The sequence below is a fragment of the Roseomonas acroporae genome, from assembly GCF_023223525.1.
Classification (GTDB): domain Bacteria; phylum Pseudomonadota; class Alphaproteobacteria; order Acetobacterales; family Acetobacteraceae; genus Roseomonas_E; species Roseomonas_E acroporae.
This window is the reverse complement of sequence record NZ_JALPRX010000065.1, coordinates 1-56,747: the sequence shown is the minus strand read 5'-3', so window position 1 is coordinate 56,747 and position 56,747 is coordinate 1. Positions and strand designations below refer to the sequence as shown.

Below are 56,747 nucleotides of genomic sequence, written 5' to 3'. Positions count from 1 at the left end.
GTGCTGGGGGAGGGGCGCATCTCGCTGCGCGTGCGGCCCGAGGTGAGCGAGCTGTCGGACACCAACTCGGTCCGGCTGCTCGGCGGCAACGGCAACGCCGTCAGCGTGCCCGGGCTGAACGTGCGTCGGGCGGAGACCACGGTCGAGCTCGGCAGCGGCCAGTCCTTCGCCGTGGCCGGGCTGCTGCAGGACAGCTCGCGCCACAATGGCCGCGCCACGCCCTGGATCGGCGAGGTGCCGGTGCTCGGCGCGCTGTTCCGCTCCGACCGCTACCAGCGCAACGAGACCGAGCTGGTGATCATCGTGACGCCCTATCTCGTCCGGCCCGTGGGCGGGCCGGACGCGCTCGCCGCGCCGACCGACGGCTACGTCCCGCCGAGCGACGTCGAGCGCATCCTGCTGCTGCGCCAGATCGGCCGCGGCGGGCAGCCGCCGCGCGGCCGGCTGCCGGGCAATGTCGGCTTCGTGCTGGACTGACCATGATGCGCTCCTCCCGCCATGCGGCCACGCGCCGCCTCCTGCCACTGCTGACGCCACTCTCCCTGGCGCTGCTCGTCGCCGCCTGCGAGGGGCCGGCGGACCCGTTCCACGCCGAGGGCCGCTGGCGCCCCGCCGGGGCCAACGAGGCCAACCTGCGCGCCATGGTGGCCGATCCGGCCGACCTCGTGCGCGGCCGTTCCGACCCCCGCGGCGACGCCCAGACGGCGACGGCGGCGGTGTCGCGCCTGCGGCGGGACCAGGTGCGGGCGCTGCCGAACACCACCGCCTCCACCATCGGGATCGACGGAGGCGGCGCCGGTGGCCGCTGAGGGAAGCTCGTCGGCACAGGGCAGCACGGGCGGGCGGGAGCGCCCTTCGCTGCTCGTCTTCGTCGACGACGCCGACAGCGAGGCAGCGCTGCGCGAGGTGCTGCTCGACAAGGCGGACGAGGGGGCGGAGGTGCGCCGCGGCAACATCCAGGCGGCGGCGAAGGCGCTGCGACGCGGCGCGACCCCGCGCGCGCTGGTGGTGGACGTCTCCGGCCTGTCGCAGCCGCTCTCCGCGCTCGAGGAGCTGGCGCAGGTGGTCGAGCCGGACGTGCGCGTCCTCGCGATCGGCGACCGGACCGATGCCGCCTTCTACCGGCAGGTGACGCGCGGCATGGGCGTGCTGGAGTACCTGCACAAGCCGCTCGGGCGCGATATCGTCGCGCGGCACTTCATGCCCCTGCTGCAGGGCGGCGCGGAGCCCGGCAACGCCTATCTGCGCGGCGGCCGCGTGATCGTGCTGGCCGGGGTGCGCGGCGGTGCCGGCGCCACCACCGTGGCAGGCAACCTGGCCTGGTACCTGGCCGAGAAGGGCCGTGGCCACACCGTGCTGCTCGACTGCGACCTGCAGGCGGGGGGCGCTGCGCTGCTGCTGGGCGCGCGCACCAGCAGCGGCCTGCGCGTCGCGCTCGAGCATCCGGACCGGGTGGACGAGCTGTTCGTCGAACGCACGGCGCAGCCGGTGAACGAGCGGCTCTGCGTGCTGGCCGGCGAGGAGAAGGTGGCCGAGGCGGCGGCCGCCGTGCCCGGGGCATTGGCGCGCCTGGTCGCGATGCTGCGCCGGCGCTTCAATTTCGTGGTGGTGGACCTGCCGGCGCGATCCGGCGCGCTGACCGGCGAGATGCTGGATCTCGCGCACCAGCGCGTGCTGATCTCCGACGCCACCCTGGCCGGCACGCGCGAGCTGCTGCGCTTCGCGGCGCTGCCGAACGCGCCGCAGCAGGCCGGCCGGCCCGTGCTGGTGGTGAACCGCTTCGGCCAGCCCGGCACGCTCGGCCGCGGGCATCTGCGCCAGGCGCTGGGCGAGGAGCCGGGCCAGCTCATTCCCTGGCTGCCCCGGCAGGTCTCTCCCGCGGCCGATCTCGGCGAGCCGGCCGCCGCCCGGCGCGGCGGCTTCCGCGACGCGATCGCGCGCCTCGCGCACGAGACCGCCTCGATCGGCGAGTCCCGGTCGGCGGGGGGCGGCGGCCTTCTCTCGCGGCTGTTCCGATGAAAGTCTTCCAGGGGCCCGGCTTCGGCCGCAAGCGAACCGAGCATCCGGCTCCTGCCCCGGACGTCCAGGGCCCGTCAACGGCGGCGCCGGAGCGTGCCCCGGAGGAGCCGCCCCGGGCTCCGGCACCCGCCCCGCCGCCGCCAGCGGCGCGGCCCCCGGCGCGCCAGGAGCTGCGGGCCGCCTGCCTGGCGCGCATCGATCCCGCCTCCGTCGCCTCGCTGCCGCCCGACGCGCTGATGGCCGAGGTGGAGCGGCTGATCGCCGAGATCGCCGATGCGCAGCGCATCGGCCTCTCCGGCCGCGAGCAGCGCGGGCTCGCCACCGAGCTGGTGGACGACATGCTCGGCCTCGGCCCGCTCGCGCCGCTGCTGGAGGACGAGTCGATCACCGACATCATGGTGAACGGCCCCCACCGGGTCTTCGTCGAGCAGCGTGGCCGGGTGTCGCTCTCCTCGGCGCGCTTCCGGGACAACGCGCATCTCGGGGGCATCGCCCAGCGCATCGCGGCGGCGGTGGGGCGGCGCATCGACGAATCCTCGCCCATGGTCGATGCCCGCCTCGCCGACGGCTCGCGCGTCAACATCGTCTTCCCGCCGCTGGCGCTGAACGGCCCCTGCCTGTCGATCCGCAAGTTCGCCAAGGGCCGGATAGGCTTCGAGCAGATGGTCGCCGGCGGTTCCGTCACGCCCGCCATGGCGCGGGTGCTGGAGATCGCCGCGCGCTGCCGGCTCAACGTCATCGTCTCCGGCGGCACCGGCTCGGGCAAGACCACCCTGCTCAACGCGCTGTCGCGGCTGATCGACCACGGCGAGCGCATCGTCACCGTCGAGGACGCGGCGGAGCTGCAGCTTCAGCAGCCGCACGTGGTGCGGCTGGAGACGCGCCCGGCCAACCTGGAAGGCAGGGGCGAGATCACGCAGCGCGACCTCATCCGCAACGCGCTGCGCATGCGGCCGGACCGGATCATCCTCGGCGAGTGCCGCGGCGCGGAAGCCTTCGACATGCTCCAGGCCATGAACACCGGCCACGACGGCTCGATGTCGACGATTCACGCGAACAACACGCGCGACGCGGTGACGCGCGTCGAGAACATGGTCCTGATGGGGCAGGCCAACCTGCCGCCGCGCGCCATCCGCACGCAGATCACCTCGGCGGTCGACCTGATCGTGCAGGTCGAGCGCATGCGCGACGGCGTGCGCCGGGTGACGCAGGTCACCGAGGTGCAGGGGCTGGAGGGCGAGGTCGTGGTCCTGCACGACATCTTCCAGTGGAGCTACGAGGGCGAGGCGCTGGACGGCCGGCTGCGCGGCAGCTACCGCGTCAGCCGGGCCCGCCCGGCCTTCGCGCCGCGCCTCGCCTATTTCGAGATGGAGCGCGCCTGGGCCGCGGCGCTGGAGCCGGGGGCGGAGCCGTGAAGGGCCTGCTGCTCCTGTCGCTCGCGGTGCTGACGATCTCCCTGACGGTGCTGGCGGTGATGCAGTACCGCTCGCGCGGCCGCCGCCTGCGGTCGCGCCTGGCCGGGATGACGCGGCCGCAGGCGCGCCTCCGGCCGCCGGGCGAGGCGGGCTGGCAACGCCCGGTGGCCGGGCTGCTGCCGGCGGCGCTCGTGCGCGCTCTGCCGGCCGCCTTCGGCTACGCCCCGGAGCGTGCCGACCAGTACCCCGCGCCGCCGGCCGCCATCATCGCCCTGGCCCTGCTTCCCGCGCTCCTGGGGGCGCTCTACGCCGCCTCGCTTCTCGGCGGCTGGGCCAGGCTGCTGGCCCTGCCGCTCTGGCTCCTGCTGGCCCGCTTCGCCTTCGGCAAGCTGCATGCGCGCCGCGCCCGCCGTCTCTACCGGCAACTGCCCGACACGCTGGCCATGGTGGTGCGCGCCGTGCGTGCCGGCATTCCCGTGGTCGAGGCGCTGCGCACCGTCGGGCGCGAGGTGGCGGATCCGACCGGCGCCGAGTTCCGCCGCCTGTCGAGCCAGATCTCCATCGGCATCACGCTGGAGGCGGCGCTGCGCGGGCTGGCCCTCCGCTCGGGCCTGTCCGAGTACGCCTTCTTCGCCGTGGCGTTGACCTTGCAGAACGCGGCGGGCGGCAACCTGACCGAGACGCTCGACAACCTCGCCGACGTGGTGCGCAAGCGCGTCGCCATGCGTCAGCGCGGCCTGGCCATGGCGAGCCAGGCCCAGGCCAGCGCCTACATCCTGACGGCGGTGCCGCTGGTGACGATCGGGGCGCTGCTGCTGCTCAACCCTTCCTATATCCTCTTGCTGTTCGAGGATCCGCGCGGCAACACCATCGTCGCCCTGGCGCTGGCCTCGCTCGGCTGCGGCCTCGGCGCGATGCGCTTCATGATCAACCGGAGCCTGTCGTGAGCGGCGTGCCGCGGGCGGGCCGGCGGTGAGCCGCGCCGCGCTGCTGCCCTGGCTGCTCGCGCTGCTGCTGGGCGCCCTCGCCCTGGCGGCACTGGTGCTGCCCCGTTTGCATCGCGACGCGGTGCTGGTCAGGCGCCTACGGCTGGTGGGTGGGGTCGCTGCCGGCCGCCACGGCGGCAGGCTGCTGCCGGGGCTGCTGCGCCGTATCGGCGAGCTGGTGCTGCGCAGCGGCGCCGTGAACATCGCCACCGCCGCCGAGCTGCAGCGTACCGTCGCCGCGGCAGGCTTCCGCGGCACGGCGCCGGTGGCGGTGTTCGTGGGTGCCAAGGCGGCGCTGCTTCTTCTCATGCCCCTGCTGGCCTGGGCCGCGACCCAGGGCGCCACCGCCAGCCGCCAGGCGGTCATGCTCGCGCTCGCTGCCGGCGTCGGCCTGCTCGCGCCCGATCTGGTCCTGCGCTCGGTGCGGACGCGCCATCGCAAGGCGGTCGCGAAGGGGCTGCCCGACGCGCTGGACCTGCTGGTGATCTGCGCCGAGGCCGGCCTGCCGCTGGAAGCGGCGGTGGAGCGCGTCGCCGGCGAGATGGAGCAGGCCTCGCCGGCCATCGCCGCCGAGCTGTCGCTGACGGCGATCGAGCTGCGCATCCTGTCGGATCGCCGTACCGCGCTGGTGAACATGGGCGAGCGCACCGGGCTGGAGGCGCTGCGCCGGCTGGGCGGGACGCTGGCGCAGACGCTGCAGTACGGCACGCCGCTCTCCCAGGCGCTGCGCGTCCTTGCCGCCGAACTGCGGCACGAGGCGCTGATGGTCTTCGAGGCACGGGCGGCGCGGCTGCCCGCGCTGCTCACCCTGCCCACCATCATCTTCATCCTGCCCTGCCTTTTCCTCGTGGTCGGCGGTCCCGCGATGCTGCGGGTGCTGGACCTGTTCGGCCGCCCCTGAAACCGGAGCCCGCCATGCGACGCCGTCTCCTCCCCCTCGCCACCGTGCTGCCCCTCACGCTGGCGGCCTGCGCGGGGCAGCATCCCGGCGGCGCGGCGGCCGGAGCGCCGGCCGCCGGCTACCCGGCCGCCGCGCCCGCCGATGCGCGCCAGGCCGGCCGTGCGGCGCTGCTCGGCGGCGATGCCGTGAACGCCGAAGCCGCGCTGCGCCGCGCCGTGCAGCGGTCGCCGGGCGACCCCGCCACGCATTCGCTGCTCGGCGTCGCACTCGACATGCAGGGGCGGCATGCGGAGGCGCAGGCCAGCTACCGCGAGGCCCTGGCACTCGATTCCACCCATGCCGGCGCGCGCAACAACCTGGCCCTGTCCCTGACCCTGTCCGGCCATGGGCGCGAGGCCGTCTCGGTGCTGGAGCCGCTTGCCGGCGGCGCCGATGCGGGCGGCCGCACCCGGCACAACCTGGCCCTCGCCTACGCGGCGGCGGGCGATTCCACGCGCGCGGCGAGGCTGATGGCGCCGGAGCTGGGCGGCGGCGCCAGGGGTGCCGTCAACGCCTGGCGGCTGGCGCTGGCCAGCCAGTGATACGGTGGGGCCTGCGTCGCGGCGGCGCGCTGGCCGAGTTCGGCCTGGTGGCGCCGATCCTGCTGATGCTGCTCCTCGGCCTGATCGAGGGGGGCTGGCAGATGCTCACGGCCGTGGCGCTCGACTTCGGCGCGCGGCAGGCGAGCCGCTTCGGGGCGCTCGGCACTGCGAGCCCGGACTGGCTGCCCGGCCCGGCACCGGCCTCGCGAGAGGCCGCGTTGCGCCAGATCGTGCTGTACTACGGGCAGGGCGTGCTCGATCCGGCCCGGCTGACGGTTTCCCTGGCTGCCTATGCCGATGCCGGCGCGCTGCGCACCGGCACCGGCGCGGTCACGGGCAGCGCGGGCGGGGCCGCCGCCATGGTGACGTACCAGTTCGACTACACGCAGCCCGCCTTCATCCTGGCGCCGCTCTCGCGGAGCCTCTGGGGACGCTCCTTCTTCGTGCACCGGGCGCATACGGTGGTTCGCAATGAGCCTTTCTAGGGCCCTGTCATGCCGGGCCGGCACGGGCGACGCTGCGGACGGCAGGCAGGGCAGGGGGAAGGCCGCCTGCCCGGCGTGGCCCGGCGGGTGGTGGAGCGGGCGGATCGCGGCGGGCTGGCGGCGCGGTGCCCGCCATGCGTTCCGTCGCGTGGCGCGGGCGGGGGAATACGTGTCGGCGGGCGCCGTGCCGCGGCGTCGAGGCGGTCGACGTGGCGTCTCGGCGATCGAGTTCGCGCTCCTGCTGCCGGTCCTGCTGGTCCTGACGCTGGCGACGATCGACTTCGTCTGGCTGCTGCGCGACGCGCTGCGGATCGAGCGCGTCGCCAGCGAGGTCTGCAACATCGTCACGCAGTACCAGCGCCTGCGTGTCGGCAACGGGCAGAACGATCTCGACGACATCTTCGGCGTGGCGGCAAGGATCGGCGATCCGCTGGCGGTCACCGGCTCCGGCGGCGTCGTGATCGTCACCGGCCTGGCGAATTCGGGCTCGGGCACGACGGTGCTGTGGCAGCAGTCGCGCGGCCTGTCCGGCTACGCCAGCACCTTCGGGACGGTGGGGGGGCGGGCGAGCTTCCGTGCCGGCATTCCCGATCCGGGCCTCGCCGCGGGCCAGGGCGCGGTGGTGGTGGAGGTGTTCCTGCGCCGCCAGCCCTGGGTGCTGCCCCTGGCGCGCGACTGGCTGCCGCGCACCTTCGTCGAGATCTGGAGCTTCTCGCTCCAGCGGCCGCGCCTCGTCGGCATCCTGCAGGTGACGACATGAGGCCGCTGTGGCGCCTGCGCCGGCTTCCCGCCTGCCGTCGCGGCGGGGTGGCGGCGATCGTCGCGGCGGCCGCGGTGCCGCTGATGCTCATGGTCGGCCTCGCGACCGATCTTGCCCGGCTCTACCTCCTTCAGTCGCGCCTCGTCGCCGCCACGGATGTCGCCGCCCTGGCGGGGGCGCGCGCCATCTTCGATCCCGACCGCGATACCCAGGTGCGGAACTGGTTCTGGGCCAACTTCACCCGCGATCCGGCGAGCGCCAACCGCGGCTATCTGGGCGCCGTCGTGGCGCCCGCCGATTTCGTGATCTCGACCGATTCCGACAACAAGGTGCTGCGTGTCCGCGCCCGGGCGACCCTGCCCACGGGCTTCATGCGCCTGGCGGGCATCCAGACCATGACGGCCGCCGCCGACCAGTCCGCCCAGCGCCAGGACCGCGGCATGGAACTGGCGATGGTGCTCGACGTCACCGGATCGATGTCGGATTCCGCCGGCTCCGGCCAGGGCAGCAAGATCGCCGCGTTGCGCAACGCCGCCACCGAGCTGATCAACACGCTGTTCGGGAACAATGCCAGCCTGCCCAACCTCTGGGTGTCGCTGGTGCCCTATACCACCACGGTGAACATCGGTCGCTCCCATGCCGGCTGGCTCGCCTCGGGCTCCTATCGCGCGGCGGATTTCTCGCCCACCGTCTGGCGCGGCTGCGTCGAGGCGCGTTCGGGCGGCGAGGACATGACCGACACGCCGCCGACGACCGCGCCGTTCCGGCCGTTCCTGTGGACCTCCACGCGGAACCGCTACGCGCCCTGGGTCGGCGACAACGAATGGCCGACCACGAGCGGCACCGTCACCGAGGCCAACCCGGAATCGCCCAAGAGCGACTCGCAGCAGCATCCCAACGAAGGCGTCTACGAGGTGGGCCCCAACGTGGGGTGCGAGCGGGCGTTGACCGCCATGGCGCAGGCCAAGGCGACCCTGCTCGCCGAGATCGCGGCCCTGCGTGCCGGCCCCGACCGTGGCGGCACCATCACCAACCAGGGCCTGCAATGGGGCTGGGCAACCCTGTCGCCACGCTGGAACGGCCTCTGGGGCGTGCCGAACATGCCGTTGCCCTACAATACCCTCAACATGGACAAGGTGCTGATCCTGTTGACCGACGGGATCAACGACCTGGCCGACTGGAGCGGCGGCGCGCCGGGGTCCTGCACCGTCTCGGGATGCAGCGGCGCGCGCCCGGCGACCGCGACCAATCCCGACAGCGACTACACCGCGTACGGGCGGATGTCCGAGAACCGGCTGCGGGTCGGGACGGTCAGCAAGAGCAGCTACCTCGCCGAGTTCAACCGCCGGACCTCGGTCCTCTGCGAGAGCATCAAGGCCGCCGGAATCCGCGTCTACACGATCACCTTCGCCCTGACCAACGCCACCACCCAGAACATGTTCCGCAACTGCGCCAGCCGGCCGGACTACTACTTCAACAGCCCCGACGCGGCGGCGCTCCAGGCCGCGTTCCGGGAGATCGCCCAGCAGCTCGCCAATCTGCGGCTGGTGCGGTGAACGTCGCCCGGGGCGCCACGGTCCGGGTGCCGGCCTTCCCGCGAAGGCGTGCCGTTGCCGGATGGGGCGGCGGGACCGCCCGACCGGCCCTGCGGCAGGACGGCTCTAGGAGGGCTTCACCGCCGCGATCCTTGCGCGGGGGCCATGGCAGTGCCGCGACGGGTCGGCGGACGTCGCCATGGGTACCGCACGGCTGCCGGCCGATCCCCTGAACGGCTCCGCCCTCGCATCGAACACCGTGCCCCGCGATCCGAGCGGATCCGCCGGAAGCCGTCTCAGACGCGGGGTGGAATTGGCCGGCCCGTCGACAGTGGCGCGGGGATCGAGGCCGGACAGGTCAGGTTCATCCGCCGTGCGTCTCAGTCCGCCTGCGCGCCCGAGGTCTGCACGAGCTGGCGCCACATCGGCCGCTCGCGCGCCGCGCGCTCGGCCGCCTGTTCCGGCGTGGTCCAGATCGGGCGGGCGCCGATCTGCTCGAAGCGCGAGACCTGGGCCGGATCCTGCGCCACCTGCTTCAGCGCGGCGTTGAGCCGGTCGACGATCGGGCGCGGCGCTCCCGCCGGCACCACGAAGCCACCCCAGACGGTGACGACGAAGTCGGGCATGCCGGCCTCCGCCATGGTCGGCACCTCCGGCAGGGTGTGCCAGCGCTCCGCGCTGGTCACGGCCAGTGCGCGCATCTGCCCGCCGCGCACCAGCGCCATGTAGGAGGCGACGCCGTCCAGCGCGAAGTCCACGTCGCCCGCGAGCAGCGCCGGGATGGTCTGCGAAGCGCCGCGGAACGGAATGTGCGTCGCCTCCACGCCGATGCGGCTGAAGAACATCGCCGCCGAGAGGTGGGTCGTGGTGCCGACGCCGGTGGAGCCGTAATTCACCCCGCCCGGCTTCGCCCTGGCCCAGGCGATGAATTCGGCGAGCGTCCGTGCCGGTACGCGCTCGGTCGCGACCACGGCGATGTTGGGGAACTCCCAGCTCAGCGCGACCGGCGCGAGGTCGCGCTCGATGTCGTAGGGAACGCGACGGTACAGGTACTGGTTGATCGAGAAATTGCTGACCGTCCCGGCGCCGAAGGTGTAGCCGTCGGGCGCCGACTTCGCCACCGCGTCGATGCCGATGTTGCCGCTGGCGCCGGGGCGGTTGTCGATCACCACGGGCTGGCCGAGCATGCCGGACATGCGCTCGGCGTAGAGGCGGGCGATCACGTCGGTGGCGCCGCCCGGCGGATAGGGCACGACCAGCTTGACGGGGCGGCTGGGCCAGTCGCCTTGCGCCTGGGCGCGACGCCCGGCGAACAGGGCGGGAGCGGCAAGGGCGATGGCCCCGAGCAGGGTACGGCGATCGAGCATGCGTTGTGGCCTCGGTGTTCCTGGCTTGCCGGCGCGCCGAACGGCGCGCCGGCCTCACGGGGCGGTCAGGCGGGTTCCGGCAGGACCTTGCCCGGGTTCATGATTCCCCGCGGATCGAGCATCGCCTTGATCCGGCGCATGAGTTGCAGGTCGGCGGCCCCCGTCACGCGGCCGAGCCGGGCGCGGTTGCTGAGGCCGATGCCATGCTCGGCGCTGATCACGCCGCCCTGCGCCGCCGTCTCGTCGTCCACGATCTCGTTGATGCGGCGCACGACCGGCGCCGCCGCTTCCATGTCCGGGTAGCGGTCGCGCGGCAGGATGCCGAGGACATGGATGTTGCCGTCGCCGATATGGCCGTGCATCACCACGCGCGCCTCGGGCACCGCCTCGTTGATGCGGCGCTCGACGTTGCGGGCGAAGGCGGCCTGCTGCTCCAGCGGCACGGCGCTGTCGTGCGAGACGACGTAGCCGGCGCGCTTGCTGCCTTCCGAGACGCTGTGGCGGATCTTCCACAGCGCCTGCGCCTGCGCCTCGCTCTCGGCCAGCAGCGCGTCGGTGATCAGGTTCGCCTCGAACGCCTCGCCGAGCACGGCCTCCAGCGGCGTGCGCAGGTCGGTGCCGGCGAGCGTGTCGGTCAGCTCGATCAGCAGGTACCAGGGGGCGTCCAGCGCGAAGGGGATGGCGACGTCGGGCACGTTCTCGCGGATCACCTCGATCTGGCCGCGCGACATCACCTCCAGGCTGCCGAGCCGGTCGCCCGCCGCGTCGCGCAGCCGGCCGAGCAGGGTCAGCACCGTCTCGATCTCCGGCAGCGCCACCATGGCGAGCGCCGAGACGCGCGGCCGCGCGAACAGCTTCAGCGCAGCGGCGGTGACGATGCCGAGCGTGCCCTCGGCACCGATGAAGAGTTGCTTGAGGTCGTAGCCGGTCGAGTTCTTGCGCAGCCGGTGCAGCCGGTCGAGCACGGTGCCGTCCGGCAGCACCACCTCCAGCCCCAGCACCAGCTCGCGCGTCGGGCCGTAGCGCAGCACGGCGGTGCCGCCGGCGTTGGTGGCGATGTTGCCGCCGATCTGGCAGCTTCCCTCGGCGCCGAGCGAGAGCGGGAACAGCCGGTCCACCGCCTCAGCCGCCGCCTGGATGTTCTGCAGGATGCAGCCCGCCTCCACGGTGATGGAATTGGCGAGCGGGCTGACCGCGCGGATGCGGTTCAGCCGGTCGAGCCGCACCACCACGGAGCGGCCTGGCGCGGTCGGCGTCGCCGCGCCGCACATGCCGGTGTTGCCGCCCTGCGGCACCACGTTCACGCCGTTCTCCGCGCAGAGACGCACGACATCGGCAACCTCGGCCGTGCCCGCCGGCTTCACCACCGCGACGGCATGGCCGTGATAGCGGCCGCGCCAGTCCACCACATAGGGTTCCTGATCGTCGGCGGCGGTGAGGACGTGTTGTGCGCCGACGATGCCGCGCAGCGCGTCGATCAGTGCGGCATCGGGCAGGGTGGCGTCAGCGGGCATGGTGCGGGCTTCGGCGGCGCGGCGGCGTCACAGCGAGCTGCCGCCGCAGATCACGATCTGCTGGCCGGTGATGGCGCCGGCCTCGGGGGAGAGCAGGAAGGCGGCCAGCGCCGCCACCTCCTCGGGCCGGATGAAGCGGCCGATCGGCGGCACGCGCGGTGCGACGCCGGCGCGCGCGGGGTCACGCAGCATCGGCGTCTCGGTGGCGGCCGGGGCCACCACGTTCACCGTGATGCCGCGCGGCGCCAGCTCCGCCGCCCAGGAGCGCGCCATGCCGACCAGCGCCGCCTTGCTCGCCGCGTACTGGCTGCGGCCGGCGGCACCCGTCGCGGTGCGGCTGCCGAGCAGCACGATGCGGCCGCCATCGGGCATCTCCGGCAGCAGCAGGTCCGCGAGACGCGCCGCCGCCTCGACATGCAGCCGCCACATCGACTCGCCCGCCGCGATGTCCAGCTCGCCCAGCCGGCCGGTGCGCAGCAGCCCGGCGGCGTGCACCAGCGCGGTCGGCCGCAGCCCGGCCAGTGCCGCGCGCAACCCGGACGGCTCGGCGAGATCGGCGGCGATGTGCGCATAGCCCGGCGGCGCCTCGGCCGGCGCGCGCCGGCTCAGCCCGGCCACGCGCCAGCCGTCGCGCAACAGGCGTTGCGCGATGGCCGCGCCGATGCCGGAGCTGGCGCCGGTGACGAGCGCCAGCGGCTTCTCCGTCGCGCTCATTCGGGCTGGAAGTTCGCGATGCGCAGCAGCTCGGCGTTCTTCGCCACTTCTCGCGCGATGTACTGCTCGATCTCGGCCGGGCTCTGCGCGATGGCCTCGATGGCGAGGCCGCGCATGCGCTCCTGCACGTCCGGCTCGCGCATCGCCTCGACGAGGATCGCGTTGAGCCGGTTGACGATCTCGCCCGGCGTGCCCTTGCGCACCCAGACGCCGTACCAGGAATAGTGCTCGAAGCCGGGCAGCCCGGCCTCCACGATGGTCGGCATGTCCGGCACCAGCGGGAAGCGTTGCAGGGTGGAGATGCCGATCGGCCGCACCTGCCCGCCGCGCGCGGCCTGGAGCAGCGCGAAAGTCGCGTCGATCAGCAATTGCGCGCTGCCGCCGGCGACGTCGGTCAGTGCCGGTGCCGTGCCGCGATAGGAGGTCGCCTCGATCTGCACGCCGGTGCGGTGCATGTAGTCGATGGTGGCGAGATGCCCCGGCGCGCCGAGCGAGCTGACGGCGAAGGTCCAGTCCGCCGGCTTCGCCTTCGCGGCGGCGGTGATCTCGGCGATGGACTTCTCCGGCCGCTTCGGGCTCATCACCATCAGCAGCGGCGTGCGGCCGGTGCGCGCCACCGGCGTGAAGTCGGCCTGCGGATCGAAGGGCACGCTGCGCAGCACGTGCCGCAGCATGGTGTGGGTGAGGCTGGAACCGAGCAGCGTGTAGCCGTCGGCCGGCGCCTGGTACACGGCCTGGGTGCCGACCACGGCGGCGCCGCCCGCGCGGTTCTCCACCACCACGGAAACGCCGAGCTTCTCGCCCAGCTTCTGCGCGGCGAGGCGCGCCATCGCATCCGTCGCGGCGCCGGGCGCGAAGGGGCAGATCAGGCGCATCGGCTTCTCGTGCGGCCAGCCGGATTGCGCGCGCACGGCGGGGGCGGCGAGGGTGGCGGCGGCGATGCCGGCGAGAAGTTGGCGGCGCTGCATGGGGAGTCCTCCTGGGGTTCTTCGTTTGCGTGTGGGCATCGGGGCGCTGCCCCGAACCCCGCCAAGGGGCGAAGCCTCCTTGGATCCCCCGTTCGATTGCCGGCCTCGTGCGTTTCAACCGGCGAGGCCCGACGCCGGCGGAGGTCCGGGAACCTGGTCGGACGCAGTGCGTCCGACCCTGGCGGGGTTCCAGGGGGCGGCGCCCCTTGGCGGGAGGGGTTCGGGGAGGCGGCGCCTCCCCGCCGTCTCACCCCGCCAGCAGTGCCGCGCGCTCCTCGGCCGCGAGCGGCAGCAGCGGCGGCCGCAGGCGCTCCCAGCCCGGATTGCCGGTGCGCTGCGCCGTCATCGCCTTCAGCGAGGCCATCTGCGCGAAGCGCGAGGCGCGGTTGCGCGCCGCGACCACGCGCGCCTGCGCCGCCTCCACCGCGTCGGCCTTCGCCGGGTCGGCGTGATTCCGGTACACGAAGGCGAGGTCGGCAGCGACGAGGTTGGAGGTCGCGGTGATGCAGCCCGCGCCGCCGGCGCGCAGCAGCGGCAGCATCAGCGGGTCGGCGCCGGCCAGCACGGAGAAGCCGGGGAAGCGCTTCGCCAGGGCCTCCATGTTGGCGAAGTCGCCCGAGGAGTCCTTGATGCCGACGAAGGTGCCGGGGAAGGCGGCGAGCAGGCGCTCGATCACCGTGGCGGGGATCGGCACGGCCGACATCTGCGGGATGTGGTACAGCACCACCTTCAGGCGCGGATCGGCGATGCGCTCGACGATCGCGGCATAGGCGGCGAACAGCCCGTCCTCGGTGACGCCCTTGTAGTAGAAGGGCGGCAGCATCACGATGGTTTCGACACCGAGGGAGAGGGCGTGCCGCGTCAGCGCCACCGTCTCCGGGATGGCGACGACGCCGGTGCCGGGCAGCAGCCGGTGCGGCGCGATGCCGGCCTTCACCGCGGTCTCCAGCAGCGCCTGGCGCTCGGCGGTGGAGAAGGAGTTCGCCTCGCCCGTGGTGCCGAGCAGGGCGATGCCGTCGCAGCCCTCGGCGATCAGGTAGTGGCAGTGCTCGGCGAAGGCGCCGTGGTCGGGGTTCAGCGCGGCGTCGAGCGGGGTGAGCGCGGCGCAGAACACGCCCTGCGGGCGCGAAGGTGTGTCGGTCATCGGGCGGGTCCTCGGCCGGCGTTCACCCAGCCCAGCGGCACGCGCACGTACCGGATGGCCTGGCGGAAATAGGTGTAGGAGACGTGCAGATCGCCATCCGGCGTCTGCACGACGGTCGGGTAGGAGAATTCGCGGTTCAGGCCCTGCTTCGAATTGTTCGTCATGCAGTAGCCGTCGCCGACCTCCAGGTTGCGGCGCAGCGGCCAGGTGCGGCCGCCATCCTCGGAGATCGCCAGCGTCATCGGCGCGCGCGGCACGCCCCAGAAGGTGGAGCGGGCGCCAGGGGTGGGCGTGGGCTCGGGCTTCGCTTCCACCGCGCCGGACGGGTCCTCGTCCTCGATCTCGTCGTAGAGCGAGACGCGGCGCTCCGTGGCGTCGGCGGCGCTGGACGGGTTGCACACCATGGCGAGGCGCCCGTCGGCGAGCCGCAGCGCCTGGATGGAGGAGTTGTTGTTCGGCAGGTCGGTCGGCACCGGCGCGGTCCAGCTCTTCCCGCCGTCATGGGATTCGCTGCGGTACACGTTGTCGGCCCAGCGGCTGCGGTAGAAGGCGGCGAGCGTGCCGTCGCGCAGATCGACGATGCTCATGTGGACGCAGCCCAGGCTGTCCGGCACGCGGTGCTCGCTCCAGGTGAGGCCCTGGTCGGAGGAGATCTTCACCGCGCTGTAGTCGAGGTCGCCCACCCATTTCTCGCCGGGCCGCGTGACGCAGGACCAGATCGGCAGCAGCCAGTCGCCGTTGTCCAGCACCACGACCGGGTGGCGGATGAAGGTGCCGCCATCCGCGCGCGGGCCGAACAGCGTCTCGATCGGACCCCAGGAGCGGCCATTATCCTCGGAGATGCGGCGGCGGACGATGGCGGTGTCCTGGTTGCCGGAGACCTGCGCGGTCCAGAGCAGCCACAACCTGCCGCCCGGCGCCGGGAACAGCAGCGGGTTCTGCTCCGAGCGCGTCGGGTCGTCGGAAAGCCGCACCGCCGGCGTCCACAGGTCGTTGCCGGCTTCGAGGCGCGAGAACCAGACGGAGATGTCCGGCACGCCCTCCTGCGTGCCGCCGAACCAGACGCAGCCCAGGCTGCCATCCGCCAGCGGCATCAGGAAGGAGGCGTGGCTCTGCACGGTGGGCGAAGGCAGGAAGGCCTGTACCCGCGCCGCATCGTCCGGCGCCGGGCGCAGCACGCCGTCGCGTGGCCCCGGCAGTGTCGCGTCCACCGACATCTCTCGTTCTCCTCCCGTCTCTCGTTCAGTACGCGGCCCGGTACATGGCCAGGATGCGGTCCCGGCCCAGCTCGCGCGGGTTGTTGTCGAGCAGCCGGCGGATGGCGTGCGCCTCGTCGGCCATGATGGCGAGGTCGTCCTCCGGCACGTTCAGCGCCGACAGGCGCATCTCGACGCCGAGGCGCTCGCAGAAGCCGTAGGCGGCGTCGAACACCGCCGCCTCTTCCGTGGCGGGGCGGGCGCCCAGCGCCTCCAGCACCAGCGCGGTCTTCTCCGCAACGGCCGGCGCGTTGAAGGCCAGCGTGTGCGGGAAGATCAGCGCGCAGGCCAGGCCGTGCGCGATGTGGTGGCGCGTGCCGAGCGGGTAGGCCACGGCATGGCCGGCCGTGGTGTTCACCGGCCCGAGGCAGAAGCCGCCATACATCGAGGCCAGGGCGAGGCCGGCGCGCGCCTCCTTGTCCGAGCCGTCGGCCACGGCGCGCGGCAGGTAGCGGCCGACGAGGCGGATGCCCTCCAGCGCGTAGAGGTCGATGATCGGGTGCGCCTTGCGGCTGGTGAAGGCCTCGGCGCAGTGCGCCATCGCGTCCACGCCGGTCGCGGCCGTCACGGCGGGCGGCACCGTCATGGTCAGGTCGGGATCGACCACGGCGATGTCGGCCAGCATGTGCCGGCTCTGCACGGCGAGCTTGTTCTGTGTCGCCGGATCGGTGACGAGGGAGCGCGTGCCGCCCTCGCTGCCGGTGCCGGCGGTGGTCGGCACCTGCGCCAGCGCGACGCGGCGGCCCTTCACCTTCTCGGGGCCGACGACGTCGTGCAGCGTCTGCCCGCTGCCGGGCAGCACCGCCACCAGCTTGGCGAGATCCATGGCGCTGCCGCCGCCGAAGCCGACCACGAGATCGGGCTGCACCCGTTCTGCAAGGGCGAGAACCTTCTCCAGGTTCGGCAGGTCGGGCTCGGGCTTCACCTCGCCGAACACCGTCACCTCGCCCGGCAGGCCGAGCAGGTCGACGCGCGCGGCGTTGAAGGCGTCGGCCACGACGAGGATGCGGTGCAACCCCTTCTCCCGGGCCCAGGGGCCGAGCTGGGCGAGGGTGCCGGAGCCGAATTCGATGCGCGCGGGGCGCAGCAGCTCGATCGGGCTGTTGATCGGGTTCATGCGCTCGCTCCCGTTCAGGCGGCGGCCGGCAGGTCGGCGCGGGAGGCGGCGAGACGCTCGGCGTACTCGATCGCCTCGATCAGGCTGCGCTCGTTGGCGATGCCCTTGCCGGCGATGTCGAAGGCGGTGCCGTGATCGACCGAGGTGCGGATGATCGGCAGGCCGAGCGTGATGTTCACGCCCGAAAGGTCCATCCACTTGCCGGTCGCCGGGTCGATCTCGAAGCCCAGCAGCTTCACCGGGATGTGGCCCTGGTCGTGGTACATGGCGACCACCGCGTCGTACTGGCCGGCGCGCAGCTTCACGAACACCGTATCGCCCGGCACCGGGCCGAACACGGTCATGCCGTCCGCGTTCGCCTTCGCGATGGTCGGCGCCGAGACGTCGATGTCCTGGCGGCCGAACAGCCCGCCCTCGCCCGCATGCGGGTTCAGCGCGGCGACGGCGATGCGTGGCGCGGCGATGCCGAGGCCCTTCAGCGCCGCGTCGGTCTCGTCCAGCACGAAGCGCAGCCGCTCCGGCGTCAGGCGCTTGGGCACGTCCTCCAGCGCGACATGGGTGGAGACGTGGCTGACGCGCATGTTGCCGTGCGCCAGCAGCATCACCGAGCCCTTGCGGCCGGTCAGCGCCGCCAGCATCTCGGTGTGGCCGGCATAGTGGTAGCCGGCCAGGTTCAGCGCCTCCTTGTTCAGCGGCGCCGTCACGATGCCGCCGATGCGGCCGGCGAGGGCGAGCGTCACGCCCTGCTCCACGGCGAGGTAGGCGAAGCGGCCGCCATCGGCGGAAAGCCTGCCCGGCAGGATCGGCTCGCCCTCGGGGCCGGCCTGGAGGCAGCACAGCGCCGGCCAGTCGCGGCCCTCGGCCGTCACCTCGGGGATCGCCGGCCCGTCCAGCAGGGCGCGGGCGCGCTCCAGCGCCGGGTTGCTGCCGATCACCAGCAGGCCCAGCTCGCCCGCCTCCAGCCGCGGCCGCAGCGCCTTGGCGGCCTTGACGATGATCTCGGGGCCGATCCCGGCCGGATCGCCCATGGTGATGGCGAGGTGACGCGGCTTCATGCTTCGATCTTTCCGCTGATGAGGCCGTTCTCCGCGAGCAGGTCGCGCCACAGCGCGTCCCCGCCGAAGGCCCCGGATTTCGACACGACCTCGACGCCGTCCCAGCGCCCGCCGCGCATCGCGGAGCGCGGCACGCCCGGCGCCACCTGGCCCGTGGCGACCAGCGCCCCGGTGCCGAGGGCGAGGCAGAGGGATTTCAGAGTCTCGCCGCCGGCCACGATCAGCGTGCCGGGCGGGCCGAGGCGTTGCGCCAGCGAGTCCAGCGCGTCGGCGATGCGGCGCGCCGCCGCGTCGCGCGCGGTGCCGTCCGGCAGGTCGAGGCTGGCCAGCGCGACGCCGTGCGCGCCGAGATGGGCGGCGAGGCGCGCGGCGCTCGCCGCCCCGCCATCGGGCAGGCGATGCCAGTGCGCGCCGCAGGCGGCGAGCTGGCGCGCCGTGGCGCCCTGGTCGGAGCCGAACAGGCCGAGCACCGGGCCGCGCAGCGCCGTGTCCGCCGCCACCCGTGCCTCGCCCATCAGCGCGCGCGCCAGCCCGCCGCTGCCGCACCACAGTACGGGCATACCGGCGCCGCGGCCGATCGCGGCGATGCGTTCCAGATCGGCCTCGGTCTCGGCGTCGAACACGGAAAGGCCGGGCGGCAGCGGCGCGTCGGGGCGGCCCGGCAGCGCCGGCAGGCCCGCCGCGCGCAGCGCCGCGACCAGATCGCCGCCGACCGGCGCCCAGCCCTCGCCCGACGCCGCATAATGACGGCCACCGCGCGTCACGCGCCGCTGCTGCGGGAAGGCCGGGGCGAACACGCCATGCGTCCAGCCGCCGGCGTGCCAGCAGGCCGCCACCTCGGCGGCCCAGTTCCCGCGCAGCAGGCTGTCGAGCTTGCGGTAGGCGATGGTGCCGCCGCGCAACGCCGGGGCGGCCGCGCCGACGGCGGCCAGCGCCGCGTCCAGACCGGCCTCGCGCGTGCCGGTGTCGATGGCGGCGCCGGGCGGCAGCGCCTCCGGCACCGCGCCATGCCAGAACACCGGCACCGGCCCGACCAGCCCGACGAATTCCGCCGCCGTGTCGAGCGCGCCGGTCAGGTCGTCGGCGAGCAGGCGCAGGGTGGGGGAGGGCCGGGGCGTGCTCATGCCGCCTCCGTCCGGCCGATGGCGCCGAGCGAGAGCCGCACCGCCTCGGCCAGCTCGCCCGCCACGCGCCGCGCCTCGGGCAGCGCGCGGGCGACGAATTCGTCGAGCGGCATGCGGTCGGAATGGATGGTCAGGCTGATGCCGGCCTGCGGCAGCCCGGCGGCATCGAGCACCGGCGCCGCCACGGTGCGCAGCCCGTAGGCGTTCTCGCCGTCCGAGACGGCGTAGCCCTGCGCCCGCACCTGCTCCAGCCGCGCCAGCAGCGCGTCGAGGTCGGTGAGCGTCCGCTCCGAGAGCTTCACCCGCTCGACCGCCTGGAGCTGCGCCACCTGCTCCTCGCGCGGCAGGTAGGCGAGCATGGCCTGCCCGAGCGCGGTGGCGTAGGCGCCGGCGCGGCTGCCCGGGCGGCGCACCACGCCCTGCCGGGAGAGCCCGGCCTGCACCCGCTCCAGATAGACCACCTCGCCCGCCTCCAGCAGCCCGAGCGAGGCGGCGTCGGCGGTGCCCGGCACCAGCGCGCGCAGCAGCGGCGCGGCATGGGCCGGCAGGCCGCGCGCGGTGAGGGCGGCGAAGCCCAGCTCCAGGCACTTCAGCGCCAGGCGGAAGCGCCGCGTGCCGGGCACGGCGCGCAGGTAGCCGAGGCTGACCAGGGTGTGGATCAGGCGGAAGGCGGTGCCGCGGTCGAAGCCGGCATGGGCGGCGACCTCGGAGACGGTCAGCTCGGGCAGGTCCGGCCCGAAGGCCTGCAGCACCGCGAACACCTTGGCGGCGGACTGGACGAGGTTCTTCGGGTTCTCGGCGGGCGTGCCCGGCGCCGCCCCGGCGCGCCGGCTCATCGCCTGGCACCCCGGTGGCGGGTGCCTCGGGCAGCGACGGACAGGAAGTCGGGGCGCGAGGACATGTCGGTTCCCGGATCGCTTCGATCGTCCCCAAGGGATGATCGGAATGCGAACTTTTGTTTTTCAATACCCGCTTGTTGCGCCGACGCGGCGCCGGCTGTCAAGCATTCCGTCACGCGGGCATGCGCCGGGGCGCCCGGCCGGCCCCTTCTCCGGCGCCCCGGCCGCGTCCCCGCCGCGCCGGGTCAGCCGGCTGAACCGCCCCGGCCGCTTCCGTCATGACCCGAATTCAAAACGCTACCGTCATCCACTCGTCACGAACCCGGCCTAGTTGGGCGCGGCCGTAACGTTCGAGGCCGCGTGATGCGTCGCTACCTGCTGCTTTCCACCGCCCTGCTCGGTTTCGCCGCCTGCCCCGGGGCCGTCTCCGCGCAGACGGCGGCCAACATCCAGGCCACCGGCCTGCTCTCCGGCTTCAGCCTGCTGCTGAACACGCAGGCCGGGCGCACGGTGCTGGACGAGAACCTCGCCACGGCGATCTCGATCAACAACAACTCGACCGCGGCGCAGCGCGCCCAGGCGATCAGCGACAATACGATCGGCGCGCTGATCGCCTCCTTCCAGAACGGCCTGCTGGTGGCGGACGGGCTGGGGCCGAAGCTCCAAGCCACCTTCGCCGGCCGCAACACGGTCGCGGCGAACTACTCGGCGACGGCGCTCTCGCCGGCCTTCCAGGCGCTGATGTACCAGGCCACGACGCTGACCGGCTCGGACTCGGCCTTCGCGAAGAACTTCCTCGCCAACGGCAGCAGCAACGGCAGCGTCTCCTCGCCCGCCACCGGCATCTCGCTGCCCGCGGGCGGCGTGTTCAACGTCTACGACCGCGCCTACGACCCGCCGGCCAGCACGGTGAACCTGATCGGCAACAGCCGGCCGACCCAGGTGGCGCTGCCGCGCTACCAGGGCTTCACCTACAATGACTTCTTCGGCGTTCCGACCAACAACCTCGCCGACATCGTCCCGACGCTGCGCAGCAACGCCGCCTTCCCGAGCGGCCACTCCGCCTTCGGCTTCACCGCCTCGACGCTGCTCGCGCTGATGGTGCCGGAGCGCTTCCAGCAGATGCTGACGCGCGGTGCCGAATACGGCTACAGCCGCGTCGTCGTCGGCGCCCACTACCCGCTCGACGTGATCGGGGCGCGCATCCACACGCTCTACGGGCTGGTGCAGATGCTCAACAACAGCCCGCTCTACACGAACCAGGCGCTCTCCGCGACCGCGACCAGCACGAACGACTTCCAGGCGCTGTTCGCCAGCGCCACCGGCGACCTGCGCGCGCTGCTCGCCACCTGCGACGGCGGCCTCGCCGCCTGCGCCGCGAACGCCGGCACCGCCGACCGCTTCGCCGGCGCCGCCGCCAACCGCGCCTTCTACCGCTACACCCTGACCTACGGGCTCGACCCGGTCGGGCCGACCAACCTCGCCCCGGTGGTGCCCACGGGCGCCGAGGTGCTGCTCGCCACGCGCTTCCCCTACCTCTCCGCCGACCAGCGGCGCGAGGTGCTGGCGACCACCGAGCTGCCCTCCGGCCAGCCGCTCGACGACGGCTCGGGCTATGCGCGGCTCAACCTCTACGCCGCCGCCGACGGCTACGGGGCCTTCAACGGCAACGTCAACGTCACCATGAACGCCGCGCTCGGCGGCTTCAACGCGCAGGATTCCTGGAACAACGACATCGGCGGCGCCGGCGGGCTGACGCTGAACGGCACCGGCCGGCTGATCCTGACCGGCAACGACACCTACGCCGGCCCCACCACCGTCAACGGCGGCACGCTGGAGGTGGACGGCGCCATCACCTCCGCCAGCACGGTGAACGCCGGCGGCACGCTGGCCGGCGCGGGCACGGTCGGCGCCGTCACGGTGAACCGCGGCGGCACGCTGGCGCCGGGCGCCTCCACCGCGCTCGGCACGCTGACGGTGAACGGCAACCTGACCATGGCCGCCGGCTCCACCTACGCGGTGCGCGCCACGCCCACGGGCAGCGACGCCGCGCGGGTGAACGGCAGCGCCACGCTGCAGGGCGGCACCGTCGCGGTGAACGCGGGCGCCGGCCTGTACCGGGCCAGCACGCGCTACGGCATCCTGACGGCGACCGGCGGCGTCAACGGCCGCTTCGACGGCGTCACCAGCAACCTCGCCTTCCTCAGCCCGACCCTCGCCTACGACACCGGCACGGTGACGCTGACGCTGAACCGCAACGACCTCGCCTTCGCCGCCGTCGCCGCCACCGGCAACCAGCGCGCCGTCGCCTCGGCGCTGGACCGCGTGGCGCCGGGCATCAACTCGGTGGCCGGCAGCGGCATCGTCAACGGCGTCAGCGGCCTCTCCGCGCCGCAGGCGCGCACCGCCTTCACCGGCATGGCCGGCGACGGGCTCTCCGGCTCCCGGACCGCCGGCCTGCTCGCGGGCGAGCTGGCGATGGATGCCGTCTCCAACCACATGATCGGCCAGCGCGCCGGCGCCGCCGCGCCGGGCGCCACGCGCGTCGGGCCGTGGCAGGTCTGGACCACCATCTTCGGCCGCAGCGGCACCACCTCGGGCGACGCCGCGCTCGGCAGCGCCACGCTCCAGGCCGGCGTGTGGGGCGGGCTGCTGGGCCTCGACTACCGGCCGAACGACCGCCTCACCCTCGGCGTGGTGGCCGGCGGCAGCGACGGCAGCTTCACGGCGAAGTCGCGCGCCACCACCGGCAACCTCTCCGGCTACCATCTCGGCCTGCACGGCGAGTACCGGCTCGGCGCCACCTACGCCTTCGTCGGGGTGCAGCATTCCGGCTTCTCGAACGACACCACCCGCTATGCGGGCGGCTTCGGCGGGCTGGCCGTGGACCGGCTGACCGCCAGCTACGACGCGCAGGAGCTGCGCGGCCGCCTGGAGATCGGGCACGACTTCGCCGCCGGCGCCGTGCGCCTGACGCCCTACTACGCGATCGACCTGGCCGAGCTGCGCACCGACGGCTTCCGCGAGCGCTCCGGCGCCGGGGAGGGCACGCTGGCGCTGCGCACGCGCGATGCCAGCACGCATTCCGCGCCGCAGAGCCTCGGCCTGCGCGTGGCGACGGCGCTGCCGGTCGGGCCGGGCTGGGTGCTCGCGCCGCAGGCGGGGGTGAGCTGGGTGCACGAATACGCCGACCGCCGCAACCTCTCGCCGGCCCTGGTCGCGCTGCCGGGCTCGGACTTCGTCGCCGCCGGCACCCGGCCGGCGCGGGACGCGGCGCGCTTCACCCTCGGCGCCGGGCTGACGGTGCGGCCCGGGCTCACCTTCTTCGTGGACGGCATCGCGCAGTTCTCCGACGTCACCCGCGACTGGGGCGGGCGCGGCGGGCTGCGCTACGTGTTCTGACGCGGACGGCACCGTCCGCCGGCACGGACGGTGCCTCGGCCCGGCACCGCCGGATGAGGCGGTTCAGGTCGGCCGGTCCGGCACGACGCCCCCCTTCCGCGCGCGACCGGATCGACAACCTTTACCGCCGCCGCGACCGCGGCACCGCCGGCCGGCGCCGCGCCGCGCCGCCAGGGGGCGTGCCAGGGGGGCGTGCCAAGGGGCGTGCGTCCGGGAGGCGGGCCGACATCACGGGCCGTGCCGCCGCAGCCCGACCGCGTTCACGCAGCGGCTCCCGCGCACGTCACCATCCCCCCGCCCCAACAAGCCGACGGTGCCCGTCAGGAGACCCGCCGGCCCTCGCGCCACACCTGCCGCACCACCGGCATCTCGCCCGCCAGCCGCACCCGCACCAGGTCGGCGCGCCGGCCGATGGCCAGCTCGCCCCGGTCCGTCAGCCCCGTGGCCCGGGCCGGGTTGGCGGTCACGCAGGCGATGGCCTGCGGCAGGCTGATGGACGGCACCCGGCGCGGCAGTTCGAAGGCGGCCATCAGCAGGCTGCCCGGCACGTAGTCCGAGGAGAGGATGTCGAGCATCCCGGCTTCCGCCAGCGCCTCGGCCGAGACGTTGCCGGAGTGGGAGCCGCCGCGCAGCAGGTTGGGCGCGCCCATCACGATGGTGATGCCCTGGGCGTGACAGGCGGTGGCGGCCTCCGGCGTGGTGGGGAATTCGGCGAGGCTCACGCCTTCCGCCACGGCCTGCGCCACGTCGGCCTCGGTGGTGTCGTCGTGGCTGGCGAGCGGCAGCCGGTGGCGGCGGGCGAATTCCACCAGCCGGGGGCGCATCTCGGCGGTCAGCGCGGCCCCCTTGGCCATGCGGCGCTCGGTGCCGGCGCGGATCTCCTCCTGGCTGCGGCCGGTCTTGCGGGCGTAGATGAAGTACTTGTCGAGGTCACGGAACTGGCGCTGCCCCGGCGTGTGGTCCATCAGCGAGAGCAGGCCGATGCGGTGCGCGCCGGCGAACCGCTCCAGCGATTCCATCACGTCCGTGGTCGGCATCTCGCAGCGCAGATGCGTGCGGTGGGAGGCGCGCAGCACCTCGTGCCGGCGCGCCTCGTCCAGCGTCTCGGCCAGGGTGAACAGCTCGCCGCCGAGGCCGCCGCCATCGGGGTCGTTGCCGACGCGCAGGCTGTCGAACACGGTGGTGATGCCGGCGGCCGCGATCTGCGCGTCGTAGGCGAGCACGGCGCCGAGCGGGTGCCAGCGCACCTTGGGGCGCGGCATGTAGTGGGTTTCCAGGTGGTCGGTGTGCAGCTCGACCAGCCCGGGCAGCAGCAGGTCGCCGCCGAGGTCGAGGCCGCGCTCCGGCGCCCGCCCCTCGCCGATCTCCTCGATCCGCCCCTCGCTGACCGCGATCCAGCCGCGCTGCACGCGGTCCGGCAGGACCAGCGTGGCGTTCTCGACGACGTCGTGGATGTCTGACATCAGGCGGCCTCGGCCTCAGCGGCGGGAAGGTCGGCGGCGGGGGCGAAGCGGGCGACGTCCAGCACCCGGTCGGCCACCGCGTCTCGCACCGCCGCGTCGTGGAAGATGCCGAGGATGGCGGTGCCGGCGGCGCGCTTCTCGCGGATCAGCGAGACCACCACGTCGCGGTTGCGCGCGTCGAGCGAGGCGGTGGGCTCGTCGAGCAGCAGCAGCGGCCGGTCGGCGGCGAGGCCGCGGGCGATGTTCACGCGCTGCTGCTCGCCGCCCGAGAAGGTGGCGGGCGGCAGGTCCCACAGCCGCTCCGGCAGGTTCAGCAGCGAGAGCAGGCGCCGCGCCCGCTCCCGCGCCGCCGCAGCGTCCAGCCCGCCCTCCCGCGCCGCCGCCGCCACGAGGTCGAGCGCGCCGACGCGCGGGATGACGCGCAGGAACTGGCTGACATAGCCCATCACGTCGCGGCGCAGCGCCAGCACGCGGCGCGGCGCGGCGGTGGCGACATCCACCCATTCGGCGCCGTCGCGCACGCGGATGCTGCCGTGGTCGCAGCGGTAATTGCCGTGGATCATCCGCAGCAGCGAGGACTTCCCCGTGCCGGAGGGGCCGCCGAGCGCCACGCACTCGCCGGGGGAGAGCGAGAGCGAGACCCCTTCCAGCACCGGCAGACGGGCGCCGCCGCGCAGGTGCAGGGTGAAGGTCTTGCCGACGCCGTCGAGAAGAAGGATCGGTTGCATGCTCATGCCGCCAGCACCGAGGAGACGAGAAGCTGGGTGTAGGGCTCGGCCGGGTCGTCCAGCACCTGGTCGGTGAGCCCCGTCTCGATGACGCGGCCGCGCCGCATCACCATGATCCGGTGCGAGAGCAGCCGCGCCACGGCGAGGTCGTGCGTCACGATCACCACGGCGAGGCCCAGCTCGGCCACCAGCCCGCGCACCAGATCGAGCAGACGCGCCTGCACCGAGACGTCGAGGCCCGAGGTCGGCTCGTCCATCAGCACGAGGCGGGGCGCGGTGACGAGGTTGCGCGCGATCTGCAGGCGCTGGCGCATGCCGCCCGAGAAGGCGCGCGGCGTGTCGTCGATGCGCGCCACGTCGATCTCGACCCGGCGCAGCCACTCGGCCGCGGTGCCGCGTATCTCGCCGTAGTGGCGCCGGCCGAGCGCCATCAGCCGCTCGCCCACATTGCCCCCGGCCGAGACCGCCATGCGCAGGCCCTGCGTCGCGTCCTGCCGGATGAAGCCCCATTCGGTGCGGGCCAGCAGGCGCCGCTCCGCCTCGCCCATGGCGCCCAGCTCGCGCGCCGTGCCGTCGCGCAGCCGGTACAGGAGGCGGCCGGCATCGGGGCGCAGCTCCTGCGCCAGCAGCGAGAGCAGGGTGGACTTGCCTGAGCCGGACTCGCCCACCACCGCCAGCACCTCGCCCGGGTACAGGTCGAAGGCGACGTCGGCGCAGCCGAGCCGGGCGCCGTAGTGCCTCGTCAGGCCCTCGACGGAGAGGAGGGGCAGGTCGTCGTTCATGGCGCGGCCTCCTCCTCGCCGGGACCGACATGGCCCTCGGCGCGGCGCGTGGCGCAGTGGTCGGTGTCGGAGCAGACGAACAGGCGCCGGCCGCGATCGTCCAGCACCACCTCGTCGAGATAGGAATCGGCGGCGCCGCAGAGGGCGCAGGGCCGGTCGAAGCGCTGCACCTCGAAGGGATGGTCGGCGAAGTCGAGGCTGCGCACCCGCGTGTGCGGCGGCACGGCGTAGATTCGCCGCTCCCGCCCCGCGCCGAACAATTGCAGCGCGGCGCAGTCGTCCATCTTCGGATTGTCGAATTTCGGCGTCGGCGAGGGGTCCATCACGTAGCGGCCGGAGACCTCCACCGGATAGGCGTAGGTGGTGGCGATGTGGCCGTGCCGCGCGATGTCCTCGTAGAGCTTCACGTGCATCAGCCCATATTCCGCCAGCGCGTGCAGGCGGCGCGTCTCGGTCTCGCGCGGCTCCAGGAAGCGCAGCGGCTCCGGGATCGGCACCTGGAACACCAGCACCTGGCCGGCGCGCAGCGTCGCCTCCGGGATGCGGTGGCGGGTCTGGATCACCGTCGCCTCGGCGGTGCGGGTGGTGGTGGCGACGCCGGCGGTGCGCTCGAAGAATTGCCGGATGGAGACGGCGTTGGTGGTGTCGTCGGCGCCCTGGTCGATCACCTTCAGCACGTCGTCCGGCCCGAGCACGGCGGCCGTCACCTGCACCCCGCCCGTGCCCCAGCCATAGGGCATGGGCATCTCGCGGCTGGCGAAGGGCACCTGGTAGCCGGGGATCGCCACCGCCTTGAGGATGGCGCGGCGGATCATCCGCTTCGTCTGCTCGTCGAGATAGGCGAAATTGTAGCCGGCGAGCGCCTGCTCGCGGGTCTCGCTCACGGCGCTCATTCAGCGGCCTCCTGGAAGGGTTCGGCGGCATCGTCGGATGCCGCGCCGGTCGCCGCCTCGCGCGCGGCGTACCGCGCCGCGTGCTCGGCGCGCAGCCGGCGCAGCAGCACCAGCTCGGCCTGGAAATCGACGTGGTGCGGCAGCTTCAGGTGCTCGACGAAGCCGGTCGCCTGCAGGCTGTCGCAGTGGGAGAGCACGAATTCCTGGTCCTGCGCCGGGGCGCTGGTCTCCTCGCCCAGCTCCTCGGCGCGCAGGGCGCGGTCCACCAGCGCCATCGCCATGGCCTTGCGCTCGGACTGGCCGAAGGCGAGGCCGTAGCCGCGGGTGAATTGCGGCGGCCGCTCGGCGGAGCCGTGGAACTGGTTCACCATCTCGCACTCGGTCACGGCGACGCGGCCGAGTGGCACCGGGAAGCCCAGCTCCTCGGGCGTGAATTCCAGCGCCACCTCGCCGTGGCGGATCTCGCCGGCGAAGGGGTGGGTGCGGCCGAAGCCGCGCTGCGTGGAGTAGCCGAGCGCCAGCACGAAGCCCTCGTCGCCGCGCGCCAGGGCCTGCAGGCGCAGCGCCCGGTCGGCGGGGTAGGAGACGGGCTCGCGCGTCAGGTCCGGCACCGGCGCGTCCGGGTCGTCCGTGCCGCCCGATTCGATCAGCCCCTCCTCGCCGAGCAGCGAGGCGACGCGCGGCATGCGCGCGCCGTTCGCCAGCGTCTCCACGGGCGTCTCCACGGGCGCCTCGGCGGGCGGGGGCGGCGGCAGGCCGGCGGCGAGGGTGAAGTCCAGCAGCCGGTGCGTGTAGTCGAAGGTCGGCCCCAGCACCTGCCCGCCCGGCAGGTCCTTGAAGATCGCCGAGACGCGGCGGCGCACCCGCATCGCGCCGGTGTCGATCGGCTCGGCGGCGCCGAAGCGCGGCAGGGTGGTGCGGCAGGCGCGCAGCAGGAACACCGCCTCCACCACGTCGCCGCGCGCCTGCTTGATCGCCAGCGCGGCGAGGCCGGGGTCGTAGAGCGAGCCCTCGGTCATCACCCGCGCCACCAGCAGGCTCATCTGCTCCCCGATCTGGTCGAGGCCCAGCTCCGGCACCGACGGGTCGCCGCGGCGCTCATGCGCCAGCAGGCGGTGGGCGTTGGCGATGGCGGCCTCGCCGCCCTTCACGGCCACGTACATGGCGTCAGCCCTCCGCGACGAGCCGGGTGGAGCGCGGCAGCCCGGCCACCAGGCCCGGCGCCGCCAGCAGATGGTCCAGCCCGAGCGGGAAGCCGGCCGCGTTGCGCCGCAGCCGCGCGGCGAAGTCGGCCGGCAGGGGGCCGGCGCCGAGGCGGACGCGCCCGGGGATGCCGGGGCCCGCCAGGGTCATGCCGATCCCCTCCGTCAGGTGGCCGACCGCCAGCACCAGCGTGGTGGAACGGTCCGGATCCTCCGGCGTGCCCTCGGCGAAGGCCTCGGGCGGCGGGCAGTCGGCGGGGTCGGCGACCAGGGCGAAGGCGGCGGCGGCCGGGTCCGTCACGACCGGCGCGCCGGTGTGGAAGCGCAGGAAGGCGGCGACGTCGGGCGCGGCGGCGAGCCGCGCGTCGAGCCAGAGCGGCGCCTCGTGGTCGGCCAGCGCCAGCGCGATGGCGGCGAGTTCCGGCGTCAGCGGGCGCGGGGCGTCGGCCAGCCCGGCGAGGCGCTGCGGCTGGCCGGGACGGGCGAGCGCCTCCAGCACCGCGCGGAACACGCGCTGGGAATCGAGGGAGGGCTCGGCGAAGCCCAAGGGGATGGCGGCCGGGATGGTGCCAGGGACGGCGGGCGGGATGGCGGGCGGGATGGCCTCGGGGGCGGCGTTCATGGCGGGCATCAGTCCTCCCCGCGGACCAGGGTGAAGAATTCGACCTTGGTCGCGGCGGTGCGGCGCGCCGCCAGCGCCTCGGCCTCGGCGAGCCGGCGGGCGACCGGCGCCAGCGCCCGCTCCACCGCCGCGCGCCGCGCCGGCACCTGCCACAGCGCGTCCAGCGTCGCGGCGGCACGCGCCCGCTCGGCGTCGCGGCCGAGATGGTAGGCGAAGCCGGTCTCGCCGCCCGCCAGCCGGATCGCGGCGCGCGTCACCGTCGCCTCGCCCAGGTTGAAGCGGGCGCCGTCGCCGCCGACGCGGCCGCGCGCCATCACCAGCCCGGTCTCGGGGCGGCGCAGCTCGGTGAGCGGGCCGGTCGGGCCCAGCGCGTCCAGCGCGGCGCGCAGTTCCGGCAGCGTGGCCTCGGCGCAGAGCGCCATGGCGGCGCGGCGCGCCTCCGTGTGCGCCCCGGCGTGGGCCTCGGCGTGGGTCCCGGTCGCGGGCGAAGGGCCGGAAGTCCCGGCCCGGGATTCGGATGGCACGGTTCGGGCTCCCATCCCTGAACAACTTGTCTGCTCTAATAGACAAATCGGCGGGCCCGTGGGAAGTGAAGCCTTGATGACGCGATGCGGATCTGGGACGCCTGCCGCCATGGACACCCCGCTGCCACGCGATGCCGGCGTCGCCGCCTGGAAGCAGATCGCCGACGCGCTGGAGGCCGGGATCGCCGCCGGCCGCCCCGGCCCGGGCGAGCGCCTGCCCACCGAGGCGCAATTCGCCGCCCGCTTCGGCGTCAACCGTCACACGGTGCGCCGCGCCCTCGCCGCGCTGGCCGAGCGCGGGCTGATCCGCTCCGCGCAGGGCAGCGGCAGCTTCGTGGAGGCGGCGCCGCTGCGCTACCCGATCGGCGCGCGCACCCGCTTCTCGGAGATCGTCTCCGGCGCCGGGCGGGAGGCCTATGGCGACCTGATCGCCGCCACCGAGGTCCCGGCCGGCGCGGCGCTGGCGGCGGCGCTCGGCATCGCGGCCGGGGCGCCGGTGCTGGAGATGCTGACGCGCCACCGCGCCGACGGCACGCCGATCTCGATGGGCCGCGCCTGCCTGCCCCTGCCCCGCTTCGCCGGCATCGACCGCGCCTATGCCGAGGCGGGCTCGCTGACCCGCGCCTACGCGGCCTTCGGCGTGACGGACTACCGGCGGCTGGAGACGCGGATCACCGCCCGCCCGGCGGATGCCGCCGAGGCCGCGCTGCTGGAGCTGGCGCCCGGGCGGGTGGTGCTGGTGACGGAGAGCGTCAACCTCGACCAGCACGGCGTGCCGATCCAGGCGACGCGCTCGCAATTCGCGGCGGACCGGGTGGAGCTGGTGGTGACGGGGTGAAGGGATCGAAGGCCGGGGCCGTTCCGGCACGATCCGGCCGGGTCGGAACCGCTCCGGGACGGGCCGAACGGCCCTGCCGCGCGGATCAGTCCGCCGCCTGGCCCAGCGCCGCCTGGCCCAGCATCGCCTCCCGCCGCGCGGCCTGCCGGTCCAGCCGGTACGACCAAAGCGCGAAGCCCAGCGCCACGAGGGCGACGGCGGCGCCGATCAGCGGGATCTCCGCATAGCCCACCCCGGCGCCGATCGCGACGCCGCCGATCCAGGCACCGGCCGCGTTGCCGATGTTGAACACGCCCTGGTTCACGGTGGAGGCGAGGTTGGGTGCGTCGCGCGCCTCGTTCACCACCCGGATCTGCAGCGGCGAGACCAGGGCGAAGGCCAGCGCGCCCCAGGCGAACAGCGTCAGCAGCGCCGGCGTCGCCCGCGCCGCGGTGACGGAGAAGCCCGCCAGCACCGCCGCCAGCGCCACGAACAGGCCGATCACCGAGGGCATCAGCCGCCAGTCCGCCATCCGGCCGCCGATCAGGTTGCCGACCGTCAGCCCGACGCCGAACAGCAGCAGCGCCGCCGTGGTCCAGTCCTGCGAGAGGCCGGTGACGTGCTGGAGCAGCGGCGCGATGTAGGTGAAGACGCTGAACAGGCTGGCCGAGGCGAGGGCCGAGACCAGCATCGCCAGCAGCACCTGCCGCCCGGCCAGGGCGCGCAGCTCCCGCCGCAGCGCCACGGGCTCCGCCTTCAGCCCGGCGGGCAGCCAGAGCGCCAGCGCCGCCGCGGCGAGCAGCCCGATCGCCACCACCGCCCAGAAGGTGGCGCGCCAGCCCAGCGCGTTGCCGAGCGCCGTGCCCAGCGGCACGCCGAGCACGTTGGCCAGAGTCAGGCCCGAGAACATCAGCGAGACGGCCTGCGCCCGCCGGTTCGGCGCCACCAGCGCCGAGGCCACCACCGCCCCGGTGCCGAAGAAGGCGCCGTGGCAGAAGGCCGTCACCACGCGCGCCGCCATCAGCGTCCAGTAGCCGGGGGCGAGGGCGCAGAACAGGTTGCCCACGATGAAGATGCCGATCAGCAGCAGCAGCGCCGCCTTGCGCGGCAGCCTTCCGGTGGCGACGGCCAGGAGGGGCGCGCCCACCGCCACGCTGAGCGCGTAGCCCGAGACCAGCAGGCCGGCCGAGGGGATGCCGACATGCAGGTCCGTCGCCAGCTCGGGCAGCAGGCCCATGATGACGAACTCGGTGGTGCCGATGCCGAAGGAGGCGACGGCGAGGGCGAGGATCGGCAGGGAGAGGACGGGCATCGGGGCATTTCCGGCATTGCTGCGGTGCAGCATCACCTTGTGGACCGGTGCGGGGCGGATCAACCCTGGCGCGGCAGGCTTCGCGCGTTAGTGAAAACGTTTTCTGATGGCCATCGAAGGATAGTCGTCGAAGGATGGTCGACGGCGGATGGTCGACGGCCGACGGCGCGGGCGGCGGGACGGGCATGCACGCGATGGCCGTCGGTCGGCCGGCGTCGGCCATCGGTCGGCAGGGCAACGGTCCGGCGGGCCGGAGCCGTCGGCGCGGGGCGGCAGCCGGCCGCCGCTCCGGCCTGCCCCGGCCGCACGGCGGGCCGGCTCCCGCCCTCCACCGCCCCCGCACGGGCCATCCCACGCGGGCATCACCTCGCCGAACCACCCGCCCGGACCGCCGGACAGGACCCGCTGGACAGGACCGCGCCGATGGCTGATTGCAGGCAGTGCGCGATCCGGCGGCCGGATTCGGGCCGCCGGGTCTCCCGGCCCCCGGTGGGGGATGGCGCGGGGGATGGCGCGGGGGCGGGACGGGAAACGGCGCGGCCAATCGGGGCGAGACGGCCGGAACGGGGTGTCGATGTCGCGTGGCTACCGGCCGCTGATCGGCCCGCTGCTGCTCTCCCTGCTCGGCTTCCTCGCCTACGCGCTCGCCGCGCCGGTGACGGCATGGCTGCGGCTCGACCCCGAGGGCATGGCCGCCTCGGTGCTGCGCGACGGGACCGGCGCCGGCGCCTGGCTGGCCCTCGCCTGGGCCGGCGCGAGGCTGCTGGCCCTGCTGCTCCAGGGCCATCCGCGCCTGCTGACCGACCTGCTGACCGCGGCGCTGTTCGCCGCCACCGTGGTCGCGATCCTGCTGCTGGTGTTCGAGTGGCCCGCCACCGGGCTGATCGCCACCTCCTCCGTCACCATCGCCGTGGTCGGCTTCGCGCTGCGCAACATCATCGGCGACGTGTTCTCGGGCATCGCCCTCGGCGTGGAGCGGCCCTACCGCGACGGGGACTGGATCGAGGCGGCGGACGGGTACACGGGCCGCGTGGTGGAGGTGAACTGGCGCGCCACCCGGCTGCGCTCGCGCGAGGGCATCACCCACATCGTGCCCAACGGGCTGATCGCCGGGCGGCGGCTGACCAATTACGGCGCGTCCGAGACCGGCCCCGGCGGGGGGCCGGGGAATGGCGGCGGGGGCGGCAGCTACCGCACCTCCCTGCGCGTGCCGATCGACGCCGCCGTGCCGGTGGACCGGGCGCGGCGCATCCTGCTCGGCGCGGCGCTGGACGCGGCACGGCAATTCCCCGACCTCGCGCCGATCGTGCAGCTCACCGAGTTCGTGGACGGCGCGGCGATGTACCGCGTGGTGTTCATGGTGCCCGACTACGGGCGCGAGGTGCCCTGCCGCGATGCCGTCGCCACCGCCGTGCTGCGCGCCCTGCAGCAGGCCGGGCTCGGCCTGCCCCGGCGCGACGTGGACGTCCACCTCGCCCGGCCGGACCCGGCGATGGCGCGGCCGCGGCGCGAGACGCTGCTGCGCAACGTCGAGCTGTTCCGCCCCTTCGAGGGCGGCGAGTTCGCCGAGCTCGCCGCGCACATGGCGCCGCGCACCCTGCGCCAGGGCGAGCGGCTGATGCGGCAGGGCGAGGAGGGGCAGTCGCTCTACATCCTGGCCGAGGGGGTGCTCGACATCCTGGTCAGCCGCGACGGCGGCGAGGCGGTGGCGATCGACCGCCACGTGCCCGGCGCCGTGCTCGGCGAGATGTCGCTGCTGACCGGGCAGCCGCGCAGCGCCACCGTGGTCGCCGTGACCGACGCCGTGGTGTACGAGGTGCGCCGGGAGCATCTCGACCCGATCCTGCGGCGGCGCCCCGAGATCGGCGACGGGCTGGCGACGATCATGGCCGAGCGGCAGGCGCGCCTGCACCGGCACAGCCAGGTGCCGGAGGAGCAGCGCCCGGCGCCGCCGAGCCGCGAGGACCTGCTCGGCCGGCTGCGCGCCTTCTTCCACCTGCGCTGAGGCGTCCGGCCCGCCGCGCCGCCGCGCGCCGGCCCCACTCGGGGAGCGGGCGGCGCCGGCCGCGCCCTGCGCTTCGCCGCCGCCTCAGAACGCGGCGTCCTCCATCGCCCGCAGCGTCTCGCCGCCCGCCAGGATGGCGGCCGAGAGCGCGCCGGTCTGCGGCAGGATGCGCGCGAAGAAGAAGCGCGCTGTGGCGAGCTTGGCCTTGTGGAAATCGGCGTCCCCGCCCTCCAGCCCGCGCAGCGACGCCTCCGCCATGCGCGCCCAGACATGGCCGAGTGCCGTCAGCCCGAACAGGCGCAGGTAGTCGGTCGCGGCGGCGCCGGCCTCGAACGGGTCGGCGAAGCCGCGCCGCGCCACCTCGGCGGTGCATTGCTGCAGCCGGCCGAAGGCCTTGGACAGCGGCAGGATGAACTCGGCCATCGCCTCGTCCTCGCCGCGGCTCTCGATGTAGTCGAGCACCGGGTGGAAGAAGCGGCGCAGGTAGCGCCCGGCATGGGCGGGCAGCTTGCGGCCGACCAGGTCGAGCGCCTGGATGCCGTTCGTGCCCTCGTAGATCTGCGCGATGCGGGCGTCGCGCACGTACTGCTCCATGCCCCATTCGCGGATGTAGCCGTGCCCGCCCAGCACCTGCATGCCGAGATTGGCCGCCTCCGAGCCGAGATCGGTGAACAGCGCCTTCACCACCGGCGTCAGCAGCGCGACATAGTCCTCGGCCTCCTGCCGCGTCGCCGGGTCGGTGCTGCGGGTGGCGACGTCCTGCTCCAGCGCCGTCAGCAGGCCGAGGGCGCGGCAGCCCTCGATGGAGGCGCGCATGGTCAGCAGCATGCGGCGCACGTCGGGGTGGACGATGATCGGGTCGGCCGGCTTCTCCGGGTAGCGGGTGCCGCCCAGGGCGCGGCCCTGCAGCCGGTCCTTCGCGTAGGCGGCGGCGTTCTGGTAGCTGATCTCGGCGAGGCCGAGGCCCTGGATGCCGACCGCCAAGCGCTCCTCGTTCATCATGGCGAACATGGCGCGCAGGCCCTTGTGCGGCGCGCCCACCAGCCAGCCCGTCGCCTCGTCGAAATTCATCGCGCAGGTGGCGGAGGCCTTGATCCCCATCTTGTGCTCGATGGAGGCGCAGGAGACGCCGTTGCGCGCGCCGGGCTGGCCCTGCCCGTCGGGCAGGAATTTCGGCACCAGGAACAGGCTGATGCCCTTCACCCCCGGCGGCGCGTCCGGCAGCTTCGCCAGCACCAGGTGGACGATGTTCTCGGCGAGATCGTGCTCGCCCGCCGAGATGAAGATCTTGCTGCCGGTGATGCGGTAGCTGCCGTCGCCCTCCGGCACGGCCTTCGTGCGGATCAGGCCGAGATCGGTGCCGCAATGCGGCTCGGTCAGGCACATCGTGCCGGTCCACTCGCCCGAGACCAGCCGGGGCAGGTAGAGCGCCTTCAGCGCCTCCGAGCCGAAGGCGTGCAGCGCGGTGTAGGCGCCGTGCGACAGGCCCGGATACATGCCGAAGGAGAGGTTCGCGGAGCACATCATCTCCTCGAACAGCAGGCTCACCGTGCGCGGCAGGCCCTGGCCGCCGTATTCGGGGTCGCAGTGCAGCGCCGGCCAGCCGCCCTCGCGCAGCATGCGGTAGGCGTCGCGGAAGCCGGCGGGGGTGCGGACCACGCCGTTCTCGTAGTGGCAGCCCTCCTCGTCGCCGCTGCGGTTGAGGGGCAGCAGCACCTCCTCGCACAGCTTCGCCGCCTCCTCCATGATCGGGTCGACCAGCTCGGTCGTCACCTCCTCGCAGCCCGGCAGGGCACGCAGCCGTTCGAGATCGGCCACCTGCTCCAGCACGAAGCGCATGTCGCGCAGCGGCGCCTTGTAGCTCGGCATCGGTCCGGCCCTCTCAGTTGCGCAGCGGGCGGCCGGTCTCGAGCATGTGCTCGACCCGGGCCAGGGTGGCGGGGTGGCGCACCAGCGCCATGAAGGATTGCCGCTCGAGCTTCAGGATCGCGTCCTCGGGCGTCTCGTCGATGAAGTCGCCCCTGGCGCCGCCGGTCAGGGTCTCGGCGAGGTAGCCGCACACCACCACGTCGTGCGGCGTCGCCTTGCCGAGCTGCGCGAAGCCGTCCACGGCCAGGCGCAGCGCCGCCTGCCCGGTGGGGCCGGCGACGCGCAGCGTGCCGGGCTTCGGCGCCTCGTAGCCCTCCACCAGGGCCAGCGCGCGCGCCTTGGCGTCGGCCAGCAGCCGGTCACGGTTCATGGTGATGCCGTCGCCCTCGCGCAGCAGCAGCATCTCGCGCGCCTCGAAGGCGGACTTCGCCACCTGCGCGGTCGAGATCATCTCGAACACCTTCGAGAGCGGCGGCATCGGCCCCTTCGGCAGGCCGGGCGCGGCGGACCAGCGGCGCAGCATGGTGGTGCAGCCGCCCCAGCCCGGGATCAGCCCGACGCCGACCTCGACCAGCCCGATATAGCTCTCGGCATGCGCCTGCACCGCGTCGCAGTGCAGCAGCACCTCGCAGCCGCCGCCGAGCGCCATGCCGGAAGGGGCGCCGACCACCGGGAAGGGCGCCTCGCGCAGCGCCCGGTAGGCCTTCTGGCCGCCCTCCACCAGCCCTTCGATCTCGCCCCAGGCGGCGATGTTGGCGGCGAACAGGGCGAGGCCGAGATTGGCGCCGGCGGAGAAGTGCGAGCCCTCGTTGTGGATCACCAGCGCCCTGAACGCGCCCTTCCTGCCCATGCCGACGGCCTTGCCGATCAGCGCCAGGATGTCGGGGTCCATCGCGTTCATCTTGGTGTGGAATTCGAGGCAGGCGACGCCGTCCCCGATGTCCCACAGGCTGGCCGAGCCGTTGCGCGCCAGCGGCTTGCTTCGCCGCTTGACGTCGGCCAGCAGCAGCACGCCCTCGGGGCGGACCACGTCGTGGTAGTCGCCGTCCAGGCCGAGGAATTGCAGCGTGCCAGCCTCGGTGCGGTAGAAGGGCCGCTCGCCGGCGAGTTCCAGCAGCGGCGGCACCGGCCGGTCCGCCGCGCGCAGCGCCGCGGCGAGCCAGCCCGGGCCGAGCCGGTCGATCAGCTCGAACGGGCCGTACTTCCAGGCATAGCCGAGGCGCATCGCCGCATCGACGGCGGTGACGTCGTCGGCGATCTCCGGCACCAGCGAGGCGGCGTAGGCGAGCGTGTCGAGCAGCACGGCGCGGGCGTAGCGGCCGCCGCGATCCGGGTGCTCGGCCAGGGCGCGCAGGTTGCGCGAACCGAGGTCGAGGCTTTCCAGCGACGGCTTCGCGCTCGGCCGGTCCTCGCCGGTCCAGAGGTCGATGGCGCGCTTGAGGCTGTTGCCCTCGGCATCCTTCGCGCGCGTGTAGAAGCCGCCCTTGCCGCTCTTGCGGCCGGTGCGGCCGGCGGCGATCAGCCCCGTGATGGTCCCGTGCTCGCGGTGCAGGGCGCGGTAGGCGTCGCCTTCGGGCAGCGTCGCCAGCAGGCTGTTGGCGACGTGCGGCATCAGGTCGAGCCCGACCAGGTCGATCAGCCCGAACACGCCGGTCTTCGGGATGCCCATGGGCCGCCCGACCACCGCGTCCGCCTCCTCGATGGTCAGGCGCAGGTCGACGGCGTGGTTGATCGCCGATTGCAGCCACAGCGTGCCGATGCGGTTGGCGATGAAGCCCGGCGTGTCGCGGCACTCCACCACCGTCTTGCCCAGGGCGCGGTCGGCGAAGTCGCGGATCGCCGCCACGGCGTCGGGGCGGGTCGCCGGCCCGGCCACCAGCTCCAGCAGCCGCATGTAGCGCGGCGGGTTGAAGAAGTGGGTGATCAGGAAGTCGGCGGCGAAGCGGTCCGGCAGCCCGGCGGTCAGGTCGCGCAGCGGGATGGTGGAGGTGTTGGAGGAGACGATCGAGCCCGCCTTGCGCACCCCCTCCAGCCGCCCGTACAGGGCGCGCTTGAGGTCGGGGCGCTCCACGATCGCCTCGACGATCCAGTCGCATTCGGCGAGCTTCGCGAAGTCGGCGTCGAGGTCGCCCGGCTGCACCCGCTTCGCGGCGGCCCTGTGCATGAAGGGCGCCGGATCGGCCTTCAGCATGGTCTGCACCGCCCTGGCGGCGGCGCCCGGCACGATGTCGAGCAGCAGCACCGGCGTGCCGGCATTGGCGATCTGCGCCGCGATGCCCGCGCCCATCACGCCGGCGCCGATCACCGCGGCGCGGCGGATCGCCGGCGGGTGAGCCCCTTCCTGGCCGGCCGCGCTCATGCCACGCTCTCCAGCACCGTCGCGATGCCCTGGCCGCCGCCGATGCACTGCGTCGCCAGCGCGTAGCGGCCGCCCTCGCGCTGCAGCAGCGCCGCCGCCTTGCCGACGATGCGCGCGCCCGTCGCCCCCAGCGGGTGGCCGAGCGCGATGGCGCCGCCGTCGATGTTCACCTTGGCCGGATCGAGCCCCAGCTCGCGCATGCAGGCGATGGCCTGGCTGGCGAAGGCCTCGTTCAGCTCCACCACGTCGAGGTCGCGCGCCGCGATGCCGGCCCGCGCCAGCGCCTTGCGCGAGGCGCCGATCGGGCCGAGCCCCATCACCTCGGGCGAGCAGCCGGAGACGGCGATCGACTTCACCCGCGCGAGCGGCGTCATGCCCCGCGCCTTCGCATGCGCCGCGCTGCACACCAGCAGGGCCGAGGCGCCGTCGGTCAGCGGCGAGGAGGTGCCGGCGGTGACGGTGCCGTCGGCGCGGAAGGCGGGCTTGAGCGCGGCGAGGCCCTCGGCCGTGGTCCCCTCGCGGATGCAGCCATCCTGCGCGACGGTGCCCTTGCCGGTGTCGATCGGCACGATCTCGGCGGCGAACCTGCCGGCCTCGCGCGCGGCGGCGGCGCGCCGCTGGCTCTCCACCGCGAAGGCCTCCTGCTCGGCGCGCGACACCTGATGGCGCGTCGCCACGTTCTCCGCCGTCTCCCCCATGTTCACGTAGGCGGCGGGGTAGCGCGCGGCGAGGCCGGGATGCGGCATCGGGTTGAAGCCCATCATCGGCACCCGCGTCATGCTCTCGACGCCGGCGCAGACGAAGGCCTCGCCCGCGCCCATGCGGATGGCGCCCGCCGCCTGGTGCACGGACTGCATGGAGGAGCCGCAGAAGCGGTTCACCGTCACCGCCCCCGCGCCCTGCGGCAGCCCGGCGAGGAAGGAGACGAGGCGGGCCACGTTCAGCCCCTGCTCGCCCTCCGGGAAGGCGCAGCCGAGGACCAGGTCCTCGATCGCCTCCGGATCGGCGCCGGAATCGGCGACCATGGCGCGCACCACCTGGGCGGCCATCTCGTCGGGGCGCACCCGGGCCAGATCGCCCTTGTGCGCGAGGTGGAAGGGAGATCGGCGATAGGCCGCGATCACCACGTCGGTCATGCCAGTGCTCCGTTCGCTGCCGCCGCCGGGGAGGTCCCTCGGGCGGCCGGGAAGGGCACCGTGGCCGCTTCCCTTCCTATTGAGACGTCTTCCGGCGGGAGGGCGGCGCCGCGCCGGCCTGCCGCTGCCGTTCCGCCGCCCTGGCCCGGGCCGCGCCCTGGGCTTTCCCCTGGGCTTCCCCTTGGGCTTCCCTCTGGGCTGCCCCCTGGGCCTTCCCAGGCGTGGCGCCCGGGGACATGCCGGCGGCTGTCGCCCGGTGCCGTTCCCGCGCGTCCTCCGGGGCTTCCGGTCGCGCTTCCGACGGCGCCGCCGTGGCCGGCTGCGCCACGGGCGCCGCCCCGGCCATGCCGTCGGCCGCTCCCGCGGCCACCCCGCCGGGGGCTTCCCGTTCCGATAGCGCCTCGGTCGCCTGCCGCTCGATGTCGCGCAACTCCCGCAGGGCCTGGTCGAGATCCTGGCGCTGCCGCTCCAGCAGCGCGACGCGCTCGCGCACCTTCTCCAGCAGCCGCCGCATCTGCCCGACCTGGCTGCGGTCCGTGTCGTAGAGGTCGAGGTACTCCCCGATCTCCTGCAGCGAGAAGCCCAGCCGCTTGCCGCGCAGGATCAGCATCAGCCGCGCCCGGTCGCGCCGGTCCAGCACCCGCGTGGTGCCGGCGCGGTTCGGCGCGATCAGACCCTGCGACTCGTAGAAGCGGATCGTGCGCGGGGTGATGCCCAGCTCCTCGGCGAGCTGGTTCACGGAGTAGAGCTGGCGCAGCATGCGGCGGTCCCGGAAGTGGCGGGGCGGTCTGCGGAACGGCCGGCGCGGCGGCGCCGCGCCTTTTCCCCTGGGCGCCGGCATTCTGCCCCCGCCATGCCGGGCCACGCCAGCCCCGTCCGCCAGCGGCCCATCCGGCGGGGAACCATCGGCGCACGGTCGCCCCGCTCATGGCCGTCCCCTGGCGCGCAGCTCGTCGCGCAGCTCGGTCTTGGAGAGCTTGCCCACGGCGGTGCGCGGCAGCGAGGGGCGCAGCTCGATCAGCCGCGGCATCTCGATGGGCGAGAGCCGCTCCTTGAGGAAGTCGCGCAGCGCGGCGACGTCCGGCGTGGCGCCGGGGCGGGGCTCCACGAAGGCGGCCGGGCTCTCGCCGCGATACGGGTCCGGCATGCCCACCACCGTCGCCGCCGCCACGTCCGGGTGCGCGTGCAGCGCCTCCTCGATGGTGCGCGGGTAGACGTTGTAGCCGGAGCACAGGATGAGGTCCTTGATCCGGTCCACCAGCGCCACGTAGCCGTCGGGCGCCATGATCCCGATGTCGCCGGTGCGCAGGAAGCCGTCGGGCAGCAGCGTCGCCGCCGTCTCCTCCGGCCGCTGCCAGTAGCCCGCCATCACGTTGGGGCCGCGCAGGCACAGCTCGCCCCGCGTGCCGGGCGGCAGGCGGCGCGCCGGGTCGGCCGGGTCGCGTATCTCCGCCTCCACCCCCGGCAGCGGCAGGCCGATCGTGCCGATGCGGTTCTCCCCCTCGATCGGGTTGCAGAAGCAGACCGGCGAGGCCTCGGTGAGGCCGTAGCCCTCCACCAGCACGCAGCCGCTGTGCGCCTCGAAGTCGCGCTTGATCTCCATGGGCAGCGGCGCGCCGCCGGAGATGCAGGCGCGGATCGAGGCGAGGTCCTCGCGGCCCGCCCCGCCGTCCAGCACCGCCTTGAACAGGGTCGGCACCCCCGCCAGCATGGTCGGCCGGCGCCGGCGCAGCGTGTGCAGGAACGGCTTCAGCTCGAAGCGCGGCAGCAGCACCAGCTCGGCGCCCCAGGCCAGGCTGGCGTTGAGCACCACGGTCATCGCGAAGACGTGGAAGAAGGGCAGCACCGCCAGCACCCGTTCCTCGCCGGGGCGGCAGGTGGTGAACCAGGCCCGCACCTGCTCCAGGTTCGCGTGCAGGTTGCGGTGCGTCAGCATCGCGCCCTTCGGCGTGCCGGTGGTGCCGCCGGTGTACTGCAGCACGGCGAGATCGCCCGGGGAGACAGGCGGCGGGTCGGCGACGGGCGGCCCGGCGAGCAGCGCGTCGAGGTCGAGCACGCGCGGGTCCCCGCGCGGCACCCGGCCGATCGTGGCGTGCTTCAGCGCCCGGAAGGCGAGGCCCTTGAGCCGCGGCAGCATGCCGGCGAAGCGGCAGGCGACGACGTGGCGCACCGGGCTGCCGGGCTCGTCGAGCAGGCCGAGCACGCGGCCGAGCATCGGCTCCAGGTCCAGAGTCACCATCACCGCGACGCCGGCATCCCGCGCCTGCGCCGACAGCTCGGCCGCGACGTAGAGCGGGTTGAAGTTGACCACCGTGGCGCCGGCCTTCAGCGCGCCGAAGTAGCAGACGACGTAGCAGGGCGCGTTGGGCAGGCAGAGGCCGACTCGCGTGCCCGGCCCGATGCCCAGCCGGCGGAACCCCGCCGCCGCCCGGTCCACCGCCTCGCCCAGCTCGGCATAGGTGCTGCGCCGGCCGAGGAAGTCGAGGCAGGGGCGCGTGGCGAAGCGGGCCACGGCGGCGTCCAGCATCGCCACCAGCGTGCCGGGCGCCGGCACCGCGTCCCAGCGCACCCCCGCCGGATAGGCGGCGAGCCAGGGTGCCGTCGCCGCCGCGTCTTGCAGGTCGGTCGCCATGCCGTGCCCCTCCCGCCGCTAGAGCGCGAGGCGCAGCTGCAGCGCGAACACGTCCACCGAGCCGCGATAGACGGCGTCGAGGTTGCCGCGCAGGAAGTCGGGCGAGGTCGGGCCGCCGGCGCGCAGGCTCACCCGCGCGTCGCGCGCGAAGATGTGGCTGTAGCCGGCCGAGACCTCGAGCTTGTCGGTGATGCGGTAGGAGGCGCCGACCGAGAGCCAGTAGCGGTCGTTGTCCGGGATGCGCGGCGTGCGCGTCTCGGTGCTGGTCGGCGTCATGTCGTAGGCGAAGCCGGTGCGAAGGCGCAGCCGGTCGGTCGCCTGGTACTCGGCGCCGATCGCGGCGAAGGCGGTGTCGCGCCAGCGCTCGGGGGTGACGTTGTCGGGGCTGCCGTCGATCTGCACGCGCAGCTCGCGGAAGCGCGACCAGTTGGTCCAGGAGGCGTCGGCGAGCAGCGTCCAGCGCTCCGACAGGCGCTGCGACAGGCCGATCGAGACGCTCTCGGGCGTGGTCAGCTTGGTGCGCCCGGCCGCCTGCGGGAAGGCGCGCGCGAGCAGCGCCGGGACGTTGTCGTACTGGACGTAGTTGCCGCTCAGCTCCTGGAACACCGCCGAGCGGAAGGCGACGCCGAGGCGCGTGCCCTGCCAGGGCTCCCACAGCGCGCCGATCTGCCAGCCCAGGGCCACGTCGTCGCCGCGCACCGTGGCGCGGCCGTCGGCGCGCCCGGGCAGCAGGCCGTAGCGACCGAGCCCCGCCGCCGCGCCGATCGCGCCGAAATCCACGGCGCTGGAGAGGTGCGCGGTGGCGTACTGCACCTGCAGCGCGGCGCCGAGCGAGAAGGTGGGCGTCACCTGCCAGGCCACGGAGGGGCTGAAATTGTAGGTCGCGAGCGAGGTGGTCTGCGCGTAGTAGCGCGCGACGCCGCCCACGTCCGACTTGGTGACGAGGCCCCAGGGCGCGTTGACCGACAGGCCGACCCACCATTGCGGCGCCACCTGCGCGGTAATGTAGGTGGCCGGCACGAAGGCCGTGGCGCCGATGTTGCCGCCGTTGGTGCCGGTGATGACGCTGCCGCCGAGCGCCGCGGCGCGGCTGCCGGTGACCGAGTTCGCCGAGGAATCGAGGTCGATCACGGTGCCGACGATCGTGGTCTGGAAGCCGGGCAGGCGAACCATCGAGGCGGGGTTGTAGAACTGCATGGACGGGTCGTCCGCCCGCGCCGTGCTGCCGGCGAAGGAGCTGCCCTGGCCGATCGCGCTCTGGTCGCGCAGGAAGTAGCCCGAGGCCGCCGCGGGCCGGACCAGCCCATCCGTCAGCGCGCCGCCGGCCAGCACGACGGTGGTGGCGATCCCCAGCCGGCAATGCCTCGACTTCCAGCCTTTCATCCCGCGTCTCCTCCGATCTTGCGTTGCGCCGGCATTGCTGCCGGGCTCCTTGTGACCTATTAGGAAGGGGAGTGACGTTTACGTCAACAACGAAATCGGCGTTGCCGTCCGCTGGGCGGACCGCGCCGGACATGGAGGAACAGGTGGCGGAACTCGACACGATCCTGGCGCGGATCCGCGCCCGCGCGGCCGCCCTGCGGGGCCTCGGCTACCGCGTGCGCTTCGAGCTGACCGATCTCGACGAGAGCATCCTGCTGGATGCGACCGGCGGCCAGGTGACGGTGGAGCCGGGCGAGGGCGAGGCGGCCACCGTGCTGCGCCTGTCCTCCGCCGACATGGAGAAGCTGATCCAGGGCCGGCTGAGCCCGATGCTGGCCTTCTCCACCGGCAGGCTGCGGGTGGAAGGCTCGAAGGGCGTGGCGCTGAAGCTCGCCAGCCTGCTCGACGAGGATTGATCCCGGCCCGCCCCGACGCGGACCGGCCTTGCCGGGTCAGCCCCGAAGGCCGGGCCCGCGCCGCCCCGGGCGCAGGGCGGGTCCGGGGCGGCGGCGTTGCCTGATCGGGCCGCCGGGCCTGCGGCGGCCTTCGCCGGCGCGCCTCCCGTTCGCGGGGCGGCGTCGCCGCCGGGAAGGGCTGCCTTTGCTACTCCGCCGCCCGCCGCAGCCCCGCCTCGCGCACGCGGGTGCGCATGGTGACGAACTCCTCCGCCGCGGTCGGGTGGATGCCGATGGTGCGGTCGAAATCCTGCTTGGTGGCGCCGGCCATCATGGCGATGGCGATGCCCTGCATGATCTCCGGCGCGTCCTCGCCCAGCATGTGCGCGCCGAGCACCTTCTGCGTCTCCTGGCACACGACGAGCTTCATCAGCGTCCGGCGCGGCCGGCGGCTGATGGCGTGGCGCATCGGCGTGAAGCGGGCGAGGTAGATGTCCACCGGCCCCTTGGCCGCCGCGTCCGCCTCGGTCAGCCCCACCGTCGCCGCCGGCGGCGCGGTGAACACCGCCGTCGGCACGCCGAGATAGGAGGCGTGGCGCGGGCGGTTGCCGAACAGCGTGTCGGCCAGGGCGTGGCCGACGGCGGTGGCCATCGGCGTCAGGTTCAGCTTGTCGGTCACGTCGCCGATGGCGAAGATGTGCGGCACGGTGGTGGCGTGCTCCTCGTCCACCACCACGGCGCCGCGCTCGGTGCATTCGACGCCGATCGCGTTGAGGCCGAGGCCGCTCAGGTTGGGCTGCCGGCCGGTCGCGAACAGCACGCAGTCCGTCTCGATGGTCTCGCCGCCGGTCAGGGTCAGCAGCAGCGAATCGCCGCGCCGCTCGATCGCCTCCGCCTCGTGCGGCGTGTGCTGGTGGATGCCGTCATGGTCCAGCGCCTCCTTCACCCCGGCGCGCAGGTCCTCGTCGAAGCCGCGCAGCGGCAGGTCGGCGCGGTAGACCAGATCCACCTCGGCGCCGAGGCCGCGGAACACATGCGCGAATTCGAGGCCGATATAGCCCGAGCCGATCACCGCGATGCGGCGCGGCATGGCGCGCAGCGTGAACACGTCGTCGGAGAGGATGCCCAGCTCGGCCCCCGGGATCTCCGGCCGCAGCGGGTGGCCGCCCGTGGCGATCACGATGCGCTCGGCGGTGACGCGGCTCTCGCCGACCTGGATCGTGTGCGCGTCGACGAAGCTGGCGCGGCACTCGTAGACGGTGCAGCCGGCATTCTCCAGCAGGCCGCGGTAGATGCCGGAAAGGCGCTGCACCTCGGCGTCGCGCGCCTGCTTCAGCTTTCCCCAGTCGTGCCCGCCCTTGGTGACGTTCCAGCCGAAGGCCGGGGCGTCGTCGATCCAGGTGCCGTACTCGGCGGCGTTGACCATGATCTTCTTCGGCACGCAGCCGACGTTGACGCAGGTGCCGCCCCAGTGCCGCGACTCCGCCACGGCGACGCGCGCGCCGTACCCGGCCGCGATGCGGGCGCAGCGCACGCCGCCCGAGCCGCCGCCGATGACGAAGAGGTCGTAGTCGTAGGCCATGGGCCGGTGCTCCGCGTTCGCGCCCGGGGGCGATCCTGGCGCCTATATGGCGCCGCGGCGGGCGCGGGGGAACCCGGTGGCGGGCGACCAGGCGGGGCTCCGCCCCGGCCCCCGGCAGGAGAGGGCGCCGCCCTCTCCTTGCAACCTCTCCCGCGAAGGGGCGAAGCCCCCTTCGAGACCCCCTTCGCTTCGGGAGGCCGGAACGGTCAGCAGCCGGTCAGGCGGGGGGTGCGCTCCACCTCCAGGCCGAAGGCGGGACGCAGCCGCGTGCCCAGCACGTTGCCGGCGAAGGCCGCCACCAGCCACAGCCAGCCATGCAGGCTGCCCGAGGCGATGCCGGAGAAATAGGCGCCGATGTTGCAGCCATAGGCCAGCCGCGCCCCGTAGCCGAGCAGCAGCCCGCCCGCCACCGCCGCCACCGCCGAGCGCAGCGGCACGCGCCACACCGGCGCGAAGCGGCCCGCCAGCGCGGCGGCCAGCAGCGCGCCGAGCACGATGCCGAAATCCATCACCGAGGTGACGTCGCGGAACACGCTGCCTTCCAGCGCCGCGCGCGCGGCGGGGGCGGCGAAGTAGGGCCAGCCCGCCGGCTCGAAGCCGATCAGCGCCGCGATCTTCGAGCCCCAGAGAGCGAAGGCCGAGGTGATGCCCCAGGGCCGGCCGGACAGCGCCAGGGTGACGAAATTCAGGATCGCCAGCGCCACCGCCCCGGCCAGGATCGGCCAGGGGCCGCGCAGGAAGCGGGCGAGGCCGTGCCGTGGCGGCGCCGGCCGCGCCGCCAGCGCGCCGTGCCGACGCCGTTCCAGCACCACGGTGAGGGCGGCGATGGCGGCGAACACGGCGAGGCTGGCGAGGAGCGCCGGCAGCACGCCCCAGCTCTTCACCAGCGAGACGGGCGGCAGGTGCGGCAGCGCCGCCCACCAGTGCAGGTGCGCGGCGCCGATCGCCGAGCCCGCGATGAAGGCGGCCAGGGTCAGCAGCATGCGCGTGGAGCCGCCGCCCACCGTGTAGAGCGTGCCCGAGGCGCAGCCGCCGCCGAGCTGCATGCCGATGCCGAAGATGAAGGCCCCGAAGGCGACCGAGACGCCCACCGGCTGCACCAGCCCCGTCACCGGCTGCCCGAACAGCGAGCCGGCGGCCAGCGCGGGGAAGAACAGCAGCACGGCGATGGCGAGCATCAGCATCTGTGCCCGCAGCCCCTCGCCCCGCCGGTCGGACACGAAGACCCGCCAGGCCGAGGTGAAGCCGAAGGCCGCGTGGTACAGCACGAGGCCGAGCGCGCCGCCGAGCAGGTAGAGCCAGGCCTGCCGCGGGCTGACCGTGCCGCCGATCGCCAGCGCCCCGCCGCCGAGCAGGGCGGCGGCGGCCAGCGCGGCCGGGGTGTTGATGCCGAGCGGCGCACGGGGCGAGGTGGCGACGGCCCCGGGCGAGGCGTCGGCGTCGGCGGCGGCGGTGGCGGACATGGCGGGCGGGTCTCCGGCGGCGTATCGCCGGGCGCCGAATGCCACGCTGCGTGGCCGCCCGACGGTTCCAACGTCATATGCCGTCGGCCGGGGCGCTATTCCACCCCTGCGCCAAGCGGAAAGGGGATAAGCCCTATTCGCTGACGTTGTATCTGCCGGCAGTGTTGCCGCGCGGCCGCCGCGGCGCGCGGGGCGGTGCCGGCCGCCCCGTCATGCCACCGGCCCGGCCGGCGCCGGGATGGAGAGCGGGCGTTCCGGGGCGCGCCGGTGGGGAGCCGATTCCGGCCCGGCGACTGTCCCGGATCGGCTGTCCCGGATCGGCTGTCCCGGTCTCGCCCGTCTCTCACGCCTGTCTCTCACACCCGGCGCGGGGCGCCGTCTCAGGTGCCGATGCCGCCGATCGCCAGGTACTTGATCTCCAGATACTCCTCGATGCCGTGATGCGAGCCCTCACGCCCCATGCCGCTCTGCTTGACGCCGCCGAAGGGCGCGACCTCGGTGGAGATCAGCCCCTCGTTGATGCCGATCATGCCCGTCTCCAGCGCCTCGGCGACGCGGAAGATGCGGCCGATGTCGCGGGCGTAGAAATAGGCGGCGAGGCCGAAGGGCGTGTCGTTGGCCAGGGCCACCGCCTCCTCCTCCGTCTCGAAGCGGAACAGCGGCGCGAGCGGGCCGAAGGTCTCCTCGCTGAACACCATCGCGTCGTGCGGCACGTCGGCCAGCAGGGTCGGCTGGAAGAAATTGCCGCCGCGCGCATCGCGCCCGCCGCCGGTGACGACGCGCGCGCCGCGCGCCAGCGCGTCGGCGATGTGCTCCTCCACCTTCGCCACCGCCTCGGCGTTGATCAGCGGGCCCTGGGTCACGCCAGGCTCCATGCCGTCGCCCACCTTCAGCGCCGCCACCGCCACCTTCAGCTTCTCCGCGAAGGCGTCGTACACGCCGGACTGCACCAGGATGCGGTTGGTGCAGACGCAGGTCTGCCCGGTGTTGCGGAACTTCGAGCCCATCGCGCCCTGCACCGCCGCGTCCAGGTCGGCATCGTCGAACACGATGAAGGGCGCGTTGCCGCCCAGCTCCATCGAGGTCTTCTTGATGGTGGGCGCGCATTGCGCGAGCAGGGTGCGGCCGACCTCGGTGGAGCCGGTGAAGGTCAGCTTGCGCACCAGCGGGCTGCCGGTCAGCTCCTTGCCCGTCTCGCCGGCCGGGCCGGTGATGACGTTGCACACGCCCTTCGGCAGCCCGGCGCGCTCGGCCAGCACGCCGATGGCGAGGGCCGAGAAGGGCGTCTGCGAGGCGGGACGGATCACGCCGGTGCAGCCCGCGGCCCAGCCCGGCCCGGTCTTGCGGGTGATCATCGCCGCCGGGAAGTTCCAGGGCGTGATCGCCGCGAAGACGCCGAGCGGCTCCTTGGTGACGATGATGCGCCGGCCCTTGGCGTTCTGCGGGATGGTCTCGCCGTAGACGCGCTTGCCCTCCTCGGCGAACCACTCGATGAACGAGGCGGCGTAAGCGACTTCGCCCTTGCTCTCGGCGAGCGGCTTGCCCTGCTCGGCGGTCATGATCACCGCGAGGTCGTCGGCATTCTCCAGCATCAGCTCGAACAGCCTGCGCAGGATCGCGGCGCGCTCCTTGGCGAGCATGGCGCGCCAGGCGGGGAAGGCCGCGTGCGCCGCCTCGATGGCGCGCCGGGTCTCGGCCGCGCCCATGGCCGGCACTTGGCCGACCGGCTCGCCGGTCGCCGGGTTGCGCACGGTCAGCACCTTGCCGCTGTCGGCCTGCACCCACTTGCCGTCGATGAGGTTGGCCTGCCGGAAGAGGTCGGGGTCCTTCAACGGCAGCGTCGTGGTCGCGTCGAGCATCGGCATGGTTCCCGCTTTGCTGCTGCCGAGAATAGGTAAGCGGAGGCGCCATGTCAGCCCATGGGGGCGGCGACATCCTCCACCGCGCCGCCCGGCCACGCCCTCCACCGCGCCGGCTGGCGGCACCCCGACCGCGCCGGCTGGCGGCATCCCGACCGCGCCGGCGGGCGGCGACGCAACCGCGCCGGTGGACGGCGACGCAACCGCGCCGGCAGCAGCACGTTGCCCCGCTGCACCGGAGCGGCCGGCATGAGCGGCACGCCCGGACCGGAGAGCGACGCGCCATGAGCCTCGGCACCATCCTGCTGATCATCCTGATCCTGCTGCTGATCGGGGCGCTGCCGAACTGGGGCTACAGCTCGGGCTGGGGCTATGGCCCGTCGGGCGGCGTCGGGCTGATCCTCATCATCGTCATCATCCTGCTGGTGCTGGGACGGATCTGAAGGGCGTCCGGGAGGGCGGCGTCCGGCCGCCCCGCCCGGCCTGTCCGCCCGGCGTGCCGTCGGCCCCGGCGCCATGCTGGCCGGCGCGACGGGGGCACGGCCACTCGACCTAGCGCCGGTCCTGGGACACCACCGAGTTCCCCACGCGGGACCGCGATGGGGGCCTGCGGCAGGGGGCTTGACCCGATGTCCGCCCGCCATCAATCTACACCTGACGTCAGGTGATGAGAATGGGTATGGACGACGCCGCGGCAGGCCTCATGCAGATCGGCGAGCTTGCCGAGCGTGCCGGGGTCAGCCATCGCACCATCCACTACTACGAACGCCTCGGCCTGCTCGCGCCCGCGGCGCGGCAGGGCGGCGGCTACCGCTACTACGATGAGACCGCGCTGAAGCGACTGGAAAAGATCGCCGCGCTGAAACGCCTCGGGCTCGACCTCGGCGAGATCGCCCAGGTGATCGACCTCTATTTCGTCGATCCGATCGGCCTGCGCGGCAAGGAGAAGGTCCTGGAGATCCTGGAGCGCCACCAGGCCGAAACCACGGCGCGGCTCCGGGAACTGGGCCGCTTCCGGGAGGAGCTGGACGCCAACATCGCAAGGATGCGCCGACTGATCGCCGAATTGCAGGGCGACGCGACGGCGGTCTGATACCGCGCCTGGGAAAGCGGAGGGCCGCCTTGCGCCGAACGACACGGCATGGCGCGGCCATGATCTACACTTGACGTAAGATGTAGAAACGAGGATCGATGCGACGCTCCTGGCTGGCCCTCCTCGCCGCGCTGATGGCCGGCGCCTTCCTGGTGGTCGGGCAGCTCTACCTGACCATCCCCTTCATTCCCGCGCTGGCGCGCCGCCACGATCTCACGGCGGCGTCGGCATCACTGCCGGGGACCGCCTTCGGGCTCGCCTATGCGCTGGGCTTCCTGCTGTTCGGCGCCCTGTCCGACCGGATCGGCCGTGTCCGCGTGATCCTGCTGGGGCTGCTTGCCCTGGCGGCCGCCACGCTGCTGGTGGCGGCGGCCGACGGCTTCCCGGCGCTGCTCGCCGCGCGCGCCGTGCAGGGGCTGGCCGCCGCCACCTTCCCGCCGGCGGCGCTTTCCCTGATCGCCGAGACCCTGCCACCGCCGCGGCGTCCGCTCGGCATCGCCGCGATGAGCTTCGCCTTTCTCGGCGCGGCGCCAGGGGCCCAGCTCGCCGGCGCCGCGCTGGTCGCCGCCGGGCTGCCCGCGGTCATGCTCGGCACGGGGCCGCTCTACCTGCTCGTCGCGCTTGCCCTGTTGCTGGCCTTGCGATCCGGCCGGCCGGCGGCGGCAGCCGCCGCCGGGGTCGTGACGGACGGGATGGCGGGCGGGGTGAGGGACGGCGGCGTGCGCCGGCTGCTGCGGGCCGGTCCCATGATCCCGGCCTGCTACTTGGCCGCGACCACGGTCCTGCTCGGTTTCGTCACCTTCCAGGCCGGCACGCAGGCGCTGTCCGGCGCGTTGCCCGTGGCGCCGGCCACGCTCCGCCTGCTGGCCCTGCCGCCACTGCTGGCCTGCTTCGCGACCGCGCCCCTGGCGCGCCGCTTCGGCGCAGCGGCCGTCGCGCGGGCCGGGCTGCTGCTGCTGGCGGCCGGTCTCGCGATCGCCGCGACGGGGCAGGCGGCACCGCTGGCCATCGGCGCCGTCCTGGTCGCGGCGGGCGTCGCTCTCGCCGTACCGGGGCTGATCGGCGCCGTCGCGGCTGCCACCCCGGATGGCAGTCGCGGCCTGGCGCTGTCCCTCTACAGCTTCATGCTGTTCCTGGGAGCCAGCCTGGCACCGCCGCTGGCCGGCGTGCTGGCCCCGGCCGGGATCGCCATCCTGTGCCTGCTCCCGGCGGCGTTGGCCTTCCTGGCCGCCATCCGCCTGCCGGGCGCGGCGCGGGTCGTCGCGGCCTGATACGAACGGCGGCGTTGGCTGACCCATCCTGGGGCGGGGAGCGTGCGGCGGACGGCGCCCCTCCCCCCGCCTCCGGTCCCGGCGCCCGCGCCTTCAGTCCCGCCGCGCCAGCGTCACCAGCCGATCCACCCCGGCCGCGTCCGCCAGCGCCGCCGCCTTCCCGGCGCGGTCCAGCCCGCCCAGCGCCTCGTCCAGCGTCGCCGCCTCCGCCACCTTCACCAGCGCCACCAGCCGCACCGGGTCGATCGGGTCCAGGCGCGGCCGGCGCGGCGGCGGCAGCATGGCGCGATGGGCGGCCAGCAGCGTCGGATCGTCGGCCAGCCGCCGCACCGCCTCGCCGGCTTCCGCCCCGGCCACCCCGGCGCGCAGCGCCACGGCGCGCACCAGCACGGGCGGCGGATCGCGCTCCTCCGGGATCAGCAGCAGGCCGAGCCGGCGCAGGGCGAGCCCCGGCCCCCGCCGCCCGGTCAGCGCGGCGAGCGGGACGGCCAGCGCCAGCCCCAGCACCACGGGCGACATCCACAGCGCCAGCGCCGGCGAGACCAGCCACGCCGCCACGCCGAAGCCGAGGCCGAAGGCGGTGTGGCGCCAGTACAGCCGCGCCACCTCGCCGAGCGGCAGGCTGCCATCGTCGCGCCGCTGCGCGTTCCAGCCGGAATCGCGGCCGGAGAGGATGGCCGCCACGTCCACCGACTGGGTCAGCATCGTCACCGGCGCCAGCAGGCCGGCGATCACCGTCTCCAGCAGCAGCGACAGGAAGGCGCGGACGGCACCGCCACAGCCGCGCCGCATGGGGCCGTCCAGCAGCAGCGCGACATAGGCGAGCAGCTTCGGCGCCAGCAGCAGCCCCATCGTGGCGATGAACAGCCACATGGACCGCACCGGGTCGATCACCGGCCATTCCGGGAACAGGCTGGGCCCGTCGGGGAAGTACTGCGGCCGCACGAAGCGCGCCTGCACCGCGATCAGCGTGCCGACCACGAGGAACAGCAGCCAGAGCGGCGCCGTGATGTAGGAGCCGATGCCGGTGAGCAGGTGCAGCCGGCTCATCCAGTGCAGGCCGCGCGCCGGCAGCACCGCCGCGTGCTGCAGGTTGCCCTGGCACCAGCGGCGGTCGCGCACGGCGAGATCGGTGAGCGAGGGCGGGCTCTCCTCGTAGGAGCCGGGCAGGTCCGGCACCATGTGGACGGCCCAGCCGCCGCGCCGCACCAGCGCCGCCTCCACGAAGTCGTGGCTGAGGATGTGGCCGCCGAAGGGCTTGCGGCCGCGCAGCAGCGGCAGCCCGGCCTGTTCCGCGAAGGCCCGGGTGCGGATCATCGCGTTGTGGCCCCAGTAATTCCCCTCGGCGCCGTGCCACCAGGCGATGCCGCAGGCGATCAGCGGGCCGTAGACCCGCCCGGCGAATTGCTGCGTGCGCGCGAACAGGGTCGAGCCGTTGACGATCACCGGCAGGCTCTGGATCAGCCCCACATCCGGGTGGCGCGCCATCGCGTCGGCGAGGCGGACGATGGAATCGCCCGTCATCACGCTGTCGGCGTCGAGCACCAGCATCTGCGGATAGGCGCCGCCCCAGCGCCGCACCCAGTCGGCGATGTTGCCGGCCTTGCGCTCGGTGTTCTTCGGACGGCGGCGGTAGAACAGACACGCGTGGTCGCCGGTGCGGTCGCGCAGCGCCAGGAAGGCCGCCTCCTCGGCCACCCAGATGTCGGGATCGGTGGTGTCGCTGAGCACGAACAGGTCGAAGTGCTGGCGCCGGCCGCAGGCGACGAGACTGTCGTGGATCGCCTCCAGCCCCGCCATCACCCGCTCCGGCGGCTCGTTGTAGGTCGGCATCAGCAGCGCGGTGCGGACCGCCGGCACGGGCAGCGGCGCCCGCGCATCGATGCCGAGCCGCCGCTCGCCGCCGCGCAGCAGCTGGAAGAAGCCGGCCACGCCGCTGGTGAAGCTCAGCGCGATCCAGGCGAACAGCACGAGGAAGAGCAGCAGCAGCACCACGCCGAGCACGGTCGGCCGGTCGAGGTTCAGCGCCGCCGCCATCTCCCAGCCGCCGAGGGCCGTGATCGCCACCGCGCCGCCGATCACCGGCAGTCGGCGCAGGAACATGCCGCGCGGCGAGGAGGGGCGCGCGCCCAGCCGGTGCGCGGGCCGCGCGCGCAGCGACTGCACCGGCATGTCGAGCGGCGCCTCCGGCGGCAGCGCCGGGGCGAAGGCGTCGGCGGCCCCGGCGCGTGCCCGTGCCGGGCTGCCGGCGGGCAGGGGCGCGCCATCGGGCGGCGGCTGCGCCTGCCGCTCGCCGGCCGGGGCGCCGCCGGCGGCGCCCTGCGTGTCGTCTCCCGCCGGGGTCCGCATGCCGGCCACGCCTATTGCGGGGTCCAGCGGTAGAGCCAGGTCTCGGTCAGCGGCCGCTCGCCCAGCATGAGCTGCGCGCGCAGCTCCACCAGCCGCTCGCCGCCCGGCGCCAGCTCGAAGGAGAGGCGCCAGCCCCCCGTCTCCGGGTTGCGCAGCGCCACCGGGTTGCGGATCTCGCCCTTGCTGCTCCAGGTGGCCAGCGCCGGCTGCGCGTCGGGCGGCAGCTCGTTGAGCGCCTTGCCGGCCGCCTCCAGCACGAAGAGGCGCGTGCCGGCGGCGCCGCCCACGCCGCTCGCCGTGCCGGTGAACTGCGCCAGCGCCTCGTTGCCCGGCACGGCGGCGCACCAGCGCAGGCGGTAGGTGAAGCCGTGCTCGCCCTTCGCCTTCAGCGGCTGCTTCGGCCGCCAGGCGGCGACGATGTTGTCGTGGATCTCGCCCACGGTCGGGATCTCGACGAGGTGGACGAAGCCCTCGCCCCAGTCGCCGATCGGCTCCACCCACAGGCTGGGGCGGCGCTCGTAGCGCGCCTCCAGGTCGTCGTAGTCGGCGAAGCGGCGCTTCCGCTGCAGCAGGCCGAAGCCGCGCGGGTTGGCGTCGGCGAAGGCGCTCACCTGCAGGTCGCGCGGGTTGGCGAGCGGGCGCCAGATCTGGTCGCCGCCGCCGGTGGCCAGCATCAGCCCGTGCGAATCGTGCACGGCGGGGCGGAAATCGTCCACGCCGACCCGGTCGGAAGGGTCGAAGAAGAACATGCTGGTCAGCGGCGCGATGCCGGCGGCGGCGATCTCGACGCGCGGGAACACCACGCTCTCCACGTCGAACACCGTCTCCTGGCCGGGGCGGATGGTGAAGCGGTAGGCGGCGGCCGCACTCGGGCTGTCGAGCAGCGCGTGCACCACCAGCGCGCCGGCGCCCGGGCGCGGCCGCTCGATCCAGAAGGCGCGGAAGGCGGGGAACTCCTCGCCCTGCGGCTCGGCGGTGCGGATGGCGAGGCCGCGCGCGGAAAGCCCGTAGCCCTGCCCCTTCGCCACGGCGCGGAAGTAGCTGGCGCCGAGGAAGGCCGCCACCTCGTCCTGGTAGTCCGGCCGGTTCAGCGCGTAGTGGATGCGGAAGCCGGCGAAGCCGAGATCCTCGGTCGGGCGCGGCAGGTCGCCGAACTCGAACAGGGTCGGGTCGTAGCGGATCGGCTCGGCGCGGCCGTCATGCACCTCGTGGAGGTCGACGCGGTCCTTGTAGAGGAAGCCGCGGTGGAAGAATTGCAGGCTGAAGGGCAGCCCCGAGCCGCCCCAGAGCGCGCGCCCGGGGATGAAGCGCAGCTTGCGGTAGGCGTCGTAGTCGAGGTCGTTCAGCGCGCCCGGCAGCCGGTTGTCCGGCGCGCGGTAGGGCTGGGCGGCGAGGTCGCGCGCGGCCTGGCGCACCTGGGCGGGGTCGAACGGGGCGGGGTCGAACGGGGCGGCGCGGTCGGGCCGCCCGCCCGCCTGCTGTCCCCCCGCCTGCTGCCCGCCTGCCGTCTGGGCCGGGGCGGGGCGTGGGCCGGCCGCGAGCAGCGGGGCGGCGAGGCTGCCGAGCACGAGGTCGCGGCGACGTGCCATCGGGGCTCCATTCCGTCGGTGGAGGGGTGGCAGGCGGGGCAGCCCTGCGGCAACCCGATCCGGCCGGGACTGCCCATCCGCCGTAGGTTCTTGTTTTCCGAGCGGATTCACGCTGCCGGGCGTCTCCGCCCGCCGGCGGTCCGCTCTAGAGCATTTTCGGGCGGCGCGCACAGGCCCCGCGGCCCGGAAAACGCGCGAGGCCGGAATTCCGGCGCGGCGGGCCGCCGTCCGCCGGGGCCGGCGGCCAGCCGCGGGCCGTTGTTCTCGGGCCGTGTCCCGGCCTCCGCGCATCGCCGTCCGGCGATCATCGACCGAGGGGCGCTTCCGACCCGGGCGCGGGCGCCGCGGCCGGCGAGAACCCGCCGGGCGGGGGGAACGGCGCCGGCCCGGCCGTGGCCCGCATGGGGCAGGGCCGGCGCGGCCCCCCCTGGACCGCCGGGGGTTTCCGCCCGGCCCGGCGATGCGCCAGAGTGGCGCCCGCGCCGGGCGATGCCGGCCGTGAGCGGCCCGAAGGTCCGGCGCCCGCGGCGGGAATCCCGCGGCGGCAGGAAGGGCCGGCGCCGCCCGCGACCGGCCGGTCCGGGCCGAGGGGAGGACGGAATGGACACGGATGCCAGGGAGGCCGGCGCGGCGCCGGAGCGGTTTCCGCCGCTCGCGCCCGAGCGGATGACGGCCGAGCAGCGGCGCGTCGCCGAGGCGATCGCCGGCGGCCCGCGCGGCGGGCTGCGCGGGCCGTTCAGCGCCTGGCTGCGCAGCCCCGAGCTGGCGGACCTGCTGCAGAAGGTGGGCGAGAAGGTGCGCTTCCGCGCCTCGCTGCCGGCGGCGCTCAACGAGCTGGCGATCCTGGTGACGGCCCGCGCCTGGACCTCGCAATTCGAGTGGTACGCGCACCGGCGGCTGGCGCTGGAGGCCGGGCTCGCGCCGGCGATCGTCGAGGCGATCGCCGCCGGGCGGCGGCCGGACGGCATGGGCGAGGCCGAGCGCGCCGCCTACGAATTCGCCCTGGAGCTGCACCGCGACCGCAACGTCTCCGACCCGACCTTCGCCGCCGCCCTGGCGCGCTTCGGCGAGGCGGGGGTGATCGAGCTGATCGCCGCCTGCGGCTACTACACGCTGGTCTCGATGACGCTGAACGTCTCGCGCGTGCCGCTGCCGCCCGACGCCGCGCCGTTGCCGCCGCTGGAACGGCCCCTGCCCCCGCCGTGACGGCGATTGCACGCCGCGCCGTGCCGGGAAGCTCGGCCCACGCCGTGCCGGTGCCAGGAGGCGCCGGCGTCGGGTTCCTCCAGCGGCGGCCCGCCATCCTGGCTGGCCCCCGGCGGCTTTCCCGGCCTCTCTCCCGGCCCCGTCCCGCCCGTCAACGCGTCCGCCGGCCGGCAGCCGATGCGGCGTACCGCCGGCCGTCTCAGTCGAAGCGGTAAGCATCCATCCGCAGCACGCCGTAATTCGCGCTGCGATGGATCCGCGTCGCCTGCCCGCCCGCGCCGAGCGCCACGAAGAGCGGCAGCAGATGCTCCTCGGTCGGGTGCTCCTGCGCGGCGTTGGGGGCGAGGCGGCGATAGGCGAGCAGGTCGGCGGTGCGGCCGTCGGTCAGCGCCTGGTCCATCCAGTCGGCGAAGGCGACGACGTCCGGCGGCTCCGGCGCGTCCAGCGCCTGGCCGCGGAAGCGGCGCAGGTCGTGCGTGAAGCTGCCGGAGCCGATCACCAGCACGCCCTCCGAACGCAGCGCCGCCAGCGCCCGGCCGAGCTGCAGGTGGTGCGCCGGCCCGAGCGCGTCCTGCACGGAAATCTGCAGCACCGGGATGTCGGCCTCGGGGTACATCAGCAGCAGCGGCACCCAGGCGCCGTGGTCCAGGCCGCGCGCATGGTCCAGCCCCGCCGGCAGGCCGGCGGCGCAGAGCAGGTCGGAGACGCGCTCGGCGACCTCGGGCGCGCCGGGGGAGGGGTAGCGCAGTTCGTAGAGCGGCGCGGGGAAGCCGTAGAAGTCGTGGATGGTGTCGTTGCGCGCCACGGCGTTGACGCGGGGCTGGTCCGTCTCCCAGTGCGCCGAGGCGACCAGGATGGCGCGCGGGCGCGGCAGCGCGGCGCCGAGCCCGGTGAGGAATTCGCGCGCCGGGGCCTCGGTGAGGGGCAGCATCGGCGAGCCGTGGCTGAGGAAGAGCGTGGGCAGCATCGTGGGCTCCATGGATGCGGGGGTG

Annotated in this window: 47 protein-coding genes and 1 pseudogene (1 of these 48 running past the window's edge); 18 read left to right on the top strand and 30 right to left on the bottom strand. The window is 74.2% G+C overall.

The features are described 5' to 3' along the window. The 10 genes from M0638_RS15305 to M0638_RS15260 form a co-directional block, all read left to right on the top strand. Positions 1-477 carry the 3' portion of a type II and III secretion system protein family protein gene (locus M0638_RS15305; protein WP_248667866.1) on the top strand. It extends 1,320 nt beyond the left edge of the window, so 477 of the gene's 1,797 nt are visible here — the last part of the coding sequence; the start codon falls outside the window, past its left edge; it ends in the stop codon at positions 475-477. A gap of 2 nt (positions 478-479) precedes the next feature. Then, positions 480-809 (top strand): CpaD family pilus assembly protein, encoded by a 330-nt coding sequence (locus tag M0638_RS15300; protein ID WP_248667865.1) that lies wholly within the window; start codon positions 480-482, stop codon positions 807-809. Further along, positions 799-2,019, top strand: a complete 1,221-nt coding sequence (locus M0638_RS15295) for an AAA family ATPase (RefSeq protein ID WP_248667864.1) — start codon at positions 799-801, stop codon at positions 2,017-2,019. Before M0638_RS15300 ends, M0638_RS15295 begins: the two co-directional genes overlap by 11 nt. Beyond that, on the top strand, positions 2,016-3,434 hold the full coding sequence (locus M0638_RS15290; RefSeq protein WP_248667863.1) for a CpaF family protein: 1,419 nt from the start codon (positions 2,016-2,018) through the stop codon (positions 3,432-3,434). Before M0638_RS15295 ends, M0638_RS15290 begins: the two co-directional genes overlap by 4 nt. Beyond that, a complete protein-coding gene (locus M0638_RS15285; RefSeq protein WP_248667862.1) occupies positions 3,431-4,381 on the top strand; it encodes a type II secretion system F family protein in 951 nt (316 codons plus the stop codon). Before M0638_RS15290 ends, M0638_RS15285 begins: the two co-directional genes overlap by 4 nt. A 25-nt stretch (positions 4,382-4,406) precedes the next feature. Beyond that, positions 4,407-5,321, top strand: coding sequence for a type II secretion system F family protein (locus tag M0638_RS29120; protein ID WP_248667861.1), 915 nt, complete (start codon positions 4,407-4,409; stop codon positions 5,319-5,321). 14 nt (positions 5,322-5,335) lie between these two features. Continuing rightward, positions 5,336-5,902, top strand: coding sequence for a tetratricopeptide repeat protein (locus M0638_RS15275; RefSeq protein WP_248667860.1), 567 nt, complete (start codon positions 5,336-5,338; stop codon positions 5,900-5,902). Beyond that, on the top strand, positions 5,899-6,387 hold the full coding sequence (locus M0638_RS15270; RefSeq protein ID WP_248667859.1) for a TadE/TadG family type IV pilus assembly protein: 489 nt from the start codon (positions 5,899-5,901) through the stop codon (positions 6,385-6,387). Before M0638_RS15275 ends, M0638_RS15270 begins: the two co-directional genes overlap by 4 nt. Positions 6,388-6,571: 184 nt before the next feature. Continuing rightward, the gene (locus tag M0638_RS15265) at positions 6,572-7,147 is read left to right on the top strand and encodes a TadE/TadG family type IV pilus assembly protein (protein ID WP_248667858.1); all 576 of its coding nucleotides are present in this window, start codon (positions 6,572-6,574) and stop codon (positions 7,145-7,147) included. Then, positions 7,144-8,703 carry a Tad domain-containing protein gene (locus M0638_RS15260; protein ID WP_248667857.1) on the top strand — a complete coding sequence of 520 codons (1,560 nt, stop codon included), beginning with the start codon at positions 7,144-7,146 and terminating at the stop codon, positions 8,701-8,703. The genes M0638_RS15265 and M0638_RS15260 overlap by 4 nt, the downstream gene beginning before the upstream one ends. A gap of 359 nt (positions 8,704-9,062) precedes the next feature. Here M0638_RS15260 and M0638_RS15255 read toward each other — a convergent pair whose 3' ends face one another. From M0638_RS15255 to M0638_RS15210, 10 genes are all read right to left on the bottom strand, one after another. Then, the gene (locus M0638_RS15255; RefSeq protein WP_248667856.1) at positions 9,063-10,049 is read right to left on the bottom strand and encodes a Bug family tripartite tricarboxylate transporter substrate binding protein; all 987 of its coding nucleotides are present in this window, start codon (positions 10,047-10,049) and stop codon (positions 9,063-9,065) included. 65 nt (positions 10,050-10,114) lie between these two features. Further along, positions 10,115-11,563, bottom strand: a complete 1,449-nt coding sequence (locus tag M0638_RS15250) for an FAD-binding oxidoreductase (protein WP_248667855.1) — start codon at positions 11,561-11,563, stop codon at positions 10,115-10,117. A 27-nt stretch (positions 11,564-11,590) separates the two neighbouring features. After that, the gene (locus tag M0638_RS15245) at positions 11,591-12,277 is read right to left on the bottom strand and encodes an SDR family NAD(P)-dependent oxidoreductase (protein WP_248667854.1); all 687 of its coding nucleotides are present in this window, start codon (positions 12,275-12,277) and stop codon (positions 11,591-11,593) included. Continuing rightward, positions 12,274-13,245 (bottom strand): Bug family tripartite tricarboxylate transporter substrate binding protein, encoded by a 972-nt coding sequence (locus M0638_RS15240; RefSeq protein ID WP_248667853.1) that lies wholly within the window; start codon positions 13,243-13,245, stop codon positions 12,274-12,276. Before M0638_RS15240 ends, M0638_RS15245 begins: the two co-directional genes overlap by 4 nt. 247 nt (positions 13,246-13,492) lie before the next feature. Next, positions 13,493-14,389 (bottom strand): dihydrodipicolinate synthase family protein, encoded by an 897-nt coding sequence (locus M0638_RS15235; protein WP_248667852.1) that lies wholly within the window; start codon positions 14,387-14,389, stop codon positions 13,493-13,495. Next, positions 14,386-15,606 (bottom strand): sialidase family protein, encoded by a 1,221-nt coding sequence (locus M0638_RS15230; protein ID WP_248667851.1) that lies wholly within the window; start codon positions 15,604-15,606, stop codon positions 14,386-14,388. The genes M0638_RS15235 and M0638_RS15230 overlap by 4 nt, the downstream gene beginning before the upstream one ends. Before the next feature lie 25 nt (positions 15,607-15,631). Continuing rightward, entirely contained in the window at positions 15,632-16,762 is a 1,131-nt protein-coding gene (locus M0638_RS15225) for an iron-containing alcohol dehydrogenase (protein WP_248667850.1), read from the bottom strand. A gap of 14 nt (positions 16,763-16,776) precedes the next feature. Next, positions 16,777-17,817, bottom strand: a complete 1,041-nt coding sequence (gene pdxA, locus M0638_RS15220; protein WP_248667849.1) for a 4-hydroxythreonine-4-phosphate dehydrogenase PdxA — start codon at positions 17,815-17,817, stop codon at positions 16,777-16,779. Then, positions 17,814-18,941, bottom strand: coding sequence for a four-carbon acid sugar kinase family protein (locus tag M0638_RS15215; protein WP_248667848.1), 1,128 nt, complete (start codon positions 18,939-18,941; stop codon positions 17,814-17,816). Before M0638_RS15215 ends, pdxA begins: the two co-directional genes overlap by 4 nt. Then, positions 18,938-19,777 (bottom strand): IclR family transcriptional regulator, encoded by an 840-nt coding sequence (locus tag M0638_RS15210; RefSeq protein ID WP_248667847.1) that lies wholly within the window; start codon positions 19,775-19,777, stop codon positions 18,938-18,940. Before M0638_RS15210 ends, M0638_RS15215 begins: the two co-directional genes overlap by 4 nt. Positions 19,778-20,143: 366 nt before the next feature. On the opposite strand from M0638_RS15210, the gene M0638_RS15205 reads away from it, so the two are divergent. Then, a complete protein-coding gene (locus tag M0638_RS15205; protein WP_248667846.1) occupies positions 20,144-23,182 on the top strand; it encodes an autotransporter outer membrane beta-barrel domain-containing protein in 3,039 nt (1,012 codons plus the stop codon). Positions 23,183-23,502: 320 nt separating this feature from the next. Here M0638_RS15205 and M0638_RS15200 read toward each other — a convergent pair whose 3' ends face one another. The 7 genes from M0638_RS15200 to phnG are packed head-to-tail and all read right to left on the bottom strand — an operon-like array spanning position 23,503 to position 29,396. Further along, a complete protein-coding gene (locus tag M0638_RS15200; RefSeq protein ID WP_248667845.1) occupies positions 23,503-24,645 on the bottom strand; it encodes an alpha-D-ribose 1-methylphosphonate 5-triphosphate diphosphatase in 1,143 nt (380 codons plus the stop codon). Further along, positions 24,645-25,379 (bottom strand): phosphonate C-P lyase system protein PhnL, encoded by a 735-nt coding sequence (gene phnL / locus M0638_RS15195; protein ID WP_456316042.1) that lies wholly within the window; start codon positions 25,377-25,379, stop codon positions 24,645-24,647. Before phnL ends, M0638_RS15200 begins: the two co-directional genes overlap by 1 nt. Then, positions 25,376-26,155, bottom strand: coding sequence for a phosphonate C-P lyase system protein PhnK (gene phnK, locus M0638_RS15190; protein WP_248667844.1), 780 nt, complete (start codon positions 26,153-26,155; stop codon positions 25,376-25,378). The genes phnL and phnK overlap by 4 nt, the downstream gene beginning before the upstream one ends. Continuing rightward, a complete protein-coding gene (locus M0638_RS15185) occupies positions 26,152-27,048 on the bottom strand; it encodes an alpha-D-ribose 1-methylphosphonate 5-phosphate C-P-lyase PhnJ (RefSeq protein WP_248667843.1) in 897 nt (298 codons plus the stop codon). The genes phnK and M0638_RS15185 overlap by 4 nt, the downstream gene beginning before the upstream one ends. Beyond that, the gene (locus tag M0638_RS15180; protein WP_248667842.1) at positions 27,045-28,211 is read right to left on the bottom strand and encodes a carbon-phosphorus lyase complex subunit PhnI; all 1,167 of its coding nucleotides are present in this window, start codon (positions 28,209-28,211) and stop codon (positions 27,045-27,047) included. Before M0638_RS15180 ends, M0638_RS15185 begins: the two co-directional genes overlap by 4 nt. 4 nt (positions 28,212-28,215) lie before the next feature. Further along, complete coding sequence (gene phnH / locus M0638_RS15175; protein WP_248667841.1) at positions 28,216-28,881, bottom strand: phosphonate C-P lyase system protein PhnH; 666 nt, start codon at positions 28,879-28,881, stop codon at positions 28,216-28,218. After that, positions 28,881-29,396, bottom strand: coding sequence for a phosphonate C-P lyase system protein PhnG (gene phnG / locus M0638_RS15170; protein ID WP_248667840.1), 516 nt, complete (start codon positions 29,394-29,396; stop codon positions 28,881-28,883). Before phnG ends, phnH begins: the two co-directional genes overlap by 1 nt. Before the next feature lie 109 nt (positions 29,397-29,505). On the opposite strand from phnG, the gene phnF reads away from it, so the two are divergent. Then, positions 29,506-30,234, top strand: a complete 729-nt coding sequence (phnF, locus tag M0638_RS15165; RefSeq protein WP_248667839.1) for a phosphonate metabolism transcriptional regulator PhnF — start codon at positions 29,506-29,508, stop codon at positions 30,232-30,234. An 85-nt stretch (positions 30,235-30,319) separates the two neighbouring features. Here the strand turns inward: phnF and M0638_RS15160 are convergent, their stop codons facing one another. Further along, positions 30,320-31,525, bottom strand: a complete 1,206-nt coding sequence (locus tag M0638_RS15160) for an MFS transporter (RefSeq protein WP_248667838.1) — start codon at positions 31,523-31,525, stop codon at positions 30,320-30,322. 574 nt (positions 31,526-32,099) lie between these two features. Here M0638_RS15160 and M0638_RS15155 point away from each other — a divergent pair. Continuing rightward, the gene (locus M0638_RS15155; protein WP_248667837.1) at positions 32,100-33,530 is read left to right on the top strand and encodes a cyclic nucleotide-binding domain-containing protein; all 1,431 of its coding nucleotides are present in this window, start codon (positions 32,100-32,102) and stop codon (positions 33,528-33,530) included. A gap of 84 nt (positions 33,531-33,614) precedes the next feature. Here the strand turns inward: M0638_RS15155 and M0638_RS15150 are convergent, their stop codons facing one another. The 6 genes from M0638_RS15150 to M0638_RS15125 form a co-directional block, all read right to left on the bottom strand. Next, positions 33,615-35,399 carry an acyl-CoA dehydrogenase C-terminal domain-containing protein gene (locus M0638_RS15150; protein WP_248667836.1) on the bottom strand — a complete coding sequence of 595 codons (1,785 nt, stop codon included), beginning with the start codon at positions 35,397-35,399 and terminating at the stop codon, positions 33,615-33,617. A 13-nt stretch (positions 35,400-35,412) separates the two neighbouring features. Continuing rightward, positions 35,413-37,758: a 3-hydroxyacyl-CoA dehydrogenase/enoyl-CoA hydratase family protein gene (locus tag M0638_RS15145; RefSeq protein ID WP_248667835.1), complete on the bottom strand. Its 2,346-nt coding sequence runs from the start codon at positions 37,756-37,758 to the stop codon at positions 35,413-35,415. Next, complete coding sequence (locus tag M0638_RS15140) at positions 37,755-38,894, bottom strand: thiolase family protein (protein WP_248667834.1); 1,140 nt, start codon at positions 38,892-38,894, stop codon at positions 37,755-37,757. Before M0638_RS15140 ends, M0638_RS15145 begins: the two co-directional genes overlap by 4 nt. A 76-nt stretch (positions 38,895-38,970) precedes the next feature. Further along, positions 38,971-39,654, bottom strand: a complete 684-nt coding sequence (locus tag M0638_RS29115) for a MerR family transcriptional regulator (protein WP_345893036.1) — start codon at positions 39,652-39,654, stop codon at positions 38,971-38,973. Between the two features lie 165 nt (positions 39,655-39,819). Then, entirely contained in the window at positions 39,820-41,526 is a 1,707-nt protein-coding gene (locus M0638_RS15130; protein ID WP_248667833.1) for a long-chain-fatty-acid--CoA ligase, read from the bottom strand. Positions 41,527-41,544: 18 nt separating this feature from the next. Continuing rightward, on the bottom strand, positions 41,545-42,909 hold the full coding sequence (locus tag M0638_RS15125; protein WP_248667832.1) for an OmpP1/FadL family transporter: 1,365 nt from the start codon (positions 42,907-42,909) through the stop codon (positions 41,545-41,547). A 131-nt stretch (positions 42,910-43,040) separates the two neighbouring features. Here M0638_RS15125 and M0638_RS15120 point away from each other — a divergent pair, with 131 nt between their 5' ends. Further along, positions 43,041-43,364: an SCP2 sterol-binding domain-containing protein gene (locus M0638_RS15120; RefSeq protein WP_248667831.1), complete on the top strand. Its 324-nt coding sequence runs from the start codon at positions 43,041-43,043 to the stop codon at positions 43,362-43,364. A gap of 187 nt (positions 43,365-43,551) precedes the next feature. Here M0638_RS15120 and gorA read toward each other — a convergent pair whose 3' ends face one another. From gorA to M0638_RS15105, 3 genes are all read right to left on the bottom strand, one after another. Next, positions 43,552-44,925 (bottom strand): glutathione-disulfide reductase, encoded by a 1,374-nt coding sequence (gene gorA, locus M0638_RS15115; RefSeq protein ID WP_248667830.1) that lies wholly within the window; start codon positions 44,923-44,925, stop codon positions 43,552-43,554. A 206-nt stretch (positions 44,926-45,131) separates the two neighbouring features. Beyond that, complete coding sequence (locus M0638_RS15110; RefSeq protein WP_248667829.1) at positions 45,132-46,388, bottom strand: YeeE/YedE family protein; 1,257 nt, start codon at positions 46,386-46,388, stop codon at positions 45,132-45,134. Between the two features lie 380 nt (positions 46,389-46,768). Next, positions 46,769-48,247 (bottom strand): NAD-dependent succinate-semialdehyde dehydrogenase, encoded by a 1,479-nt coding sequence (locus M0638_RS15105; RefSeq protein WP_248667888.1) that lies wholly within the window; start codon positions 48,245-48,247, stop codon positions 46,769-46,771. A gap of 284 nt (positions 48,248-48,531) precedes the next feature. Between M0638_RS15105 and M0638_RS15100 the strand changes: the two genes are divergently transcribed. From M0638_RS15100 to M0638_RS15085, 3 genes are all read left to right on the top strand, one after another. Then, the gene (locus M0638_RS15100) at positions 48,532-48,690 is read left to right on the top strand and encodes a DUF3309 family protein (RefSeq protein WP_248667828.1); all 159 of its coding nucleotides are present in this window, start codon (positions 48,532-48,534) and stop codon (positions 48,688-48,690) included. Between the two features lie 236 nt (positions 48,691-48,926). Further along, complete coding sequence (locus M0638_RS28850; RefSeq protein WP_282572036.1) at positions 48,927-49,340, top strand: MerR family transcriptional regulator; 414 nt, start codon at positions 48,927-48,929, stop codon at positions 49,338-49,340. Between the two features lie 98 nt (positions 49,341-49,438). Continuing rightward, a complete protein-coding gene (locus M0638_RS15085) occupies positions 49,439-50,611 on the top strand; it encodes an MFS transporter (RefSeq protein WP_248667827.1) in 1,173 nt (390 codons plus the stop codon). A 93-nt stretch (positions 50,612-50,704) separates the two neighbouring features. Here the strand turns inward: M0638_RS15085 and mdoH are convergent, their stop codons facing one another. Next, on the bottom strand, positions 50,705-52,960 hold the full coding sequence (gene mdoH, locus M0638_RS15080) for a glucans biosynthesis glucosyltransferase MdoH (protein WP_282572035.1): 2,256 nt from the start codon (positions 52,958-52,960) through the stop codon (positions 50,705-50,707). 11 nt (positions 52,961-52,971) lie between these two features. Then, on the bottom strand, positions 52,972-54,549 hold the full coding sequence (locus tag M0638_RS15075) for a glucan biosynthesis protein (protein WP_248667826.1): 1,578 nt from the start codon (positions 54,547-54,549) through the stop codon (positions 52,972-52,974). 735 nt (positions 54,550-55,284) lie between these two features. Here M0638_RS15075 and M0638_RS15070 point away from each other — a divergent pair. Beyond that, positions 55,285-55,755 (top strand): annotated as a pseudogene (locus M0638_RS15070) (carboxymuconolactone decarboxylase family protein); the annotation flags it as partial. A gap of 199 nt (positions 55,756-55,954) precedes the next feature. Here M0638_RS15070 and M0638_RS15065 read toward each other — a convergent pair. Further along, positions 55,955-56,747, bottom strand: a 793-nt coding sequence (locus M0638_RS15065) for a DODA-type extradiol aromatic ring-opening family dioxygenase (RefSeq protein WP_345893035.1), incomplete at its 5' end; no start/stop codon positions are given.

Coding starts and splice junctions, on each gene's coding strand:
- M0638_RS15235 (WP_248667852.1), bottom strand. CDS start 14,389: ATGACCGACACACCTTCGCGCCCGCAGGGCGTGTTCTGCGCCGCGCTC.
- M0638_RS15105 (WP_248667888.1), bottom strand. CDS start 48,247: ATGCTCGACGCGACCACGACGCTGCCGTTGAAGGACCCCGACCTCTTC.
- M0638_RS15125 (WP_248667832.1), bottom strand. CDS start 42,909: ATGAAAGGCTGGAAGTCGAGGCATTGCCGGCTGGGGATCGCCACCACC.
- M0638_RS15250 (WP_248667855.1), bottom strand. CDS start 11,563: ATGCCCGCTGACGCCACCCTGCCCGATGCCGCACTGATCGACGCGCTG.
- phnF (WP_248667839.1), top strand. CDS start 29,506: ATGGACACCCCGCTGCCACGCGATGCCGGCGTCGCCGCCTGGAAGCAG.
- M0638_RS15100 (WP_248667828.1), top strand. CDS start 48,532: ATGAGCCTCGGCACCATCCTGCTGATCATCCTGATCCTGCTGCTGATC.
- M0638_RS15225 (WP_248667850.1), bottom strand. CDS start 16,762: ATGAACCCGATCAACAGCCCGATCGAGCTGCTGCGCCCCGCGCGCATC.
- M0638_RS15215 (WP_248667848.1), bottom strand. CDS start 18,941: ATGAGCACGCCCCGGCCCTCCCCCACCCTGCGCCTGCTCGCCGACGAC.
- M0638_RS15300 (WP_248667865.1), top strand. CDS start 480: ATGATGCGCTCCTCCCGCCATGCGGCCACGCGCCGCCTCCTGCCACTG.
- M0638_RS28850 (WP_282572036.1), top strand. CDS start 48,927: ATGGACGACGCCGCGGCAGGCCTCATGCAGATCGGCGAGCTTGCCGAG.
- M0638_RS15230 (WP_248667851.1), bottom strand. CDS start 15,606: ATGTCGGTGGACGCGACACTGCCGGGGCCACGCGACGGCGTGCTGCGC.
- mdoH (WP_282572035.1), bottom strand. CDS start 52,960: ATGCGGACCCCGGCGGGAGACGACACGCAGGGCGCCGCCGGCGGCGCC.
- M0638_RS15290 (WP_248667863.1), top strand. CDS start 2,016: ATGAAAGTCTTCCAGGGGCCCGGCTTCGGCCGCAAGCGAACCGAGCAT.
- phnH (WP_248667841.1), bottom strand. CDS start 28,881: ATGCCCGCCATGAACGCCGCCCCCGAGGCCATCCCGCCCGCCATCCCG.
- M0638_RS15110 (WP_248667829.1), bottom strand. CDS start 46,388: ATGTCCGCCACCGCCGCCGCCGACGCCGACGCCTCGCCCGGGGCCGTC.
- pdxA (WP_248667849.1), bottom strand. CDS start 17,817: ATGAAGCCGCGTCACCTCGCCATCACCATGGGCGATCCGGCCGGGATC.
- M0638_RS15150 (WP_248667836.1), bottom strand. CDS start 35,399: ATGCCGAGCTACAAGGCGCCGCTGCGCGACATGCGCTTCGTGCTGGAG.
- phnK (WP_248667844.1), bottom strand. CDS start 26,155: ATGAACGACGACCTGCCCCTCCTCTCCGTCGAGGGCCTGACGAGGCAC.
- M0638_RS15075 (WP_248667826.1), bottom strand. CDS start 54,549: ATGGCACGTCGCCGCGACCTCGTGCTCGGCAGCCTCGCCGCCCCGCTG.
- M0638_RS15275 (WP_248667860.1), top strand. CDS start 5,336: ATGCGACGCCGTCTCCTCCCCCTCGCCACCGTGCTGCCCCTCACGCTG.
- M0638_RS15210 (WP_248667847.1), bottom strand. CDS start 19,777: ATGAGCCGGCGCGCCGGGGCGGCGCCGGGCACGCCCGCCGAGAACCCG.
- M0638_RS15130 (WP_248667833.1), bottom strand. CDS start 41,526: ATGGCGACCGACCTGCAAGACGCGGCGGCGACGGCACCCTGGCTCGCC.
- M0638_RS15145 (WP_248667835.1), bottom strand. CDS start 37,758: ATGAGCGCGGCCGGCCAGGAAGGGGCTCACCCGCCGGCGATCCGCCGC.
- M0638_RS29115 (WP_345893036.1), bottom strand. CDS start 39,654: ATGCTGCGCCAGCTCTACTCCGTGAACCAGCTCGCCGAGGAGCTGGGC.
- M0638_RS15120 (WP_248667831.1), top strand. CDS start 43,041: ATGGAGGAACAGGTGGCGGAACTCGACACGATCCTGGCGCGGATCCGC.
- M0638_RS15200 (WP_248667845.1), bottom strand. CDS start 24,645: ATGTCAGACATCCACGACGTCGTCGAGAACGCCACGCTGGTCCTGCCG.
- M0638_RS15180 (WP_248667842.1), bottom strand. CDS start 28,211: ATGTACGTGGCCGTGAAGGGCGGCGAGGCCGCCATCGCCAACGCCCAC.
- M0638_RS15155 (WP_248667837.1), top strand. CDS start 32,100: ATGTCGCGTGGCTACCGGCCGCTGATCGGCCCGCTGCTGCTCTCCCTG.
- M0638_RS15185 (WP_248667843.1), bottom strand. CDS start 27,048: ATGAGCGCCGTGAGCGAGACCCGCGAGCAGGCGCTCGCCGGCTACAAT.
- M0638_RS15245 (WP_248667854.1), bottom strand. CDS start 12,277: ATGAGCGCGACGGAGAAGCCGCTGGCGCTCGTCACCGGCGCCAGCTCC.
- M0638_RS15160 (WP_248667838.1), bottom strand. CDS start 31,525: ATGCCCGTCCTCTCCCTGCCGATCCTCGCCCTCGCCGTCGCCTCCTTC.
- M0638_RS15205 (WP_248667846.1), top strand. CDS start 20,144: ATGCGTCGCTACCTGCTGCTTTCCACCGCCCTGCTCGGTTTCGCCGCC.
- M0638_RS15140 (WP_248667834.1), bottom strand. CDS start 38,894: ATGACCGACGTGGTGATCGCGGCCTATCGCCGATCTCCCTTCCACCTC.
- M0638_RS15085 (WP_248667827.1), top strand. CDS start 49,439: ATGCGACGCTCCTGGCTGGCCCTCCTCGCCGCGCTGATGGCCGGCGCC.
- M0638_RS15240 (WP_248667853.1), bottom strand. CDS start 13,245: ATGCAGCGCCGCCAACTTCTCGCCGGCATCGCCGCCGCCACCCTCGCC.
- M0638_RS15255 (WP_248667856.1), bottom strand. CDS start 10,049: ATGCTCGATCGCCGTACCCTGCTCGGGGCCATCGCCCTTGCCGCTCCC.
- gorA (WP_248667830.1), bottom strand. CDS start 44,925: ATGGCCTACGACTACGACCTCTTCGTCATCGGCGGCGGCTCGGGCGGC.
- phnL (WP_456316042.1), bottom strand. CDS start 25,379: ATGAGCATGCAACCGATCCTTCTTCTCGACGGCGTCGGCAAGACCTTC.
- M0638_RS15260 (WP_248667857.1), top strand. CDS start 7,144: ATGAGGCCGCTGTGGCGCCTGCGCCGGCTTCCCGCCTGCCGTCGCGGC.